Annotated in this window: 52 protein-coding genes and 1 other RNA gene (2 of these 53 only partly in view); 39 read left to right on the top strand and 14 right to left on the bottom strand. The window is 67.1% G+C overall.

What is annotated here, in order from left to right:
• Window positions 1–1,034, top strand: the 3' portion of a protein-coding gene (locus F792_RS0102625; RefSeq protein WP_018168256.1) for a GNAT family N-acetyltransferase/peptidase C39 family protein. It extends 136 nt beyond the left edge of the window; the window shows 1,034 of its 1,170 coding nt (coding positions 137–1,170); its start codon lies beyond the left edge, outside the window; its stop codon occupies window positions 1,032–1,034.
• A complete protein-coding gene (locus tag F792_RS0102620) occupies window positions 1,027–2,511 on the top strand; it encodes a RimK family protein (RefSeq protein ID WP_018168255.1) in 1,485 nt (494 codons plus the stop codon). Before F792_RS0102625 ends, F792_RS0102620 begins: the two co-directional genes overlap by 8 nt.
• A gap of 59 nt (window positions 2,512–2,570) precedes the next feature.
• On the opposite strand, the gene F792_RS0102615 is transcribed toward F792_RS0102620, so the two are convergent.
• Window positions 2,571–3,116 (bottom strand): glycine cleavage system protein R, encoded by a 546-nt coding sequence (locus tag F792_RS0102615; protein WP_018168254.1) that lies wholly within the window; start codon window positions 3,114–3,116, stop codon window positions 2,571–2,573.
• Window positions 3,117–3,475: 359 nt separating this feature from the next.
• Between F792_RS0102615 and F792_RS0102610 the strand changes: the two genes are divergently transcribed.
• Window positions 3,476–4,153, top strand: coding sequence for a c-type cytochrome (locus F792_RS0102610; RefSeq protein ID WP_018168253.1), 678 nt, complete (start codon window positions 3,476–3,478; stop codon window positions 4,151–4,153).
• A complete protein-coding gene (locus tag F792_RS0102605; protein ID WP_018168252.1) occupies window positions 4,150–5,151 on the top strand; it encodes a c-type cytochrome in 1,002 nt (333 codons plus the stop codon). The genes F792_RS0102610 and F792_RS0102605 overlap by 4 nt, the downstream gene beginning before the upstream one ends.
• A gap of 114 nt (window positions 5,152–5,265) precedes the next feature.
• On the opposite strand, the gene F792_RS0102600 is transcribed toward F792_RS0102605, so the two are convergent.
• Both F792_RS0102600 and F792_RS0102595 read right to left on the bottom strand, forming a co-directional pair.
• Window positions 5,266–6,036 carry an SDR family oxidoreductase gene (locus F792_RS0102600; protein WP_026305882.1) on the bottom strand — a complete coding sequence of 257 codons (771 nt, stop codon included), beginning with the start codon at window positions 6,034–6,036 and terminating at the stop codon, window positions 5,266–5,268.
• A complete protein-coding gene (locus F792_RS0102595) occupies window positions 6,029–6,850 on the bottom strand; it encodes a TatD family hydrolase (protein WP_018168250.1) in 822 nt (273 codons plus the stop codon). The genes F792_RS0102600 and F792_RS0102595 overlap by 8 nt, the downstream gene beginning before the upstream one ends.
• Window positions 6,851–7,233: 383 nt before the next feature.
• Here F792_RS0102595 and pepN point away from each other — a divergent pair, with 383 nt between their 5' ends.
• Window positions 7,234–9,870 carry an aminopeptidase N gene (gene pepN, locus F792_RS0102590; protein ID WP_018168249.1) on the top strand — a complete coding sequence of 879 codons (2,637 nt, stop codon included), beginning with the start codon at window positions 7,234–7,236 and terminating at the stop codon, window positions 9,868–9,870.
• Window positions 9,871–10,022: 152 nt separating this feature from the next.
• Here the strand turns inward: pepN and F792_RS15070 are convergent, their stop codons facing one another.
• Window positions 10,023–10,265 carry a hypothetical protein gene (locus F792_RS15070; RefSeq protein WP_332881455.1) on the bottom strand — a complete coding sequence of 81 codons (243 nt, stop codon included), beginning with the start codon at window positions 10,263–10,265 and terminating at the stop codon, window positions 10,023–10,025.
• On the opposite strand from F792_RS15070, the gene F792_RS14870 reads away from it, so the two are divergent.
• From F792_RS14870 to F792_RS0102565, 5 genes are all read left to right on the top strand, one after another.
• Entirely contained in the window at window positions 10,155–10,535 is a 381-nt protein-coding gene (locus tag F792_RS14870; protein WP_332881454.1) for a hypothetical protein, read from the top strand. The genes F792_RS15070 and F792_RS14870 overlap by 111 nt on opposite strands.
• A 148-nt stretch (window positions 10,536–10,683) precedes the next feature.
• Entirely contained in the window at window positions 10,684–12,360 is a 1,677-nt protein-coding gene (locus F792_RS0102580) for a TolC family protein (RefSeq protein WP_018168247.1), read from the top strand.
• Window positions 12,360–13,760, top strand: a complete 1,401-nt coding sequence (locus F792_RS0102575) for a multicopper oxidase family protein (protein WP_018168246.1) — start codon at window positions 12,360–12,362, stop codon at window positions 13,758–13,760. The genes F792_RS0102580 and F792_RS0102575 overlap by 1 nt, the downstream gene beginning before the upstream one ends.
• A 104-nt stretch (window positions 13,761–13,864) precedes the next feature.
• Window positions 13,865–14,236 (top strand): copper resistance CopC family protein, encoded by a 372-nt coding sequence (locus tag F792_RS0102570; RefSeq protein ID WP_018168245.1) that lies wholly within the window; start codon window positions 13,865–13,867, stop codon window positions 14,234–14,236.
• Between the two features lie 3 nt (window positions 14,237–14,239).
• Entirely contained in the window at window positions 14,240–15,148 is a 909-nt protein-coding gene (locus F792_RS0102565) for a CopD family protein (protein WP_018168244.1), read from the top strand.
• A gap of 23 nt (window positions 15,149–15,171) precedes the next feature.
• On the opposite strand, the gene F792_RS0102560 is transcribed toward F792_RS0102565, so the two are convergent.
• The gene (locus tag F792_RS0102560; RefSeq protein ID WP_018168243.1) at window positions 15,172–16,293 is read right to left on the bottom strand and encodes a S1C family serine protease; all 1,122 of its coding nucleotides are present in this window, start codon (window positions 16,291–16,293) and stop codon (window positions 15,172–15,174) included.
• A 42-nt stretch (window positions 16,294–16,335) separates the two neighbouring features.
• Between F792_RS0102560 and F792_RS0102555 the strand changes: the two genes are divergently transcribed.
• The 6 genes from F792_RS0102555 to F792_RS0102530 all read left to right on the top strand — a co-directional run bounded on the left by F792_RS0102555 (window position 16,336) and on the right by F792_RS0102530 (window position 21,314).
• Window positions 16,336–17,085 carry a Nif3-like dinuclear metal center hexameric protein gene (locus F792_RS0102555; protein WP_018144485.1) on the top strand — a complete coding sequence of 250 codons (750 nt, stop codon included), beginning with the start codon at window positions 16,336–16,338 and terminating at the stop codon, window positions 17,083–17,085.
• A 316-nt stretch (window positions 17,086–17,401) separates the two neighbouring features.
• Window positions 17,402–18,004: a ubiquinol-cytochrome c reductase iron-sulfur subunit gene (gene petA, locus F792_RS0102550; RefSeq protein ID WP_026305880.1), complete on the top strand. Its 603-nt coding sequence runs from the start codon at window positions 17,402–17,404 to the stop codon at window positions 18,002–18,004.
• On the top strand, window positions 18,004–19,413 hold the full coding sequence (locus tag F792_RS0102545) for a cytochrome b N-terminal domain-containing protein (protein WP_018168241.1): 1,410 nt from the start codon (window positions 18,004–18,006) through the stop codon (window positions 19,411–19,413). Before petA ends, F792_RS0102545 begins: the two co-directional genes overlap by 1 nt.
• Entirely contained in the window at window positions 19,413–20,156 is a 744-nt protein-coding gene (locus F792_RS0102540; protein ID WP_018168240.1) for a cytochrome c1, read from the top strand. The genes F792_RS0102545 and F792_RS0102540 overlap by 1 nt, the downstream gene beginning before the upstream one ends.
• 106 nt (window positions 20,157–20,262) lie before the next feature.
• Window positions 20,263–20,889, top strand: coding sequence for a glutathione S-transferase N-terminal domain-containing protein (locus tag F792_RS0102535; RefSeq protein WP_018144481.1), 627 nt, complete (start codon window positions 20,263–20,265; stop codon window positions 20,887–20,889).
• Window positions 20,886–21,314 carry a ClpXP protease specificity-enhancing factor gene (locus F792_RS0102530; RefSeq protein ID WP_018144480.1) on the top strand — a complete coding sequence of 143 codons (429 nt, stop codon included), beginning with the start codon at window positions 20,886–20,888 and terminating at the stop codon, window positions 21,312–21,314. Before F792_RS0102535 ends, F792_RS0102530 begins: the two co-directional genes overlap by 4 nt.
• Before the next feature lie 68 nt (window positions 21,315–21,382).
• Here F792_RS0102530 and F792_RS0102525 read toward each other — a convergent pair whose 3' ends face one another.
• The 3 genes from F792_RS0102525 to F792_RS0102515 are packed head-to-tail and all read right to left on the bottom strand — an operon-like array spanning window position 21,383 to window position 24,989.
• A complete protein-coding gene (locus tag F792_RS0102525; protein ID WP_018168239.1) occupies window positions 21,383–22,762 on the bottom strand; it encodes an FAD-binding oxidoreductase in 1,380 nt (459 codons plus the stop codon).
• A 10-nt stretch (window positions 22,763–22,772) separates the two neighbouring features.
• Window positions 22,773–23,129 carry a YraN family protein gene (locus F792_RS0102520; protein ID WP_018168238.1) on the bottom strand — a complete coding sequence of 119 codons (357 nt, stop codon included), beginning with the start codon at window positions 23,127–23,129 and terminating at the stop codon, window positions 22,773–22,775.
• Window positions 23,130–24,989 (bottom strand): penicillin-binding protein activator, encoded by a 1,860-nt coding sequence (locus tag F792_RS0102515; protein WP_018168237.1) that lies wholly within the window; start codon window positions 24,987–24,989, stop codon window positions 23,130–23,132.
• Between the two features lie 78 nt (window positions 24,990–25,067).
• Here F792_RS0102515 and rsmI point away from each other — a divergent pair, with 78 nt between their 5' ends.
• From rsmI to lpxC, 19 genes are all read left to right on the top strand, one after another.
• Window positions 25,068–25,907, top strand: a complete 840-nt coding sequence (gene rsmI / locus F792_RS0102510) for a 16S rRNA (cytidine(1402)-2'-O)-methyltransferase (protein WP_026313091.1) — start codon at window positions 25,068–25,070, stop codon at window positions 25,905–25,907.
• A 302-nt stretch (window positions 25,908–26,209) separates the two neighbouring features.
• Window positions 26,210–26,561: RNase P RNA component class A (gene rnpB, locus F792_RS14300), an RNA gene on the top strand.
• Between the two features lie 286 nt (window positions 26,562–26,847).
• On the top strand, window positions 26,848–27,288 hold the full coding sequence (gene mraZ / locus F792_RS0102505) for a division/cell wall cluster transcriptional repressor MraZ (protein WP_018144475.1): 441 nt from the start codon (window positions 26,848–26,850) through the stop codon (window positions 27,286–27,288).
• Between the two features lie 5 nt (window positions 27,289–27,293).
• Entirely contained in the window at window positions 27,294–28,220 is a 927-nt protein-coding gene (gene rsmH, locus F792_RS0102500; RefSeq protein ID WP_018168235.1) for a 16S rRNA (cytosine(1402)-N(4))-methyltransferase RsmH, read from the top strand.
• Window positions 28,220–28,504, top strand: coding sequence for a cell division protein FtsL (gene ftsL / locus F792_RS0102495; protein WP_018168234.1), 285 nt, complete (start codon window positions 28,220–28,222; stop codon window positions 28,502–28,504). The genes rsmH and ftsL overlap by 1 nt, the downstream gene beginning before the upstream one ends.
• Window positions 28,492–30,207, top strand: a complete 1,716-nt coding sequence (locus F792_RS0102490; RefSeq protein WP_018168233.1) for a penicillin-binding protein 2 — start codon at window positions 28,492–28,494, stop codon at window positions 30,205–30,207. The genes ftsL and F792_RS0102490 overlap by 13 nt, the downstream gene beginning before the upstream one ends.
• Window positions 30,204–31,745: a UDP-N-acetylmuramoyl-L-alanyl-D-glutamate--2,6-diaminopimelate ligase gene (locus F792_RS0102485; protein ID WP_018168232.1), complete on the top strand. Its 1,542-nt coding sequence runs from the start codon at window positions 30,204–30,206 to the stop codon at window positions 31,743–31,745. The genes F792_RS0102490 and F792_RS0102485 overlap by 4 nt, the downstream gene beginning before the upstream one ends.
• On the top strand, window positions 31,742–33,112 hold the full coding sequence (murF, locus tag F792_RS0102480) for a UDP-N-acetylmuramoyl-tripeptide--D-alanyl-D-alanine ligase (RefSeq protein WP_026304769.1): 1,371 nt from the start codon (window positions 31,742–31,744) through the stop codon (window positions 33,110–33,112). Before F792_RS0102485 ends, murF begins: the two co-directional genes overlap by 4 nt.
• The gene (gene mraY, locus F792_RS0102475) at window positions 33,093–34,175 is read left to right on the top strand and encodes a phospho-N-acetylmuramoyl-pentapeptide-transferase (protein WP_018168230.1); all 1,083 of its coding nucleotides are present in this window, start codon (window positions 33,093–33,095) and stop codon (window positions 34,173–34,175) included. The genes murF and mraY overlap by 20 nt, the downstream gene beginning before the upstream one ends.
• A gap of 4 nt (window positions 34,176–34,179) precedes the next feature.
• Window positions 34,180–35,529, top strand: coding sequence for a UDP-N-acetylmuramoyl-L-alanine--D-glutamate ligase (gene murD / locus F792_RS0102470; protein WP_018168229.1), 1,350 nt, complete (start codon window positions 34,180–34,182; stop codon window positions 35,527–35,529).
• Window positions 35,526–36,731, top strand: a complete 1,206-nt coding sequence (gene ftsW / locus F792_RS0102465; RefSeq protein WP_018144467.1) for a putative lipid II flippase FtsW — start codon at window positions 35,526–35,528, stop codon at window positions 36,729–36,731. The genes murD and ftsW overlap by 4 nt, the downstream gene beginning before the upstream one ends.
• A complete protein-coding gene (gene murG, locus F792_RS0102460) occupies window positions 36,728–37,822 on the top strand; it encodes an undecaprenyldiphospho-muramoylpentapeptide beta-N-acetylglucosaminyltransferase (RefSeq protein WP_018168228.1) in 1,095 nt (364 codons plus the stop codon). The genes ftsW and murG overlap by 4 nt, the downstream gene beginning before the upstream one ends.
• Window positions 37,819–39,249, top strand: a complete 1,431-nt coding sequence (murC, locus tag F792_RS0102455; RefSeq protein WP_018168227.1) for a UDP-N-acetylmuramate--L-alanine ligase — start codon at window positions 37,819–37,821, stop codon at window positions 39,247–39,249. Before murG ends, murC begins: the two co-directional genes overlap by 4 nt.
• The gene (gene murB / locus F792_RS0102450) at window positions 39,246–40,208 is read left to right on the top strand and encodes a UDP-N-acetylmuramate dehydrogenase (protein ID WP_018168226.1); all 963 of its coding nucleotides are present in this window, start codon (window positions 39,246–39,248) and stop codon (window positions 40,206–40,208) included. Before murC ends, murB begins: the two co-directional genes overlap by 4 nt.
• Window positions 40,205–41,143, top strand: a complete 939-nt coding sequence (locus tag F792_RS0102445) for a D-alanine--D-alanine ligase (protein WP_018168225.1) — start codon at window positions 40,205–40,207, stop codon at window positions 41,141–41,143. Before murB ends, F792_RS0102445 begins: the two co-directional genes overlap by 4 nt.
• A gap of 65 nt (window positions 41,144–41,208) precedes the next feature.
• Window positions 41,209–41,931: a cell division protein FtsQ/DivIB gene (locus F792_RS0102440; protein WP_018168224.1), complete on the top strand. Its 723-nt coding sequence runs from the start codon at window positions 41,209–41,211 to the stop codon at window positions 41,929–41,931.
• Between the two features lie 23 nt (window positions 41,932–41,954).
• A complete protein-coding gene (gene ftsA / locus F792_RS0102435; protein WP_018168223.1) occupies window positions 41,955–43,190 on the top strand; it encodes a cell division protein FtsA in 1,236 nt (411 codons plus the stop codon).
• Window positions 43,191–43,290: 100 nt separating this feature from the next.
• Window positions 43,291–44,448, top strand: a complete 1,158-nt coding sequence (ftsZ, locus tag F792_RS0102430; RefSeq protein WP_018144460.1) for a cell division protein FtsZ — start codon at window positions 43,291–43,293, stop codon at window positions 44,446–44,448.
• Between the two features lie 124 nt (window positions 44,449–44,572).
• Window positions 44,573–45,493 carry a UDP-3-O-acyl-N-acetylglucosamine deacetylase gene (lpxC, locus tag F792_RS0102425; protein ID WP_231362625.1) on the top strand — a complete coding sequence of 307 codons (921 nt, stop codon included), beginning with the start codon at window positions 44,573–44,575 and terminating at the stop codon, window positions 45,491–45,493.
• 36 nt (window positions 45,494–45,529) lie between these two features.
• Here lpxC and F792_RS0102420 read toward each other — a convergent pair whose 3' ends face one another.
• Entirely contained in the window at window positions 45,530–45,967 is a 438-nt protein-coding gene (locus tag F792_RS0102420; protein ID WP_018168222.1) for a DciA family protein, read from the bottom strand.
• Between the two features lie 45 nt (window positions 45,968–46,012).
• On the opposite strand from F792_RS0102420, the gene F792_RS0102415 reads away from it, so the two are divergent.
• The 4 genes from F792_RS0102415 to F792_RS0102400 all read left to right on the top strand — a co-directional run bounded on the left by F792_RS0102415 (window position 46,013) and on the right by F792_RS0102400 (window position 52,003).
• Window positions 46,013–46,903: a M23 family metallopeptidase gene (locus F792_RS0102415; protein ID WP_018168221.1), complete on the top strand. Its 891-nt coding sequence runs from the start codon at window positions 46,013–46,015 to the stop codon at window positions 46,901–46,903.
• Between the two features lie 119 nt (window positions 46,904–47,022).
• Entirely contained in the window at window positions 47,023–49,821 is a 2,799-nt protein-coding gene (secA, locus tag F792_RS0102410) for a preprotein translocase subunit SecA (RefSeq protein ID WP_018168220.1), read from the top strand.
• A gap of 15 nt (window positions 49,822–49,836) precedes the next feature.
• Window positions 49,837–51,048 (top strand): bifunctional glutamate N-acetyltransferase/amino-acid acetyltransferase ArgJ, encoded by a 1,212-nt coding sequence (argJ, locus tag F792_RS0102405; protein ID WP_018168219.1) that lies wholly within the window; start codon window positions 49,837–49,839, stop codon window positions 51,046–51,048.
• Window positions 51,029–52,003, top strand: a complete 975-nt coding sequence (locus F792_RS0102400) for a Nudix family hydrolase (protein WP_018168218.1) — start codon at window positions 51,029–51,031, stop codon at window positions 52,001–52,003. The genes argJ and F792_RS0102400 overlap by 20 nt, the downstream gene beginning before the upstream one ends.
• A gap of 32 nt (window positions 52,004–52,035) precedes the next feature.
• Here F792_RS0102400 and zapD read toward each other — a convergent pair whose 3' ends face one another.
• The 5 genes in view from zapD to pilB are tightly spaced (at most 59 nt apart) and all read right to left on the bottom strand, a layout consistent with a single transcriptional unit that may run on beyond the window.
• Entirely contained in the window at window positions 52,036–52,806 is a 771-nt protein-coding gene (gene zapD / locus F792_RS0102395; RefSeq protein WP_018168217.1) for a cell division protein ZapD, read from the bottom strand.
• 59 nt (window positions 52,807–52,865) lie between these two features.
• Window positions 52,866–53,510, bottom strand: coding sequence for a dephospho-CoA kinase (gene coaE, locus F792_RS0102390; protein WP_018168216.1), 645 nt, complete (start codon window positions 53,508–53,510; stop codon window positions 52,866–52,868).
• Window positions 53,511–53,519: 9 nt separating this feature from the next.
• Entirely contained in the window at window positions 53,520–54,383 is an 864-nt protein-coding gene (locus F792_RS0102385) for an A24 family peptidase (protein WP_018168215.1), read from the bottom strand.
• A 3-nt stretch (window positions 54,384–54,386) separates the two neighbouring features.
• Entirely contained in the window at window positions 54,387–55,598 is a 1,212-nt protein-coding gene (locus F792_RS0102380; protein ID WP_018144450.1) for a type II secretion system F family protein, read from the bottom strand.
• Between the two features lie 43 nt (window positions 55,599–55,641).
• A protein-coding gene (gene pilB, locus F792_RS0102375; protein ID WP_018168214.1) for a type IV-A pilus assembly ATPase PilB crosses the window boundary here: on the bottom strand, window positions 55,642–57,022 show its 3' portion. The gene runs 338 nt beyond the window's last position; 1,381 of the gene's 1,719 nt are visible here — the last part of the coding sequence; its start codon lies beyond the right edge, outside the window; it ends in the stop codon at window positions 55,642–55,644.

Raw genomic sequence — 57,022 nt, 5'->3', positions numbered from 1 at the left:
AGTTTCGCTACCTCCTCACGCGCGGGCATGCGGCCACGCTGGTGGCGGAGGGGCCCGGCGGTGAGGGGCTGCTCGGCTACGTGATGCTGCTGTTCAGCCGGGGTACGTCGCTGGCGCGGCTGTACTCGATCGCGGTCAGCGAGCGCGCACGTGGCCAGGGTCTGGGGCGGCGCCTGGTGGAGGCGGCGGAGGATGTGGCGCGGGAGCACGGCCGGACCGATCTGCGCCTGGAGGTGCGGCGTGACAACGCGGCCAGTCAGGCATTGTTCCGTGGGCTGGGGTATCGCGATTTCGGCACCATCGACGACTACTACGAGGACCACATGGATGCGCTGCGGCTGCAGAAGTCGCTGGCGCCCGGTCCCGATCCGGCGCTGGTGCGCGCACCGTACTACGCGCAGACGCTGGAGTTCACCTGCGGCCCGGCCGCGCTGATGATGGCGATGCGCGCCATCGACCCGGACCTGAAGCTGGACCGGCGCCTGGAGCTGCGCCTGTGGCGTGACGCCACCACCATATTCATGACCTCCGGCCACGGCGGTTGCGGTCCCTACGGGCTGGCGCTGGCGGCCGCCCATCGCGGGTTCGAGGTGGAACTGCTGGTGCGCGATCGTGGCGTGGCGTTTGCCGATTCGGTGCGCAGCGTGGAGAAAAAGGAAGTCATGCAGCTGGTGCAGGAAGAGATGATCGAGGAGCTGGAGCAGCTCGGGGTCCCCGTGGTGCACGGTCCGGTGAACGTGGCCCAGCTGGCGGCACGCTCTGCCGAGGGCGGGGTGCCGGTGGTGCTGATCAGCAGCGTGCGGCTGTACACCGAGCGCTTCCCGCACTGGGTCACGGTCACCGGGTTCGACGAGCGTTTTGTCTACGTGCACGACCCGTTCGTGGATACCGAGCAGGGCGAGCGCGCGCTGGATTCGGTAAACATGCCGATCGCGCGCGCGGACTTCGAGCGCATGGCGCGCTATGGGCGCGCGGGGTTGCAGGCGGCGGTGATCGTCGGCCCACGCAAGACGCCAGGGGTGGCGCATGCCTGAGCATCGCATCCTGGTCGAGCGCCGGGCGGACTGGAAGCCGCACTTCCCCGACCTGCCGGTGATGGCCATCGACGACTACCTGCGCGGCCCGGCCGTCGACGATCCCGCCAACCTGCGGGTGATCAACCTGTGCCGCAGCCAACGCTACCTGTCGGCCGGCTACTACGGCTCGCTGCTGGCGGAGGCGCGCGGGCATCGGGTGATCCCCAGCGTGCGCACCCTGCAGGACCTGTCGCGCAAGTCGATCTACAGCCTGGACACCGAAGAACTGGATGAACGTGTGGCGCGCGTACTGGGGCGCAGCCGCCAGGGCACGCATCCGGAACGGCTGGAACTGACCGTGCTGTTCGGCCAGTGCGCCGAGCCGGCGCTGCAGGAGATCGCCGGGCAGCTGTTCGCCCTGTTCCCCGCGCCGATGTTCCGGGTGGAGTTCCGGCTGCAGGGGCGGTGGCAGATCCAAGCCCTGCGCCCGTTCGCGCTCAACGCGCTCGAGCCCGAGCAGGAGCCGGCCTTCTTTGCCGCCCTGGAGCGCTACCTCTCCAAGCCCTGGCGCCGCCGGCGCGAGGCCCGCAGCGCACGCTACGAGCTGGCTATCCTGCACAACCTGGACGAGGCCCTGGCCCCGTCCACGCCGGCGACGCTCAAGCGCTTCGTCCGCGCTGGACAGGAGCAGGGGATGGATGTCGAGCTGATCCAGGCGCGCGACCTGCCGCGGCTGGCGGAGTTCGATGCCCTGTTCATCCGCGAGACCACCGCGATCGACCACTACACCTACCGCTTCGCGCGCAAGGCCGAGGCCGAGGGCATGGTGGTGATCGACGATGCCGACTCCATCCTGCGCTGTACCAACAAGGTCTATCTGGCCGAACGCCTGGCCGCCCATCGCGTGCCCACACCGAAGACGGTGATCCTCAACCGCGAGACCATCCTGCGCGCGGAGGAGTCGATCGGCTATCCCGTGGTGCTCAAGATCCCGGACGGCAGCTTCTCGCGCGGCGTATTCAAGGCGAACGACCGCGGCGAGCTGGAATCCATCGCCCGGCGCCTGCTCAAGGAGAGCGATCTGATCCTCGCCCAGGAGTTCGTCTACACCGAATTCGACTGGCGCATCGGCGTGCTCAACCGCCAGCCGCTGTACGCCTCGCAATACCTGATGTCGCGCAAGCACTGGCAGATCGTCAACCACGACGCCAAGGGCGGCCCGCGCGAAGGCGGTTTTCGCACCCAGGCCCTGGCCGACGTGCCCGCGGCGGTGGTCAAGACGGCAGTGAAGGCCGCCAACCTGATCGGCGACGGCCTCTACGGTGTCGACCTCAAGCAGACCCCGCGCGGCGTGATGGTGATCGAGGTGAACGACAATCCCAACCTCGACGCCGGCATCGAGGACAAGGTCCTCGGCGAGACGCTCTACACCACCCTGATGCAGGACTTCGTCCGCCGCCTCGACGCCGCTCGCCGCCACCGCGCCGCCCCCTGATGCGGCTTTCCGGCGCGCTCGTTACGGGCGAGGGGTATCGAGCTTGCTCGGATTCCAGGTCAGGCTGCGGCCCCGGGCGGCTCGTGTTGCGGGTCGTGGAGTTCGAGGTCGACCATCAGTTCGTTGGCCAGTGCCTCGAGGGCGTCCTGCAGGGTGTCCAGATCCAGGTCCTCGGGGACGCCGAGCTGCGCCTGCGCGTGGAACATTGGTTCGCCGGTCATTGAGCCCGGTTTGCAGGCCGTATCCAGGGTTTCCACGCTGACGCCGTGGCGCGAGAGGATGGCGGTGATGTCCTGCACGATCCCCGGCCGGTCGTGTCCGACCAGATCGAGCATCACCCGGTGCCAGGGCGGTGCCGGAAGCTCACTCCCGCGCTGGATCTGGACCTGTAGACCGTCCCCCTCCAGCTCGCGCAGTGCGGCCTCCAGCTGGTCCGCGGCATCCGCCTCGGCCTCCAGCAGCACGACCCCGGCAAACTGACCGGCCAGCTGCGTCATGCGGCTCTCCAGCCAGTTGCCGCCCGCCGCCCGCGCCCGCGCCGCCACCGCGCTGACCAGCCCCGGCCGGTCCGGCCCGATCACCGTCAGAATCACCGAAGTCTTCATGCTCTGTCTCCCTGTTCCAGTTGCGATCAGACGGGTCATGCTACGGCATGGTTCCGGTTCGCAGGTACCACGTCACTTTGGAGCCCTTGCCGGCACTGGCGCGATTCGGCGCTAGTTCAGCCAGTAGCCAGGCCAGTAGCCAGGGATGTGCTGCCCCATCTACGCCTTGGCGTAGGTCCCTGTGTGGGAGAGGTTTGATCTGCATCAAGAACCCGGCTGTCTCTAACCGCAGGACGTATCCTTTATGCTGAATTGAGAATATTCTTTAGTTGTTATTCCGGGGTCCGCCCGATGATCGGGGTGACCGTTCGGTGACTCCTCTTTCGGCGCATAGCGGCTCATGACCAAGGACAGCACATATGAAAAAGAAACAGCTTGCCGGAGGGTTGGCTCTCCTTCTCGGTCTCGGCCTCGCGGGGACGCCGGCACTGGCCGTCGATGGCCTCGAAGGTGATCCGCAGCGCGGGGAGGGTCTGACGCAGACCTGCGTTTCCTGCCATCAGGCCGATGGCTCCGGGCAGAACGTTCCGGGAGGCGAATCCTGGCCGCGTCTGGCCGGTCTGTCCGCAGGCTATATCGCGCGGCAACTGAAGGATTACCAGGAAGGCCGCCGCCAGAACAGCACCATGGCCGCGTTCGCCAATATGCTGGATGATCAGGCTGTAGCCGATGTCGCTGCGTACTACGCGCAGCTTCCGGTTACCCAGGCCGAGGGGGGCGACGACGTGGATGACGCCACCCTGGCGCGCGGCGAGGAGCTGGCGCGGCGTGGGGACTGGAACCAGTACATCGTCAGCTGCCAGAGCTGCCACGGCCCGGGCAATGCCGGGGCCGGTGATGTGTTCCCGGGCATCGCGAGTCAGCATGCCGGCTATATCGCCGGTCAACTGCGTCAGTGGCAGGAGGGCGAGCGCGACAACGATCCGCAGGGCCTGATGGCGGCGATCGCCAAGCGCATGAGCGATGAGGACATCCGGGCCGTCTCGGCCTGGCTGGCCCGTCAACGTGTCACGTCGGCACAAGGGGATACGGAATGAAGATTCGCAAGCTCACGCTGACGACGGGCGCGGCCGTCCTGCTGGCCGGTGCCGCGAGCGCTGCCTGGGACGAATACAAGCCCCTGTTCGCCCTCGGTTATGCCGAGCCGGAGGAGGGCCAGCTCGTCCATATCCCGCCGACGCTTCAGGATCTCGAGGATGCCGCCATGAGTCCCGAACTCAAGGACGTGGTCCGGCGCGGTCATGACCTGTTCGTCGATACCCAGCAACTGCGCGGACAGCATGTGTTCAATGACATGAATTGTGCCAGCTGCCATATGGATGCCGGGCGCCAGCCGTTCAGTGCCGCTTTGTGGCCGGCCGCGATCACGCTGCCGGACTACCGCGGCAAGAACTGGCAGGTGAACAGCCTCGAGGAACGCGTGGTGGGTTGCTTCACCTACTCGATGAATGGCAATCCGCCGGAGTACGGCAGCGACACGATGCTGGCCATCACTACCTACATGCAGTGGCTGGCCAAGGGTGCGCCGGTCTACCCGGACCAGGAGATCTACGGGCGTGGCTATGGATCGGTGGCCGAGCCGGAACAGGAGCCTAACTACGAGCGCGGCAAGGAGGTCTATGCCCAGAGCTGCGCGATCTGCCACGCAGAGGACGGTCAGGGGTTGAAGCAGGACGGCCAGGTGGTCTTCCCGCCGTTGTGGGGAGATGGTTCCTACAACTGGGGTGCCGGGATGTCGCGGATCAATACCTCGGCGGCCTTCATCAAGCACAACATGCCGCTGGGCCAGCCGAACTCGCTCAGCGACCAGGAGGCCTGGGATGTGGCGTTCTACATGAACAGTCACGAACGCCCGCAGGACCCGCGCTACACCGGTGATGTCCACGAGACCCGCGAAAAGCACGCCAATTTCCACGGGCGCACCCTCTACGGGACCGTGCGCGAGGTGGACGGGCACTTGCTGGGCGATCACGACAACACCGGCGAGAAGGACTTCCTGCGCCCGGAGATCCTCCGCTCGCGTACCTTCGACTGACGCGATCGCCTCCCGGCTGATTCACTGGGAGGACATCAACGCCCTGGAACGCTGGTCGTTCCGGGGCGTTTTCGTTTCCGCCTTTGGGCCGGCCTTTCCCGTTCATGGATCGGCTCATTCGGTATAGATCATGCGGCGGGTCATGCCGCCGTCGACGGTCCAGGTCTGGCCGGTGACGAAGCCGGCGTCGGGGCCGAGCAGGAAGGCGGTGAGGGCGGCGATGTCGGCGGGCTGGCCGACGCGCCCGGCCGGGTGCTGGGCGTGGTCCTGTGCGGACAGGGGCTCGGCCTGTTGCTGGTCGGGGCTGCGGGCGTCGATCCAGCCGGGGCGGATGGCGTTCACGCGGACGTCCGGCCCGGCGCTGATGGCCAGGGCGTGGGTGAAGGCGTCGAGGCCGCCCTTGCTGGCGGCGTAGGCCTCGGTGTGTGGCTCCGACTGCAGGGCGCGAGTCGAGCTGATGTTCACGATGGCCCCATGGCGGTGGCGCAGCAGCGGCAGGGCATGCTTGCCAAGCAGGAAGGCACCGGTGAGGTTGGTGTCCAGCCAGCGCTGCCAGTCGGCCAGGTCCAGTTCTTCCAGTGGCCCGGAGTGCGGGTCGCTGATGCCGGCGTTGTTGACCAGCGCATCGAGGCCGCCGTGCCATTCCTCCGTGCGCCGAATGGCTTCGCGGACCTGGTCCTCGTCGCGGACATCCAGCGTCATCGCCCGGGCCGCGGGGCCGATGCGCGCGGCGGCCTGTTCGCATTCGGGGCCGTCGAGGTCGGCCAGCACCACCTGCCACCCATCCCGTACCAGACGCCCGGTGATGCCGAGGCCGATCCCGCGCGCGGCGCCGGTGACCAGCGCCACCCGTGGCGTCGGGTCGTTGTCCGGTGTTTCAGACACCGGCGGTTTCGGGGAGGTTATAGAAGGCGCGGGCGGTGGCGGTGGTGTGGACGGCGAGGTCTTCGCTTGGCTCGTCGCGCAGCTTGGCCACGTATTCGCCGATGTGGGGGAGGAAGGCGGGCTCATTGCGCCGGCCGTTGCCGATCTTCTTGCCGGTGCCCTTGGGCAGGCTGCGCGGCAGGAGGTAGGGCGCATCCGTTTCGATCATCAGGCGGCCGCGCGGGATGCGCGGGACCAGCGGGTGCAGGTGGTGGCCGCGGCGTTCGTCGCAGACCCAGCCGGTGATGCCGATGTGGCAGTCGAGGTCGAGGTATTCGGCCAGGGCGTCGGCCTCGCCGGTGAAGCAGTGCACCACGGCCGCCGGCACCTTGTCGCGCCAGCGGCGCAGGATCTGGGCGAAGTCGTGGTGGGCGTCGCGTTCGTGCAGGAACACCGGCAGGCCGAGGTCGGCGGCCAGCTCCAGCTGGGCCTCGAAGGCGCTGCGCTGCTGCGGGCGCGGCGAGTGGTCCCGGTTGTAGTCCAGACCCATCTCGCCCATGGCGACCACGTTGGCGTCCGCGCGGGCGAGGTCACTGAACCGGGCGGCGATCGCGTCGGTCCACTGTTTGGCGAGATGTGGATGCACGCCCAGGGTGGCGCGGCAGCAGTCCGGATAGCGGTCTGCGATCTCCAGGCACTTTTCACTCTGGTGGGCGTCGGCACCGGTGATCAGCATCCAGGACACGCCGGCCTCGCGGGCGCGCTCGAGGACCTCGTCGCGTTCCTTGTTGAAGGATTCGTGGGTGAGGTTAAAGCAGATATCGATCCATTCCATGCGCGGTATGCTAACGGATTGGACGCGTGGTGCCAGTTCCCGGGGCTGTTATTGCGAGGGGCCGCCGGCGCCGTGGCACAAAAGCGCGAAGCGCGTTGAACGGCCGCAGGCCGGCCCGAAGGGCGAACGCAGCGAGTCATCTCCGTCCGAGACCACTGGAGCTCTCGAACCCGACGCTTCGCGAGCTTCAGGAGATTGTTTCGTCGCCTTCGGCGCCTCGCAATGACGGGGGTAAGGAGCGGCGTCATCGCGAGGAGCGGAGCGACGTGGCGATCTCTGTGAGGAACCCCGGCGTTGCAATGGCGGGGTTGTGGTCCGGGTTTGGGGCTGAGGCCGCGGCGGCGTGTTAAACCTTGTGCAGAGCTTTTGATTTGGAGTTTGGAATGCGTGATGCGAGCCCCCTGGCGGTTTATCTGAACGACTATCAGCCGCCGGCGTTTGTGGTGGAGAGCCTGGAGCTGGACTTTGATCTGGCGGCGGCAGCCACCGAGGTGACGACGCGCATGGCGGTGCGGCGCAACCCGGAGGCGGTGGAGCCGGATGCGCCGCTGCGCCTGTATGGCGATGGCGTGGAGCTGGTCTCGTTCACGGTGGACGGCGCCAAGCCGGCCGAGGGTTTGCTGGAACAGGACGCCGAGGGGCTGCTGCTCCACGGCCTGCCGGAGGCCGCGCGGCTGGAGATCGTCAGCCGCTGCCACCCGGATCAGAACACCGCGCTGGAGGGGTTGTACGCCTCCAGCGGCAACCTCTGCACCCAGTGCGAGCCGGAGGGATTTCGCCGCATCACGTTCTTCCCCGATCGTCCGGACGTACTGACAACCTATCGCGTGCGCCTGGAGGCGGACCGGGTGCAATACCCGGTACTGCTGGCGAACGGTAACCGGGTGGAGGCCGGCGAGCTGGACGGTGGCCGGCATTACGCCGTGTGGGAGGACCCGTTCCTCAAGCCGTCGTACCTGTTCGCGCTGGTCGCGGGGGATCTGGCCTGCCAGCGCGACACCTTCACCACGATGTCCGGGCGCGAGGTTCAGCTCGAGCTGTACGTGGAGGCACACAACGCCGATCGCTGCGATCACGCGCTGGCCTCGCTGAAGCGCGCCATGCGCTTTGATGAGGAGGCCTTCGGCCGCGAATACGATCTGGATGTGTACATGATCGTCGCGGTGGACGACTTCAACATGGGGGCGATGGAGAACAAGGGGTTGAACCTGTTCAACGCCAAGTACGTGCTGGCCAGCCCCGATACCGCCACCGACGACGACTTCGTCGCCATCGAGTCGGTGATCGCCCACGAGTACTTCCACAACTGGTCGGGCAACCGCGTGACCTGCCGCGACTGGTTCCAGCTGTCGCTGAAGGAGGGGCTCACGGTCTTCCGCGACCAGGAATTCACCACCGACTGCACCCTGTTCGGCGTGAAGCGCATCGACGACGTGGCCATGCTGCGAGCCTTCCAGTTCCCGGAGGATGCCGGCCCGCTGGCGCACCCGGTGCGCCCGGATCACTACGCCGAGATCAACAACTTCTACACCCTGACCGTGTACGAAAAGGGTGCGGAGCTGATCCGCATGCTGCGCACCCTGATCGGGCGCGAGACCTTCCGCCGCGGACTGGATGTCTACTTCGAGCGCTTCGACGGTCAGGCGGTGACCACTGACGACTTCGTGGCGGTGATGGCCGAGGTCAGTGGGCGCAACCTGACGCCATTCAAGCGCTGGTACACCCAGGCCGGCACCCCGCGGGTAACGGCCGCGACGTCGTTTGACGGCCCCGGTGGCCAGGCGCGCATCACGCTCACGCAGGAGACGCCGCCAACTCCAGGGCAGGAGCACAAGGAGCCTGTGGTGATCCCGATGCGGGTGGCCTTTCTGGATGCGAAAGGACGGCGCATCACGGCCCACCAGAAGGGTGGCGAGGTGCAGGACGAGTGGGTGCTGGAGCTCAGCGAGGGCGAGCAGACCTTCCGTTTCGAAGCGCTGTCCGACTCGCCAGCCGCGATCTCCTGGCTGCGCGGCTTCTCCGCCCCGGTGATCCTGAACGCCAACCAGGGCGTGGACGAGCTGGCCCACCTGCTGGCCTATGACGACGACGCCTTTGCCCGCTGGGAGGCGGCGCAGACGCTGTTCCGCCGCGCGATCCGGTCACGCATCGAGCACGATGCCGCCGACACCGCGTTGGAGGCGGCGATCGAGCATGCCCTGGCGGCGCTGTTGCGCGACGAGGCGATCGAGCCGGTGCTGTTGGCGACCATCCTGCAGCTGCCGCCGACCCGCGAGCTGGCCGAGCTGTTCGAGCGCGTGGACCCGGTGCGCCTGCGCAACGAGCGCGACGACCTGGAGAAGCGCCTGTACATGCCGCTGACCGAGGCGATGCAGCAGATCCAGCCGAAGCTGGATGACGTCGACGACGGTGCGTTCACCGCCGAGGCCATGGGCCGGCGCCAGCTGCGCAACCGGCTGCTGGCGCTGCGCGTCGCCGCGCGCGACCAGGCCGCGGTGCCGGAGGCCCTGGCGCAGTACCAGAAGGCGCGCAGCCAGACCATGCGCATGGGCGCACTGAACGCGGTCAACGAACTGGACCACGAGGCGCGCCAGGTGCTGCTGGCGGACTTCGAAAAGCGCTACCGCGACGACCCGCTGGTGCTGGACAAGTACTTCGGGCTGCAGGCGGGCAGCCAGGTCGCCGGCGGTTTCGAGCGCCTGGACGCGCTGCTTGAGCACCCCGGCTTTCGCTGGACCAACCCGAACCGCGTGCGCGCGGTGCTGGGGCCGTTCATGGCGCGCAACGAACGCCACTTCCACCAGGACGACGGCGAGGGCTACCGCCGCATGGGCGGCTTCGTCGAGAAGCTGGACGCGATGAACCCGCAGACCGCCGCACGCCTGGCCCAGCCGCTGACCCGCTGGCGCAAGGTCGACACCGTGCGCAGTGAATTGATGCGAGCGGAACTCGAGCGTCTGGCCGCACTCGAAGTCTCGCGCGATCTGCGCGACGTGATCGAACGCGCGCTGGCCCCGTAGCCGATCGGGTGTTGGGCCCGTAGCCGATCGGGTGTTGGGGGTGAATGCAGGAGCGTGCTTGCACGCGAAGCCCCTGCCCGCGTCCGGCTTTGGCTGGGGCTTCGCGTGCAAGCACGCTCCCTACGGGGGCTGTGGGTTGTGGTAGGTTGATGTCAGGTTATAGGGGGCGCGACGCCCCTCGAGACGAGGTTCGGACCGACGTGAAGCGAGTCTTCTACCGACTGCTGTGCTGGATGCTGGTGCTGGCGATTGCCGGCCTGCCGGCGCTGGCGGCGGCCGTGGGAATGGAAGACGGTCACGCTGGGCACACGATGCATGGCGCCCAGTCCAAGGGCGATGCCGAGCACGGGGTGCACGATCACGGGCACGACGCTGCCCATCACCACCATGCGCATGGCGACCGGGCGGGCCACGCCGCGTCGCCGCATCATGGTTCGGACCATGCGTCTTCGTCGGGACACTCCCAGGTCAGCGAGCTGCTCGTGCATGCCGATTGCGTGGACGCGGCCTGTCTGGCTGCCTGCGCCGCCTGCAGCCATTGTCAGGGCATGCCGTCCATCACAGGCATGGTTGTCCTGACGACAGTGGCGCAGGGCGCAAGCCTGCATTCTTTCCAGAGCGGTCCTTCCGCGGTCGCGTTGCACCGCCCTCCAATCCTCTCCTGATCCCGTAATGCCGGCCGTTTGGCCGGTTCCTGCCCGTGTGCTGCCTGGGTGCCCCCCGGCAGCGGGTAGAAAGGCCGTGTCGTGCGCTTGCGCGCGGTTCGGAATCGAGTACGGAATCAAGGAGATTTTCACGATGCGAGCAACCCGATTGCTGCTCCCCGTGGTGTCGGTACTGTTTCTCGCCGGTTGTGCGGTTACCGCGCCCGAGCTGGACCGGTCCGATCTGATGGAGGACCTCTCGGTGCAGGGGATCGACCTGCCCGAGTCGGAGATGCCCCGACCCTCCGGCGAGCTGACGCTCGACGAGGCCATTCACCAGGCCATCTGGCGCAACCCGCGCATGCAGCAGGCTTATGCCAAGCTGGATCTGACTGCGGCCGACGTGGTCGAGGCCTCCCAGTTTTCCAATCCATCGCTGTCGCTGTCGGTCATGCGCCCCGAGGGTGGCGGTGGCAACGAGTACGGCGTTGGCCTGGCCTGGGGGATCTCCGGGCTGCTGATGCGCGGCTCGCGCCAGGAGATGGCGCAGTCCCACTGGGAATCCACCCGTCTGCAACTGGCCGAGGGGATGGTCGCGTTGGCCAGTGACACCGAACGCGCCTGGTATGACGCGGTGGCCGCGCGCCAGCGTGCCGAGGTGCAACGTCTGGAGAGCCGGGCCGCGGATCTGGGCGCACGTTTGGGCGAGCGCTTCTATGACGCCGGCAATATCTCGGACCTGCAGCGCGCCCACCTGCGCATCCGGGCGGCCGAGTCACGGCTTAAGCTCGAGGATGCCCGACAGCGCGAGCGCGAGGCGCGGCTGCGCCTTGCGCATTTGATGGGCCTGCCCGGACAGGTCCATGACTGGGAGTTGCCGACCGCGCTGCCGCTGCCGCTGGCAGAGGTCGAGGAGCGCCAGGCCCTGGTGGATCAGGCCCTAGAACAGCGCTTGGACCTGCGCGCGCTGGATCATGCCCTGGAAGGGCTGACCGAGGGTGTGGCCCTGGTACGACGGTATCGCTGGATGGGTGATATCGAGCCGGGGTTGGAGTTCGAGCGCGAGGGCGACGGGACCCGCCTGTGGGGTGGAGGTATCTCGTTCACGCTGCCGATCTTCAACCAGAACCAGTCCGGCATTGCCCGCGCCGAGGCCCGGCTGGCGGACGGCGAGGCCCGCCGCGCATCGCTGGTGCAGGTGATTACCAATGACGTGCACCAGCACTTCGAGCGTCTGACCCACCACCGCAACCGTTTCGGCGTGCTGCAGGACGACCTGCTGCCGGCTCGCGAGTTGGCGACCGAGCGGCTGCAGGAGCGCGTGAACTTCATGTTCGACGATGTGTTCGACCTGCTCGCGATCAAGCAGGAGGAGCTGGCGGACTGGCAGAAGGCGGTCGCGGCCCTGGGTGACTACTGGCAGGCGCGTGCGGCGCTGGCGCATTCCGTCGCCGGTGAATTGCCGGGCGGCGAACCGGGCAGTGCCGGCAAGTTCGACACCGCGCAGCTGGAGCACGACCCGGCGCCCATGGACCACGGGTCCATGGGGCATGGCGATCACGGCGCGATGGATCACGGTGCCCCTGGCGCCATGGATCATGACGGCGATGAAGGTCATTCCGGTATGGATCACGGGGCCCATGACGGGGTGGATCATGGCGAAGGCCACGAAGGCCACGAAGGCCACGAAGGCCACGAAGGCCACGAAGGCCACGAGGGTCACGAGGGTCACGAGGGTCACGAGGGTCACGAGGGTCACGAGGGTCACGAGGGTCATTCCGGCATGGATCACGGAGATCACGACACCCCTGAGCATTCCAACCACGGGCATGGAGGGCATCACTGATGAAACGCCGTAACTTTCTGATTGCCGCCAGCGCCCTGCTGCCGGCGACCACCCTGACACGGGTGATGGCCGAAACCGGCCACGAGCACCACAACCAGGGCGATCACACGCCGGGCGAACGCACCGAGCAGGGCTACATGCCGGTGCACACGCCCAATGGCTGGACGCTGCCGTACCAGATGAACGACGGGGTGAAGGAGTTTCACCTGGTGGCCGAGGAGATCGAGCACGAATTCGCGCCCGGTTCGGTGGCCAAGTGCTGGGGCTACAACGGCACCACCCCCGGGCCGACCATCGAGGCGGTGGAGGGCGATCGTGTCCGCATCTACGTGACCAACCGGCTGCCCGAGTACACCTCGGTGCACTGGCACGGCATCCACCTGCCCTCGGGCATGGACGGGGTGAAGGGCGTGACCCAGCCGCCGATCCACCCGGGCGAGACCTTCGTCTACGAGTTCGAGTTGAACCAGCACGGCACGCACATGTACCACCCGCATGCCGACGAGATGGTGCAGATGGCGATGGGGATGATGGGCATGTTCATCATCCACCCGAGGGATGGCGAGATCGAGCCGGTGGACCGCGACTACGCGATCCTGTTGCACAACTGGGGACTGCATCCCGGTACGCGCACGCCGGATCCGTCGATCATGGTGGACTTTGACCTGTGGTCGATGAACTCGAAGGTGTTCCCGGCCATCGACTCGCTGGTGGCGAAGTCCGGCGAGCGGGTGCGTATCCGCATGGGCAATCTGTCGATGTGGAACCACCCGATGCACGTGCACGGGGTGTCGTTCGAGGTGACCGGCTCCGATGGCGGGCGCTGGCCACGCAGCCAGTGGCGCAAGGAGACCACCGAGATCGTGGCAGTCGGCCAGACCCGCGATATCGAGTTCGTCGCACCGCCGGGCGACTGGGCGTTCCACTGCCACATGTCGCATCACACCATGAACCCGATGGGCCACGGCATTGCCAACCCGCTAGGCGTGGATCAGTCCGGTATCGAGGAGGAGATCCGCTCGATCCTCCCCGGTTACATGGCGATGGGCGAGCACGGCATGGCCGATCACCAGGAACATACCGACAGCGGTCACATGACCGGCCCGGAGAACACCCTGGCGATGGCCATGGGACAGGGGCCCTTCGGCAGCATCGGCATGGGCGGGATGTTCACCCTGATCAAGGTCCGTGACGACCTGGAGCCGGGCGACTTCCGTGACCCGGGCTGGTACTGGCATCCGGAGGGCGAGGTCGCCTGGATGGTCAGCGATGACCCGGACTTCGGCAATCCGGTTCGCCGCGGCAAGCTGGCCGGCGAGGGCTCGGATGCGCTGCCGACCCCCAGCCGCGACGCGAACGGCCATGGCGGTCACGGGGGGCATGGAGGTCACGACCACTAGTCTCCGGTATGGAACCGGCCGGAGGGTCCATTCGGACCCTCCGTGTTACCCACACCTGTTTCAAACAACGTTTGCTACACGGCTAAACAGCAAGAGGACACGACATGCAGACCAAGAATACGATTCACAACACCACCCGAGCCGCCCTGGCGGCCCTGCTGCTGGCCCTGGCCATGCCGCTGCTGGCCCATGAGGGCGATTTGGGCAGCACGCCGGAGGACGGCGCCACCGTGCAGGGCTCGCCGGAGGAGATCGGCATCGAGTTCGATGGCGCGATGCGCATTACTCAGTTCGACGTGACCGGCCCCAACGGCCGTGTGAGGATGGCGAATCGGCCGGGCAACGAGCCGACCGAGCGCTACTTCGTGGAGCCTGCGGAGCCGCTTCCGGCCGGTAGCTATCAGGTGCGCTGGCGCGGTCTGGCACGCGACGGGCACATGATGTCCGACGGTTTCCGCTTCACGGTAGAGGACTGATCCATGGCCTGGATGTCGGCACTCGCCGGGGTGGAGGCCTGGACCGTTGCGATGATTCTCGTGATGGCCGGGTTCTACCTCGGGGCCCTGCTGGCGACCGGGGCGGTGCTGTTTCGCCTGGCGTTTCCGGGGCTCCCCGATCCGGACCGCCGGGTGCTCGCCCGGACGGGGGCGGTCGCGGCCTGGGTGGCAATCGCCCTGGCCATGCTGCAGTGGCTGTTGCAGGCCGGGTATCTCGGGGGCGGCACTATCGCCTCCGCGATGGACCCCATGCTGCTGGGGATCGTGTTCGAGGGCGCGCAGGGCACCCGCTTGATCCTCGCGGTGACGGGCCTGCTACTGGTCCAGGCGATCCTGCTGGATGCCCGGCGTCTGCCGGGGGTGGGCTATGGCCTGAGCCTGGCCGGGGTACTGTTGGTGATGTTCGCCTTTGTGCAGGTGGGGCATACCGTGGGCGAGCCTCGTTTTCTGTTGGCCGGCTTGCTGATCGTGCATCTGCTGGCAGCCGCCTTCTGGGTTGCGTCGCTGGCGCCGCTGTACCGGCTGGCCGGGCACCCACCCGAGGCTGCCGATGCCGCGCGCATCCTCGCTCGTTTCGGGCAGGTCGCGATGATCGGGGTCGGGCTGCTGGTGCTGGCGGGGCTGGTTCTCGCCTGGTGGTTGCTGGGTGGCATCATGCCGTTGCTGACCACCGGCTATGGCCAGTTCCTGATCGGCAAGGTGCTGATCGTCGCACTGCTCCTGCTGCTGGCGGCCGCGAACAAGTGGCGGCTGGTACCGGCCTTCGAGCGCGGCGAAGCGGGAGCACCGCGGCGTCTGCGGCGCAGCATTGCGCTGGAGGGCGCCCTGGTGGCGTTGATCCTGCTGCTGACCGCGGTGCTGACCACGGTCAGCTCGCCGGCCAACGGCTGAGAAAGACCCCGGGTGGGTGTTGCCTAGATCGGGCGCTGGACGACAGTCGCCGAGAGTTCGATGTCCTCGCCCTCACGCTGGATGCGGATGTCCAGGGTTGCGCCCGGCGCGGTGCGGGCGATCGCGTTGAGGGCCTCGCGCGGGGTGTTCACGCTGCTGTCGTCGAGGTGGGTGATGACGTCCCCCGGGCGGATGCCGGCGTCTTCGGCAGGGCCTTCGCGCAGGATGCCCGCCACCAGTACGCCGCGCGGGGCATCCAGGCCGAAGGATTCGGCCAGTTCGCGGTTCATCGCCTGGACCTCGATTCCCAGCCAGCCGCGGGCGACAAAGCCCTGTTCGATGATGTCGGTCATCACGCTGCGCGCCAGGTCCACAGGGATCGCGAAGCCGATGCCGTGGGAGCCGCCGGAGCGCGAGAAGATCGCCGTGTTGATGCCGATGACCTCGCCGCGGGCATTGATCAGCGCGCCGCCGGAGTTGCCCGGGTTGATGGCCGCGTCGGTCTGAATGAAGTCCTCGAAGGTGTTGATGCCGAGCTGGTTGCGTCCGGTGGCGGAGACAATGCCCTGGGTCACGGTCTGGCCGACCCCGAACGGATTGCCAATGGCCAGGACCACGTCACCCACCTGCAGGTCGCTGGAGTGACCCACCGTGGCCACGGCCAGATTCGGCACCCGCACGCGCAGCACGGCGAGGTCGGTGTCCGCGTCGATGCCGATGATCTCGGCGGGATGGGCCTCGCCGCCGGGCAGCACGATGGCGATGGCATCGGCCTCCTCGATCACGTGGTGATTGGTGAGTACGTGCCCCTGATCGGTCATGATGACCCCGGAGCCGAGGCTGGACTGTTCCTGTTCGCCCGGTGGCAGTTGCTGGCCAAAGAACTCGTGCAGGCCGAAGCCGGATGGGCGGTCGATGGTACGCGAGGTCATGATGTTGACCACCGCGGGTGCGGCGCGGCGTACGCCGTCGGCATAGCTGGCCGGCGCGCCGGTTGCGGCAGGCGCAGCCACCGGCTCGGCGACCCGCAGCTCGGCACCCGGGTCGCCGCGGCCGAGGATCTCGGGGAAGAACACCGCGATCACCACCGCCAGGGCGATGCCGGTCAGCGCAGCTTGCAGCAGGAAGCGGGAGAAATTCACCATATGCCGAATATACCGAATCATCGCTCAACAGGGGATCCCGCCGTGGTCGATCGCGACGAACTGATGCAGGCACTCAATGCGGAACTCGAACCGGAGCGCTTCCGCGACTACTGTCCAAACGGGCTGCAGGTCGAGGGACGGCGCGAGATCCGCCGGATCGTCAGCGGGGTGACCGCCTCGCTGGCGCTGGTGGAGGCGGCCGTGGAGACCGGGGCCGACCTGATCCTGGTACACCATGGCTACTTCTGGAAGGGCGAGCCGCAGGAGGTGACCGGCATGAAGCGGGAGCGCCTGCGGCAGTTGCTTGCGCATGACATCAATCTGGTGGCCTACCATCTGCCGCTGGATGCCCATCCGGCACTCGGCAACAATACCCAGCTGGCGGGACGCCTGGGGTTCGCGATCGACGGCGTATTGCGCGAGGACGGTGTCGGCCAGATCGGAACCCCCGCCCGACCGCTGTCGGCGCCGGACATGCAGGCGCACATCAGCAATGTGCTGGGGCGCGAGGCCCTGTGCGTGGAGGCCGGCGATCACCCGATCCGGCGCATCGCCTGGTGTACCGGCGGGGCGCAGTCGCTACTGACCGAGGCGGCGGCCCTGGGGGTGGATGCCTATGTCAGTGGCGAGATCTCGGAACAGACCACCCACGAGGCGCGCGAGCTTGGGGTGCATTACTTCGCCGCCGGGCACCATGCGACCGAACGTTACGGGGCCCTGGCCCTGGGGCAGTGGTGCGGGGAGCGTTTCGGCCTCGAGCACGAGTTCATCGAGATCGACAATCCCGCCTGAGCGATGTCGCCCCCACGGGCCGCGCGCTGCGAGATTGTGGTGCAGAATGTGCGGTTTCGGGGCGTTGGCAGCGCCCGGAACAAGCAAATTTATAATCAACTGCTTATAAGGTTTTCGGGGGCGTGAGACCGAGTGCAATGCTCGGTCTTATGGCGGCAATCTACTTGACCTTATTAGCGTGTTCGGGAATTCTATCGCATTTTACAGCCCGCCCAGATGGGTATTCGCGCGTGCGGCAAGCCCCTTCGCGTGCCAGCCGCGCCTTCCTTTGCGGCCGCGGGAACACGATTTCAACACGTTGTTTGGAGAGACAAACATGGCAAACCAAGGCGTAAACCGAGGCCGTCGCCGGTTCCTCGTCGCCGCGACATCCGTCGTAGGCGGAGCCGGGGTCGCCGCAGTCGCGGCCCCGTTCCTGGCGTCCTTGCAGCCCAGCGCGCGCGCTCAGGCAGCCGGGGCCCCTGTCGAGTTCGACGTGGCCGCTGTCGAGCCGGGTCAGCGTGTCAGCGTCGAGTGGCGTGGCCAGCCGATCTGGGTAGTGCGGCGCACCGACGAGATGGTTGCCGGTTTGGCCGAGGTGGCCGATCGCCTGCGCGATCCCGACTCCGAAGTGGAAAGCCAGCAGCCGGCATATGCGCAGAACGAGTATCGTTCGCGCGACCCCGAGATCCTGGTCGTCATCGGTATCTGCACCCATCTGGGCTGCTCGCCGACCTACCGTCCGGAGATCGGTGATCCCGAGATGGGTTCCGACTGGCAGGGCGGCTGGCTGTGCGGTTGCCACGGTTCGCGCTTCGACCTGGCCGGTCGCGTGTACCGCAACATGCCCGCGGCGACCAATCTGGTGATCCCGCGGCACATGTATCGGAACGATACCTTGCTAGTCATTGGTGAAGATGAAGACGGGGAGGCGATCTGATGGCCAGCAATCCTGATACCAAGATCCAGGGCGGTGTGCTGGGCTGGGTGGACGCCCGCTTCCCGCTCTCCCAGATGTGGAACGAGCATCTGGCGCAGTACTACGCACCGAAGAACTTCAACTTCTGGTACTTCTTTGGTTCCCTGGCCCTGCTGGTGCTGGTCATCCAGGTGGTCTCCGGCATCTTCCTGACCATGTTCTACAAGCCCGACGCCGAACTCGCGTTTGCGTCGGTCGAGTACATCATGCGCGATGTGGAGTGGGGCTGGCTGATCCGCTATATGCACTCCACTGGCGCCTCGATGTTCTTCGTGGTCGTCTATCTGCACATGTTCCGGGCATTGCTGTACGGCTCCTACAAGAAGCCGCGCGAGCTGATCTGGATCTTCGGTGTGCTGATCTACCTGGTACTGATGGCCGAGGCCTTCGCCGGCTACCTGCTGCCGTGGGGTCAGATGTCCTACTGGGGCGCGCAGGTCATCGTGAACCTGTTCCAGACGATCCCGTACATCGGGCCGGACCTGGTGACCTGGATTCGCGGTGACTTCCTGCTGTCCGACGCCACGCTGAACCGCTTTTTCGCACTGCACGTGATTGCCCTGCCGCTGGTGCTGATCATGCTGGTGGCCGCGCACATCATCGCGCTGCACGAAGTGGGTTCCAACAACCCGGACGGCATCAACATCAAGGACCACAAGGACGAGAATGGCATCCCGAAGGATGGCATCCCGTTCCACCCCTACTACTCCGTGAAGGACCTGGTGGGCGTCGGCGTGTTCCTGATGGTCTTCGCCGTGATCATGTTCTTCTTCCCGACCGGTGGTGGTCTGTTCCTGAAGGCCGACAACATGATCCCGGCCGATCCGCTGGTGACCCCGGACCTGATTCCGCCGGTCTGGTACTTCACCTCAATGTACTCGGTCCTGCGTTCGGTGCCGGATCCGTTCCTGGGTGTGATGGCGATGGGCGCCGCAGTGGTGATGCTGTTCTTCATCCCTTGGCTGGATCGCAACCCGGTCCTGTCGATGCGCTATCGCTCGTTCGCGGCCAAGTTCAACCTGGCGGTGTTCGTGGTGGCCTTCGTGATCCTCGGATGGCTGGGCCTGCAGCAGGCAACCAGCGAGGTCAGCGAGATGAGCTTGCGCTTCTCCACGGTCTACTTCGCGTTCTTCTTCGTGCTGTGGTTCCTCAGCAAGGAACGGTCCATGGTCTTTAGCCTGATCGCGTTTGCCGTGGTGGTGGGTATCTACTCCTTCTACGACATCCTGCGCTTCGACCCCGATAGCGCGGGCCTGCTGATGTGGTCCTGGCTGATTCCGACCGTGTATCTGTTCGTGACCATGGTGGTCCCTGCCTTCGCACGTGGCCTGGGCCGTGACCGTGCCGTTCCGGAAAGGGTGACTTCGTAATGAAAACGCTGATTGCAACTACATTCCTGGCCGCTGCGGCTTTGTTCACCGTCCCGGCCGCCTCGGCGGCCGGGTACGACGGTGACCTGGAAAAGGCCAACATCGACGTGACCAACGAGGCCTCGTTGCAGCGCGGTGCCAACCTGTTCATGAACTACTGCATGGCCTGTCACTCGACCGAGTACATGCGCTACAACCGCGTGGGTCGCGATATCGGCCTGACCGAGCAGCAGGTGGAGGAGAACTTTATCTTCATCACCGACGAGGCCGGTGATCCCGTTGGCGTCGGTTCGCTGATGACCAACGCCATGAGCGAAGACTATGGCGAAGAGGCCTTTGGTGTGGTCCCGCCGGACCTGACCATGACCACGCGCATCAATGGCGAGGACTGGGTCTATACCTTTCTGAAGAGCTTCTACATCGACGAGTCGCGCCCGCTGGGCGCGAACAACGAGGTGTTCTCCAACGTCGGCATGCCCCACGTGCTGTGGGAACTGCAGGGCTGGCAGGAAAAGGTCGTCGACGAGGATGGTAACGAGCGTCTCGAACTGGTGCGCTCCGGTCAGATGACGCCCAGCGAGTACGATCGTGCCGTGCGCGACATCGTGACCTATCTCTCGTACATGGGTGAGCCGATGCAGCTGGACCGTCAGCGAATTGGCCTGTACGTACTGATTTTCCTCGGGATCTTCACGATTCTCGCCTACTTCTTGAAAAAGGAGTACTGGAAAGACGTACACTAGGCGGCATGAACCGTAACCGGCGCGCCGATCAGGGATGATCGCGCGCCGGTGTTATTGACCGTCTGCCCGGCACCGGAAACCGTTCGGCCGGGCTAGGGAGAAAGCCATGGCGCTGGTCGCCAACCGTCGTTCCGTTATGACCCTGTTTTCTGCTCACGACTGCGTGCGTTGCCACCGGGTGCGCATCATCCTTGCGGAGAAGGACATCGCCGTGGATGTCGTCAATCTCGGGCCCGATGAACTGCCCGAGGATCTCTCCGACCTGAACCCGTACAACGAGGTCCCGACCCTGGTGGATCGCGACCTGGCCCTGTACGGCACGCACGTCATCACCGAGTACCTGGATGAACGCTTTCCGCATCCGCCGCTGATGCCGGTGGATCCGGTCTCGCGGGCGGCCGCGCGGCTGGCGCTTTATCGCGTGGAGCGTGACTGGTACGAGGGTCTCGATGCCGTCAACCAGGCCTCCGGCTCCGGCTTGACCAAGGCGCGCAAGATCCTGCGCGAAAGCCTGGTCAGCTCGGCCGAGATCTTCGAGCTCAAGCCGTATTTCCTGAGCGACGAGTTCTCGATTGTGGACTGCGCCATCGCCCCGGTGATGTGGCGGCTTCCCGCCGTAGGCATCGATCTGACGGCGTTGCCGCAGGCGATTCAGGAATATGCCGATCGCGTCTGCAAGCGTGAATCGTTCCAGGTGAGTCTGACCGAGGCCGAGCGCGAGCTGCGCCTGTGACTTCGTCGCGCCCCTATCTGCTCCGGGCTCTGTGGGAGTGGGTTACGGATAACGGCTTCACGCCGCATCTCCTGGTCGACGCGACAGTCGAAGGGGTGATCGTTCCGGAGGCGTTCGTCGACCAGGGCAAGATCACGCTCAATGTCGGTCCGACCGCAGTGCAGGCCCTGAACATCGGTGACGAGGCGGTGGCCTTCTCGGCCCGGTTCGCGGGCAGCCCGATGGATGTCTTTGTGCCGATGCAAGCGGTGCTCGCAGTCTACGCGCGCGAGAACGGTCAGGGGATGATGTTCGGCAGCGAGCCGGGGCCCGGCCCCGACGACGACGGTCCGGGCACGCCTCCGGATGGTTCTGGTGATGACGGGGGCGGGGAGGATTCGCCGGCCCCGAAGCGCAAGGGTCCGGCACTGAAGGTCGTGAAGTAGGGCCCCTTCCGGGGCCCTTTTCTTTTCCGGTCCCTGCTGGGGAGGGGATTCCCTTGCCCGGTACCTAGCTAGGCGGGTCCGGGCGCCTTGCCCGGGTTCAGGATGTTGTCCGGGTCGAACGTTCGCTTGATGCCGGCCATCAGTCCCAGTGCCACCGGGTCCAGTTCCCGGCTGATATACGGTCGCTTCACCAGCCCGATGCCATGTTCGCCCGAGAGCGTCCCGCCCAGCGACAACACCAGGGTGAAGACGCCGTCCAGGCAACGCTCCGCCGCCGCGAGTTCCGCCGGGTCATCCGGGTTCACCAGCAGGTTTAGATGAATGTTGCCGTTGCCGGCATGGCCGAAGTTCACGATCTTGATCGCGTGTTCCGTGGCCAGCCGGTCGAGCCCGGCAATCAGGTCGGGAATGCGCGAGACCGGCACGACCACGTCTTCGTTGATCTTTTTCGGCGCCACCGTGCGTAACGCCGGTGACAGGGCCTTGCGCACGGCCCAGAGCGCCTGGGCCTCTTCCGGGGTGTCGGCGCTGAGGGTCTGCACGCAACCTTCGCCCTCGGCCGCGCGCCGGATGCCGGCGGTGGTGGCCTCGATGCCGGCCTCGGTGCCATCGGTCTCGATCATCAGGATCGCGCCGGCAGCGGCGGGCAGGGGGCAATCCGGCGAGTAGGCGCGGATCATCGTGATCGCGGAATGGTCCATGAACTCCAGCGCCGACGGGACCTCGGCGCGCGCCATCAGCCGGGATACGGCCCGGGCTGCGGCGCCGACGTCACGGTAGACCGCCTGGATCAGACGAGTCGCCTCCGGCTTGGGTGTCAGGCGCAAGGTGGCCTCGGTGAGCACGGCCAGGGTCCCTTCGGATCCGATCAGCAGACGGGTGAGGTCGTAGCCCACCACGCCCTTGGTGGTATGGACGCCGGTGCGGAATGCCTCGCCGGTTCCGGCCACGCCGGACAGGCCCAGGGTGTTGTCACGCGGGGTGCCGTACTTGACCGCGTGCGGGCCGGCGGAGTTATAGGCGAGATTCCCACCGAGCGTGCAATAGGCGCTACTGGTGGGGTCCGGCGGCCAGAAGAAGCCCGTGGCGCCTGCCGCCTGCTGGATCTCGCCGTTGGTGGCGCCCGGCTCCGCGATCAGCCAGCGATTGTCCGGATCCACCTCCAGGATGCGGTTCATGTGCTCGAATGACACCACCAGGCCGCCATGGTCCGGGACCGCGGCACCGGTGGTGCCGGTGCCGCGTCCGCGGCTGGTCAGGGCCACGCCGAGGCGCCGGCAAAGGCGCACCAGCTCGCGCACCATATCGGCGTCCCGTGGGAAGGCGACGGCGTCGGGCACCGCATGCAGCTTCGAGTTGTCGGCACCGTAGGTCCAGCAGTCCGCGGGATCGAGCAGACGATCGCCGGGCGCCAGGAGCTGTTCCAGTTCGCGAGCCAGAGGGATCATCGGTGGGCGCTCACGGGGTGGATGCCTGGATGGCGTCCTGCAGCCACTCGATCCGGTCCTGGCCATCCAGGGTCATCACATCAAAGCGGACCGGGCCGTTCCAGGCGCTTTCCTGCAGGTACGCCTCGGCCACCCGCAACAGGCGTTCACGCTTGCGCCGGTCGATGCTCTCCGCGCCGCCCCCAAAGCCCGGGTGGCTGCGCTTGCGTACTTCCACCAGCACCAGGGTATCGTCCTCGAGTGCGACCAGGTCGAGCTCGCCGTAAGGGCGGCGGACGTTACGCGCACGGATCTGCAGCCCGTGTGCCTCCAGGTGGTCCGCGGCTCGCTTCTCGGCGGCCTGCCCCGAGGCACCCGGGCGAAACACTCAGGATTCTCCGGGGTGTACGTCGATGCGTCGGGGCTCGCCGCCCTCGAAGCGCGCCCAGGCCGGTTCTCTCACCCACTCGTGGTTGAAGGGGTTCAGGCTCCAGGTGCCAGCGCCGCCGGTTAGCTGATGATGGGGGGCGTTGCGAATCCCGTCCTGGCGCAGGCTCAGGCGCATCGCGTCCATGCCCAGGGCGACGAACCGGGGGAGTGCCTCGTCGCGCGTTTGTTCGTCGTTCGCCAGGGGGCTCACCCGGTCGAACAGCCGGGGGGTATCGGGGAACACGATCCCGTTGAGATCGGCGTCGCGATTGGCATCCGGGCGTCCGGAATAGACATGGGGCGTGGCCATCATCGGGAGCTGGCTGGCCCGGTGGAAATGGAGATGCGGCACGATGCGCCGAACTTGCGGCGCCGTGCCGGCAATGAAGATGTGGTCCACATCCGCGCGCACCTGAGGGTCGCCTTCCAGTTCCAGCCCGGTCCGGCGTGCCACATCGCGAATGCGCGCCTCGCTCTGCTGGATGCCGAGTGCGTTGCCAATGGTAGCGTTCAGCTCCCCGGCGCTGGGCTGGATGCGAATGACGTCTCGCGGGCGCCGGTCCTCGTCGGCCAATGCCGCCCGGAAGGCACTTGCCACGCGATCGCCGAAGGCCCCTTCCGGCAGGAGCACCAGCGGGTGATGCCAGCCGGCGCGGGCCGCCCGGTCGGCCACCGCACGGGCATCCTCTTCCGGATTCAAGGCCAGCGTTGTGAGTTCGCTGGGGGTCGAGACTTCCGTGCGGTTCAGCAGGATGGTCGGGAGGGTCTGATCGCTAGCGGCCACCTGGCTTACCGACTCACGCCGCAGCGGACCGATGATGCGCGCGACGCCGGAGTCCACGCCACGCCGGTACAGGGCGGCCGCGCCGTCCGGCTCGCCGCGCGTGTCGCGCACGATCAGCCGGCCGTTGCCGCCACCCTCCGCGTAGTAGGCGCGGGTGATTCCGTCGAGTATGGCGTTGCCCAGTGCGGCCAGGTCGCCCGACAGTGGCAGCAGCACCAGGGTGTCCCCAGGCGCGTCCGCGACCAGCGGGTGGCTGGCGACGAGTTCCGGCAGCAGGCTGTTGGCCGGATGCGCGGGATGGCGCTCGCGCCACAATCCGGCGGCCAGGTGCGCCTGTTCCTCGGTATCGGCGGCCCGCAGCAGTCGGAACAGGCTGACCCAGGCATCCCCATCCGGTGGGTGGTTGCCCACGATCCGGTCGCGCTGGGCCGGGCGCAGGGCTGCGAGCAGCCCCCATATGCGCTGCTGATTCTCGGCGTGTGTGTCGGGCTCCATGATCAGCAGGCGGTCCAGGCGCAGCCGGGTGTCCAGGGCCTGATACCATTGGCTCTCCTGTTCCAGCATCCGGGCGTGCAGGGCAAGCCCCTGGCGATAGACCTCCGGGGATCGCGTGGGGTCGTCCGGGTCGTCTGCACCCAGTCGTTCGCGGGCGAGCTCCCAATCCCGTTGCGCTGCTGCGAGTCGCGCGCCTAGAAGGCGGGCTTCCTGGGTGTCCCGCTCGGCGTCGGGAAGCTCGGCCCACAGGGCTTCGGCCCGGTCCAGCTGGTCCGGCGTCGCGGGATCGAGCGCCAGCACGGCCTCGATGGCGCGGCGCACCAGGTCGGGCTCCGGCCGCGAGCGGGCCTCGCTCAGCAGCAGGCTGGCGCGCACCTCGGGAGGCAGTTCGGCCAGGTCCGGCCGCACCTCGGCGTCCGGGGTCGGCTCCGGATCCGGGCGCGGCGTGGCACAGCCCACCACGATGGCCGTGGCCAGCAGCAACAGGGCAAGACGGGACAGGGGCCGGGTATGCCCGGCGCGTTCGGGGATTCGGGTCACGATAGCGGTTCGTCAGCGAATGAGGAGTCAGTATTGAAAGCGCATCAGGCCGTGTCAACGAACTGGGGCACGTTGTGGGTGGTGGCTACCCCGATTGGTAATCTTGGAGATATGAGCCCGCGGGCGGGCGAGGTCCTCGGTCGGGTGCAGCGCATTGCGGCGGAGGATACGCGACACAGCGCCGGGCTGCTGGCGCATCTGGGCGTGCACACGCCGCTGGTCAGCCTGCACGAGCATAACGAGGCAGAGCGTATTCCCTCGCTGCTGGAGGCGCTGAGGGCGGGGGAGTCCGTCGCGCTGATTTCCGATGCCGGCACGCCGCTGGTGTCGGACCCGGGTTTTCGGCTGGTGAGGGCGGCGCGCGAGGCCGGGTTGGATGTGCGCGCCGTACCGGGTCCCAGTGCGCCTCTGGCTGCGCTGGCGGTTGCCGGGCTGCCGTCCGACCGCTTCTGCTTCGAGGGCTTCCTGCCGCATGCCGCCGGGGCGCGCCAACGGCGGCTGGAGGCATTGCTGGTCCAGCCGGTCACCACCATTCTGTTCGAATCGTCGCACCGTGTTCGCGCGGCCGCCGCCAACCTGGCGCAGCTGGCACCGGGGCGGGAGGTCTTCCTGGCGCGGGAGTTGACCAAGCAGTTCGAGGAACACTATCGCGGCCCCGCCGGCGAACTGCCGGCCTGGCTGGATGCCGACAGCAACCGCACCCGCGGCGAGTTCGTGCTGATCCTGGGGCCGGCGCCCGCGCCTGACACGGGGGGCGAGGCCGACATGCCCCTGTCCGACGAGCACGAGCGCCTGCTCGCGGCACTGCTGCACGAACTCCCCCTCAAGCGCGCTGCCCGCCTGCTCTCCGATGCCACCGACCTGCCGCGTAACCGCGTCTACGCCCGCGCCCTCGCCCTCAAGGACGCCGGAGGATAGGACGGTTTGGGTCCGCAATGAAGCGTGCGCAGACACGCAGCGGATCAAGGTCAGAAGCCATCGGCAGGAAGGTTTGGAAGAACGGAAATAATCATTGTTGGCGGGGATGGCTGGCTGCGTTCCGGCATCGTGGCGATAACCCTGTCGTTCGTTGAATTGATTGCCTTCCGATCGTCCCCTCTTCCTGGGGGCTGCTCTTGACGTCCTTCGTGTCTTGGTGTGCTTCGTTGTGGACGGAGGCCCTTGGGGCAGGCCGTTGAAAAGGCTTGCGTTCGCGCACGCGGCGGCGTACAAGGAGCGCGGGAGTCGGCCAGGCAGTCGCTGCATCCTCGGATGTGGAGGAAAGTCCGGGCTCCATAGGGCAGGACGCCAGGTAACGCCTGGGCGGCGCGAGCCGACGGAAAGTGCCGCAGAAAACATACCGCCGATGGCCCGGTTCGCCGGGTACAGGTAAGGGTGAAATGGTGCGGTAAGAGCGCACCGCGCGACTGGTAACAGTTCGTGGCAGGGTAAACCCCGTCCGGAGCAAGGCCAAATAGGGGTGCATGGTGTGGCCCGCATCGCACCCGGGTAGGCTGCTCGAGGCGTCCGGTGACGGACGTCCCAGATGAATGACTGTCCTCGACAGAACCCGGCTTACGGCCGGCTCCCACTTTTTCCCACGATCAAGCCCCCGCGGCCGCCCCGGTCTGCGCGTACACGGCTGTGTGTGCGGCAAACTTGTAAGGTGATGCATTAAGTTTGAGCCTCAACGCGAGGCTTTTAATACCCTTCTCCCCGCTCTTTCGTCCGCCTCGGGGTGGATGCGCTAAGTCTCTGTGATTCAACGCTTATTTTTCGTTTTTCGGGGTCGATTTTCTTGACTCTGGAGGATGCCCGTACCTATAGTGTCGGAAAGTGGGTCAAAGTGGGGAAAGGTGGGTAACCACCGTTATCAGCGATGTTTCGAGGCGTTAGCCAGCTCAATCTGGATGCGAAGGGCCGCCTGGCCATGCCGGCGCGGTATCGCGACGACCTCGCTGCGAGCTGCAACAGTCAGCTGGTGATCACGGTTGATCCCTCCCGCTGCCTGCTCTTGTACCCGTTCCCCGAGTGGGAGCGCATTGAGCAGAACCTGATGTCCCGCCCCAACATGAATCCCAAGGTGCGCAATCTGCAGCGCCTGCTGGTGGGCCATGCCACCGAGTGCGAGCTGGACGGCAGCGGCCGCCTGTTGCTGCCCCCGCCCCTGCGTCAGTACGCCGGCCTGGAAAAGCGGGTGGTGCTGCTGGGCCAGGGCAAGAAGTTCGAGATCTGGGGCGAGGCCGCCTGGGAGGAGACCTGCGCCCAGGTGCTGGGGGGTGACGTGGATGATGAAGCGCTCGAGTCCATCGCGTTGTGACGGACATGGAAGCCGTCTCCCACATCCCGGTGCTGCGCGACGCGGTGCTGGAGGGCCTGGCCGTGCGCGCTGACGGCTTTTACGTCGATGGCACCTTCGGCCGCGGTGGGCACAGCCGGGCGATCCTGGATCGCCTGGGCCCGGACGGCCGGCTGCTGGCCATGGATCGCGATCCGGAGGCCGCCACGGCGGCCGCCTCCTTTGCCGATGATCCGCGTTTTGCCTTCGAGGCCGCGCCGTTCTCGACCATGGCCGCCACGCTGGAACGGCGGTCGCCGGACCGGGGTCCGGACGGCGTCTTTCTGGACCTGGGCGTGTCCTCGCCCCAGCTGGATACGCCCGAGCGCGGATTCAGTTTTCAGCATGACGGCCCGCTGGACATGCGCATGGATCCGAACAGCGGCGAGAGCGCGGCGGAGTGGCTGGCGCGGGCCGACGAGACCGAGATCGCGAATGTGATCTATCAATACGGCGAGGAGCGCCACTCGCGGCGCATTGCCCGGGCCATTGTGGCTGCACGCACCGAGGCACCCCTTAGCCGCACCGGCGAACTGGCCGAAATCGTTCGCCGGGCGGTCCCGAAACGCGAGCCCGGAAAGCACCCGGCCACTCGAACCTTCCAGGCGCTGCGCATCTTCGTGAACGCGGAGCTGTCCGAGCTGGAGCAGTGGCTGGCGACGATCCCCGATGTGCTCCCGCCTGGTGCGCGGCTGGTGGTGATCAGCTTCCATTCACTGGAAGACCGACTGGTAAAGCAGGCCCTGCGCAAGCCGGTGTCCAGCGTGCGCCTGCCGCGCGGCCTTCCGGTGATGCCGGAGGAGCCGGAGCGCAAGCTGCGCCCGGTCGGCAAGCCGATCCATGCCGATCGCGAGGAGCAGCGCATCAATCCGCGTTCGCGCTCGGCCGTGCTGCGTGTCGGGGAGCGGCTCTGATGGTTGCGCGCGGGCTCCTGGCGGTGGCGCTGGCAACCGGGGTGTTTGCCTCGGCGGTTGGGGTGGTGGCGGCCAAGCATGAGTCGCGCCAGGCCTTTATCGACCAGCAGCAGGCATTGAGCCAGCGCGATGTCCTGAATCTCGAGTGGACGCAGTTGCAGATCGAGCAATCGACCTGGGCGACCCAGGGCCGGGTCGAGGAGCAGGCGCGCGAGCGTCTCGACATGATTCAGCCCGATTCGGATCGCATCGTGGTGATCGGGGGTAGCTCGTGGGCGCGCTGAAGCGGCAGATCAGTGGTGGCCGTCTGAAGGTCGTGATCGCCGTGTTCGCCGTCGCGAGCGCCGCGTTGCTGTTGCGCGCCGTCGATCTGCAGGTCCTGGAGCGCGACTTCCTGACCAAGCAGGGCGAGCAGCGCCAGGTGCGCACCCTGACCGAGTCCGCGAACCGCGGAATGATTACCGACCGTCACGGCGAACCCCTGGCCATTTCGGCCCCGGTACAGACCGCCTGGGCCAACCCGCAGGACTTGATGGGCCAGCGCGAGCGCTGGCCGGATTTGGCCGCGGCGTTGGAGGTGGAGCCGGACTGGCTGGCGGAGCGTATCGAGGCGCGTGCCTCGCGCGAATTCATCTACCTGCGTCGCCAAATGTTGCCGGATCAGGCCGAGCGCGTAGCGGCCCTGCGCATCCAGGGCGTCGGCCTGACCCGCGAATTCCGGCGTTATTACCCGCATGGCGAGGCCACCTCGCATGTGCTGGGCTATACCAATATCGACGATCAGGGCCAGGAGGGCGTGGAACTGGCCTTTGACCAGTGGTTGTCCGGTCATCCGGGCGCCAAGCGGGTGCTGCGCGATCGCTATGGCCGCAGCATCCGTGATGTCGCCAGTATCCGCCCCGCGCGTGACGGCAACACCCTGGCCCTGACTCTGGATCAGCGCCTACAGTATCTGGCGTACCGCGAACTGAAGACCGCGGTCGCCGAACACAATGCCCGTGGCGGCTCCGCTGTCCTTCTGGACGCCCGCAGCGGCGAGATCCTGGCGCTGGTCAATCAGCCCGGATTCAACCCGAACAATCGCGGTGCTATCCGTTCCGATCGCGCCCGCAACCGGGCCATCACCGATACCATGGAGCCCGGGTCGGTGCTGAAGCCGTTTACCGTGGCGGCCGCCCTGGATGCCGGTGTGGTGGATGCCAACACCACGCTGGAGACCGGCCCCGGCACCATGCGGGTGGGGCGCCTGACCGTGCGCGACCTGCGCGACTACGGGACGATCGACCTCACCACCCTGATCGCCCGTTCGAGCAATGTCGGGGCCACACAGCTGGCTTTGGATACCCCCGCGGATCGTTTCTGGAAGACCCTGCATCAGGCGGGCTTCGGGCAGGCGCTGGGTACCCATTTCCCGGGCGAGGCCACGGGGCGTCTGCGCGATTTCACCACCTGGCGCGAGGTCGAACAGGCCACGCTCGGTTATGGCTACGGGCTGTCGCTGTCGCCGTTGCAGATGGCGGCCTCCTACACCGCCTTTGCCAATGACGGCGAGCGGGTGCCGGTGCGTCTGGTGCGCACCGCCGACGATCTGCGCGAGTCGGCGCAGGTGATGACTCCGCGTACTGCCCGCCAGGTGCTGGCAATGATGGAACATGTGATCGGTACCGAGGGCACCGCGCGTCAGGCGGCGATCGACGGTTACCGCGTGGCCGGCAAGACCGGCACCAGCCGCAAGAGCGGTCCGGGCGGTTATACCGAGGACCGCTATTTTTCGAGTTTCGTCGGCCTGGCCCCGGCCTCCGATCCGCGTTTTGTCATGGCCGTGGTGATCGACGAGCCGGATGCCGGCGTCTACTACGGTGGGGCGGTCGCCGCGCCGGTGTTCCGTAATGTCGTCGGTTCGGCCCTGCGCATGTTCAACGTGCGCCCGGACGCGATGCCGGAGGTCCCCATGCGCCTGGCCGCGGATCACGAGGGGACGACATGATGGCCGCCCGTGATACCCGAGGCGGGGCGGGACCGGTGCTGGGCGACTTGTTGCCGGCCGGTCTCCTGCGCCCCGGCCTGGCGGACTTGCCGGTCGCCGACCTGGTTCAGGATAGCCGCCGGGTCGCGCCCGGCACAGCCTTTGTGGCCCTGGCCGGCACGCACGGCCATGGGCTGGCGCATGCTGCCGATGCCGTGGCACGGGGTGCCGGCGTGATCCTGTGGGACGAGGCCGGAACCCCGGAAACATTCCCTGCTGTGCCGATGCTCCATGTGCCGGGCCTGCGGGAACGGCTGCCGCAGATGGCGCGCGGATTGTTCGGTAGCTGGCCGGAGGCGGCCCCGCTGGTGGCGGTGACCGGTACCGACGGCAAGACCTCGGTCACGCACCTGATCGCGATGGCCCTGGAGACCCTGGGTCGGCCCACCGGTCTGATCGGCACGCTCGGCGTCGGGCGACCGGGCCACCTGGTGGATACCGGACACACGACCCCGGGCGTACTGGACCTGCATCGCCACCTGGCCGAGCTGGCCGCGGCCGGTTGTGGTGCCGTGGCGCTGGAGGCCTCCTCGCACGGTTTGGCACAAGGGCGCCTCGCCGGAGCCCCGATCAGCGTCGGGGTGCTCACCCGACTGAGCTCCGATCACCTCGATTTCCACGGTAGTCAGGAGGCGTATGCGGCAGCCAAGGCGCGGCTGTTTGTCTGGCCTGGCCTGCAAACGGCGGTCCTGAATATCGATGATGCCTTTGGACGCCAGGTTGTGCAGCATCTGCCGGCGGGCGTTCAGGCCCTGACCTACAGTGCACTGGGTGCACCCGCCGATCTGCGCGCCCGAGACGTAGAGGCCACAGCCGAAGGGCTGCGTTTCACCCTCGAGGCCGACGGCCGGGCCTATCCGGTTCGTTCCACCCTGTTCGGCCTGTTCCAGGTCGGCAATCTGCTGGCGACCCTCGCCACCCTGCAGGGCCTCGGGGTAGAGCGCGAGGAGGCGATCGCGGCAGTCGCCGAACTCCCCGGCGTGCCCGGCCGCATGGAGCGCTTCCCGCTCGCTAACGGGGCCTTGGCGGTGGTCGATTACGCACATACTACCCAGGCCCTGGAGGCTGCATTGCAGGCGCTTCGACCCCATGTACGCGGGCGCCTGAGTGTGGTGTTCGGCTGCGGCGGCGACCGCGATCGAGGCAAGCGCCCGGCAATGGGCCAGGTGGCCTGCCGGGAGGCCGACGTGATCTTTGTGACCGATGACAACCCGCGCGGAGAAGACCCGGCCGAGATCCGCGCCGAGATCCTTGCCGGCTGCGCCGATTCCGCCGAATGCCACGAGATTGGCGATCGCGCAACGGCGATTGCCAGTGCGCTGGCCGAGGCCGTTGCCGGGGATGTGGTGCTGGTGGCCGGTAAGGGTCACGAGACGACCCAGGAGATCCGCGGTCAGCGCTATCCGTTCAGCGACCGCGAACAGGTGCAGGCCCGGGCGTGCCGGCACCCGCAGGACAGGCGTGGCCAGGACCGCGCGATCAGGGGGGAGGGACAATGATTCGAATGACCAGCCAGGAATTGGCCGAGGCGGTCCATGGGCGCCTGCAAGGGGTGCCCGACACGGCCTTCGAGGGCGTGTTTACGGACACTCGCGAGCCGCGCCCGGGAGCGCTGTTCATCGCGTTGAAGGGGCCGAATTTCGATGCCCACGCACAGGTCGGTGCCGACCTGCCGGCGGCCGTGCTGCTGGTGGAGCGGGCGCTCGATGTGCCACAGCCGCAGATCATCGTGGCCGATACCCGCGAGGCCCTGGGCCGCCTGGGCCGCCATTGGCGGCGCCAGAGCCGCGCGCGGGTGATTGCCCTGACCGGCTCCAATGGCAAGACCACGACCAAGGAGATGCTCCGCTGCATCCTTGAGGGGGTGGGGTCGGTGCATGCCACCGCGGGCAACCTGAATAACGAGATCGGCGCGCCGCTGACATTGCTGGCGATGCCCTGTGACGTCGACTACGCGGTCATCGAACTGGGCGCCAATCATGCCGGTGAGATCGGGCGCATGGCGCGCTGGGTCGAACCGCAGGTCGCCATGATCACCAATGCCGGTCGCGCCCATCTCGAGGGCTTCGGCAGCCTGGAGGGCGTCGCCCATGCCAAGGCCGAGATCTACTCCGGTCTCCCGGCCCAGGGCGGCACCGCGGTCATCAATCTGGATGATCCGTTTGCCGACTACTGGCTGTCGCTGAACGAGCATCACCACTGCCAGCGCTTCTCGCTGGAGGGTGGCGGCGAGGTGGAAGGCATGTGGCAGGCCCCGGACCGGCTGCGTCTATCCATCCTCGGGGCCGTCCGCGATCTGCGCCTGGCCGGCCCCGGTCGCCACGTCGCAGCCAATGCCGTGGCGGCCGCGGCCGCGGCGAACGCGGTCGGTATCGGGATTGACCGAATCGTCGACGGGCTCACCCGCTGGAAGCCGGTGCGCGGCCGTCTGCAGGAGCTGTGGCACGTCAGCGGCGCGCGGATTTGGGACGACAGCTACAACGCCAATCCGGACTCGCTGCGGGCCGGGCTCGAGGTGCTGGCGGCGATGCCCGGTCGGCGCATCCTGGTGCTGGGTGCCATGGGTGAACTGGGCGCCGCCACGCCGGCGTTGCACCGGGAAACCGGGCACCTGGCCCGCGCGGTGGGTATCGAACACTGCCTGGCGCTGGGCGAGGCCGCGCGCGACAGCGCCGAGGGCTTTGGCGACGGCGGCGAGTGGTTTGCCGACCACGCCGCGCTGCGCTCGCGCCTGGAGGACCTCCTGGGGGAGGGCACCACGGTCCTGGTAAAGGGCTCGCGCAGCCAGCACATGGAACAGATCATCGAGGGGCTGGACCTGGCCTCGTCAGCGCCGGAGGTGGCGAATGCTGTTCGCGCTGACTGAATACCTGAGCCTGTTCTATTCCGGCTTCACGGTCTTTCAGTACCTGACCGTTCGCGCCATCCTCGGGGTGGTTACCGCATTGGCGATCGCGCTGTTGATCGGGCCGGCGATGATCCGCCGCCTGACGGTCGGCAATGTCGGCCAGCAGATCCGCGATGACGGTCCCGAGTCGCACTTGACCAAGGCCGGCACGCCGACCATGGGTGGTGCCCTGATTCTGGTGGCAGTGGCGGCGGCGACCCTGCTGTGGAGCGATCTGACCAACCGCTTCGTCTGGCTCGTGCTGCTGACCACCCTGGCGTTCGGCGCCGTGGGTGGCTGGGATGACTACCTGAAGCTGCGCTACGGCAACAGCAAGGGCCTCTCGGCGCGCGCCAAGCTCCTGTGGCAGACGCTGTTCGCCCTGGTCGCCGCGGGGGTGATCATGTACACCGCGCAGGGGCCGGTGGAGACCACCTTCTACCTGCCGGTGTTCAAGGACATCCAGTTCAGCCTGGGCTGGCTGTTCATCCCGCTGGTCTGGCTGGTGGTCGTGGGGTCCTCCAATGCCGTGAACCTGACCGATGGGCTGGATGGCCTGGCGATCATGCCGGCGGTGCTGGTGGCCGGCGCCCTGGGCGTGTTCGCCTACGCGGCGGGCCATGCGGTATTCGCCGACTATCTCGGTATTCCGGCGGTACCCGGCGTGGGCGAGGTGGTGATCTTTACCTCCGCCCTGGTCGGCGCCGGGCTGGGATTCCTGTGGTTCAACACCTACCCGGCGCAGGTCTTCATGGGCGACGTCGGGGCGCTCGCGCTGGGCGCGGCCCTGGGCATGCTGGCGATCATCACCCGTCAGGAGATCGTGTTGCTGATCATGGGTGGCATCTTCGTGCTGGAGACGCTTTCGGTGATGCTCCAGGTCGCCTCTTTCAAACTCACTGGGCGGCGGATCTTCCGCATGGCGCCGCTGCACCACCACTTCGAACTCAAGGGCTGGCCGGAGCCGCGCGTGATCGTGCGTTTCTGGATCCTGACCGTGGTGTTCGTCCTTGTCGGTCTCGCGACCCTGAAGGTGCGCTGATCCCATGACGCGAACCGGCGACAACAACCTGATCGTGGGCCTGGGGGCGACCGGCGTGTCGGTTGCCCGCTTCCTGCGTGCGCAGGGTGAGCCGTTCGCGATCACCGATACCCGCGTGGCGCCGGCCGCGCTGGAGACCGAGGGTGCCAAGGCCTGGCTGGCCGATGCCTGGGTCGGGCCGCTGGATCGACTGGACGCCGCGGGCTTTGCCCGCATCATCGTCTCGCCCGGGGTCGCACTGGAGCACCCGGTCCTGCAACGGGCGCGTGCCGCCGGTGCCCGCCTGACCGGAGACATCGACCTGTTCGCCGAGCAGGCGGGCGCCCCAGTCATCGCGATTACCGGCTCCAACGGAAAGAGCACGGTGACCGCGCTGGTCGGCGAGTTGCTGCGCGCCGCCGGCCTGCGGGTGGCGGTGGGTGGTAACTACGGCACCCCGGCGCTGGACCTGCTGGAGCAGGCCCCGGACCTGTACGTGCTGGAGCTGTCCAGTTTCCAGCTGGAGCGCAGCGACATGTTGGCGCCAGCGGCCGCCGCCATCCTGAATATCTCGCCTGATCACCTGGATCGCTACGCCGATCTGGATGCGTATGTGCGTGCCAAGGCCCGCATCCTGGATCGCGCCGGGCGTGGTGTGTTGAACCGCGAGGACGCCTGGCTGCGCGAGATCGCCCTGCCGCCGGGTCTGAAGGTGATCTCCTTCGGTCTCGATGCGCCGGCCGGCCCGGACGATTTCGGGGTGCGCCCGTCCAGCGCGGATGCTCCGGACCTGGTGCGCGGTGACCAGGTCCTTCTCTCGACCGGCCATCTGCGTCTGCGCGGGCAGCACAACTGGGCCAACGCCCTGGCCGCGCTTGCCCTGGTCTGGCCGTGGCTGGAGGCGGGCGAGCCGCGCGCACGCGCCATGGCGGCCCTGGCCGACTTCGCTGGTCTGCCGCATCGCTCGCAGTGGATTGCCGAAGTGGGCGGTGTCGCCTATATCAATGACTCCAAGGGCACCAATGTCGGCGCGACCCTGGCGGCCCTGCGCGGTACGCCCGGGCCGCTGGTGCTGATTGCGGGCGGGCAGGGCAAGGGGCAGGACTTTACGCCGCTGGCCGATTACGTCCCGGGCAAGGTCCGTGGTGTGGTGTTGCTCGGCGAGGACGCGCCAATGATCGCCCGTGCCCTGGCCTCCGTGGTTCCGGTCCAGCGCGTGGACGACATGGCCGCCGCGGTTGCGCAGGCCGCTGCCTGGGCGGAACCGGGGGATACCGTCCTGCTGTCGCCCGGTTGCGCCAGCCTGGACATGTACCCGAACTATCAGGCGCGCGGCGACCACTTCGCGCACGCGGTCCGGGAGCTGGCAGCATGAGTATCTCCAGCACCCGCCTCGGACTCCCGGATCGCGGCCTGGTCGCCGGCCTGCGCGACCACGTGGACCTGCCCCTGCTGGCCGTCGCGGCGATCCTGCTGGGCATCGGCCTGGTGATGGTCGCGTCCGCCTCCATGGGGCTGGGCGAGCGTTATTTCGGCAACACCTGGCACTTCTTCCAGCGCCAGGTCATCTTCGCCGCCATCGGGCTTGCGGTGGCGACCTTCCTCTGGGTGGTCCCGCTGGCGCGCTGGGAACGCGCCGGGCCGTGGCTGCTGATCCTGGTGATGGCGTTGCTGATCGCAGTGCTGATCCCGGGCGTCGGGCGCACGGTCAACGGTGCGACCCGCTGGATCCCGCTGGGGATGTTCAACCTGCAGGTCGCCGAGATGGTGAAGCTGCTGGTGGTGATGTACCTCGCCGGCTACATCGTGCGTCACTATTCGACGCTCCGCTTGCACTTCCTCGGTTTTATCCGCCCGCTGATCGTTCTTGGGGTGGGCACCATCCTGCTGTTGCTGCAGCCGGACTTCGGCGGCGCCGCGATCATGCTGGCGATTGGCATGGGCATGCTGTTTCTGGCCGGTGCGAAGCTTTGGCAGTTCGCCGCGCTGGCGGGCACCATCGCGGCGGGGATGGCGGTCGTCGCGGTCGCGGCGCCTTACCGCGTGGCGCGCCTGACGGCCTTCCTCGATCCCTGGCAGGATCCATTCGCCACCGGTTTCCAGCTGACCCAGTCGCTGATCGCGATCGGTTCCGGCGGCTGGTTCGGGGCCGGGCTCGGCAACAGTGTGCAGAAGCTCTTTTACCTCCCCGAGGCGCACAACGACTTCCTGTTCGCGGTGTTTGCCGAGGAGTTCGGCTTCGTCGGTGTGGTGGCCCTCATCGCGCTGTTCGGAGTCCTGGTCTGGCGCTGCATTCAGATCGGTTTGTACGCCGAGCGCGCAGGGCACGCCTTCGGCTCGCATCTGGCCTTTGGCGTGGCCATCTGGATGGGCCTGCAGGCGTTCCTGAACCTCGCGGTGAACATGGGGCTGCTTCCGACCAAGGGCCTGACCCTGCCGTTTCTCAGTTACGGCGGCAGTTCGCTGATCGTCTCGCTGGCGGCTATCGGCCTGGTGATGCGCGTGTACCGCGAGGCCCAGGTGCCGGCCCCGCGCGCCGCACCCCCGGCGCGCCGCCGGCGTGGGGGTGCCGCATGAGGGCCCCGCGCATCCTGATCATGGCCGGCGGCACCGGGGGCCATGTGTTCCCGGGCCTGGCAGTGGCCACCCTGCTGCGGGAACGCGGTGCCGAGGTGCGCTGGCTGGGCACGGCCCGCGGCGTGGAATCGCGGCTGGTGCCGGCGGCCGGGATCGAGCTGCATACGCTTCCAATCGCCGGCATCCGCGGCAAGGGCCTGGTCGGGCTAGCACTCGCACCCTGGCGGCTCGGCATTTCGCTGTGGGCCGCCCTGGGTCTGATGACGCGTCTGCGCCCGGATGCCGTGATTGGCTTTGGTGGGTTTGCCGCCGGCCCCGGGGGACTAATGGCGGCCGCCATGGGCCGGCCGCTGGCAATCCACGAACAGAACGCTGTGGCCGGTCTGACCAATCGCTGGCTGGCGAAGGTGGCGGACCGGGTCTATGCCGGCTTCGAGCACAGCTTCCCCGAGCGGGTGGCGGTCACGGTGGTGGGCAACCCGGTGCGCGCCGCGATTGCGGAACTCCCGGCGCCGGAGGCGCGCTTCGACGAGCGCGAGGGCGCCCTGAACCTCCTCGTCCTGGGCGGCAGCCTGGGCGCCCGGTCGCTCAACCGCACGCTGCCCGCCGGGCTGGCGCGCGTGGCCGTGGAGCAGCCGCTGAACATCCGTCACCAGGCGGGCGAGCGCACCCTCGACGAGGCCCAGGCCGCCTATGCGGAGGCAGGTCTGGAGGCGGAGATCAGCGCCTTTATCGAAGACATGGCCGCGGCCTATGCCTGGGCGGACCTGGTGATCTGCCGCGCCGGCGCGCTCACCGTGGCCGAGGTGGCCGCGGCCGGCGTGCCGGCGATCTTCGTGCCCTATCCACATGCGGTGGACGATCATCAAACCGCGAATGCCGAGGCCCTGGTGCAATCCGGTGCCGCCTGGCGGGTCGCGGATGCCGAGCTGGACGCTCAGCGGGTCTACGAGCTGGTCGCCCCGCTGGACCGCGAGGCCCTGCGCTCGCGTGCCCTGCTGGCCCGCGCACAGGCCCGCCCCGACACCGCACGGCGCCTGGCCGATGCCTGCATGGAAATGGCGGGCGTCCGCCGGGAGGGATCGTCATGAACGCCCCGCGCCTGCCACGCCATGCGATGCGTCGTATCCGCCGGATCCATTGTGTGGGGATCGGGGGATCCGGCATGAGCGGGATCGCCGAGGTCCTGCATCAACTGGGATATCAGGTCTCGGGATCCGATCTCGGGCAGTCGGCGATGGTCGAACGCCTGAAGGGCATGGGCATCCCGGTGGTGGCGGCCCATACCGAATCGAACGTGGCCGATGCCGACGTGCTGGTGGTTTCCAGTGCGATCAATCCGAGCAACCCCGAGGTCCAGGAGGCGCGTCGGCGCGGCATCCCGATCGTGCGCCGCGCCGAGATGCTGGCCGAACTGATGCGCTTTCGCTATGGCATCGCGGTCGCCGGGACCCATGGCAAGACCACGACCACCAGCCTGGTCGCCAGTGTGCTGGCGGAGGCCGGGATGGACCCGACGTTTGTGATTGGCGGACGCCTGAACAGCACGGCGAGCCACTCGAATCTCGGCGCCGGGGACTATCTGGTGGCCGAGGCCGACGAGAGTGACGCCTCGTTCCTGCATCTGCAGCCGATGATCAGCATCGTGACCAATATCGATGCGGATCACCTGGGGACCTATGGCAACGACTTCGGCCAGCTGCGCGCGACCTTCCTGGAATTCCTGCACCACCTGCCGTTCTACGGCATTGCCGTGTTGTGCGCCGACGACCCGCAGGTGCGTGATCTGTACCCGGAACTGGAGCGCCCGCGCCTGACCTACGGCATCGAACAGGACGCCGACGTGCGCGCCCTGAATGTGCGCCAGGAAGGCGTGCGCATGTACTTCGACCTCGCGTTGCCCGGTCAGGCTGCGTTCCCGGTGACGCTGAACCTGCCCGGGCGCCACAACGTGCTCAATGCCCTGGCGGCGGCGGCTGTCGCGCACGAGCTGGAGGTCGCCCCCGAGGCGATCCAGGCCGCGCTGGCGCGCTTCCAGGGTATTGGGCGGCGCTTCCAGGTGCAGGAGCTGCGGACCGCACAGGGGGCCCTGACCCTGGTCGACGACTATGGCCATCACCCGCGCGAGATTGCTGCCACTCAGGCGGCCGCGCGCGATGCCTGGCCGGGCCGCCGCCGGATCACCATCTTCCAGCCGCATCGTTATACCCGCACGCGTGATCTGTTCGAGGACTTCGCCGAGGCCCTGTCCGAGACCGATGTCCTGATCCTGCTCGAGGTGTATGCCGCCGGGGAGGACCCGATCCCCAGCGCCGATGGCCGCAGCCTGGCGCGCGCCATTCGTCTGCGCGGGCGGGTGGAGCCGGTGTTTGTCGAGCGCGCAGAGGATGTGATCGGTGTGCTCGCGGGGATGCTGCGGCCGGACGATGTCGTGCTCGCCCAGGGTGCCGGCGATATTGGCCGTCTGGCCGGGCTGCTCCCGCAGCAGCTGGGGACCGCCGGCGAGGAGGAATCATGATGGCCGCCCGCGTTGTGGACTCGTCGATGACTCCGTTCGCGCAGGCAACGCGTGGCCGGTTGCAGGCGCAGGTTCCGCTGGCCGGGCTGACCTCCTGGCGCGTAGGCGGCCCGGCCGACTGGCTGTTCCAGCCGGCGGACCTTGACGACCTGGTCGCTGCCCTGCGCGATCACGCTACCCACGCGCCGCAGATGCCCGTGACCTTCCTCGGCCTGGGCAGCAACGTCCTCATTCGTGACGGCGGGCTGGACGGCCTGGTCGTGCATCTTTCCGGAGTGCTGAACGAACGCCGGCGCCTGGACGGCGATCGCCTGCTGCTTGGGGCGGGGTTGGCCTGCGCCCAGGCCGCGCGTTTCGGGGCCCGCGAGGGGCTGGTCGGGGCCGAGTTCCTGGCCGGCATCCCCGGGACCGTGGGCGGCGCGCTGCGGATGAACGCCGGCGCCTGGGGTGGCGAGATCTGGCCGCTGGTGGAGGCGGTCTCCACGGTAGATGCGCGCGGCGAACTGCATACCCGCACTCCCGCGGACTACACGATCGGTTACCGCAGTGTCCACGGCCCCGAGGCGGAGTGGTTCACCGGCTGCGTGTTGCAGCTGGCCGCGGGTGACCCTGACGTCGGGACCCGGCGCATCCGCGAGTTGCTGCGCGAACGATCCGCGAAGCAGCCGTTGGGGTTGCCGTCCTGCGGGTCGGTGTTCCGCAACCCGGAGGGCGATCACGCCGCGCGCCTGCTCGAGGCCGCCGGTCTGAAGGGACTGCGCCACGGGGCGGCGGAGATCTCCCCCAAGCACGCGAATTTCATCACCCACGACGGCAGCGCGCGCGCCGCCGATATCGAATGGTTGCTGCGTCATGCCCAGGACGAGGTGCAGCGGCAGTTCGGGGTGCACCTGGAGCCCGAGGTCCGGGTCCTGGGTCGGCCAGGGGCTACGCACGAGGCAAGCGAGGGAACGGCATGAGCAAGCGAAGTGCACAAGATTATGGCCGTGTCGCGGTCCTGATGGGTGGCTGGTCTGGCGAGCGCGAAGTCTCGCTGCACAGTGGTCAGGCGGTGCTGGCGGCACTGCAGCGCCAGGGTGTCGATGCCCATCCCCTGGACCTGACCCGCGAGACGGCTCGCTGCCTGGCCCTGGAGAACTTCGACCGCGTCTTCATCGTGCTCCACGGGGAGTGCGGCGAGGACGGGACCCTGCAGGGCTGTCTGGACATGGCGGGCATGCCTTACACCGGGACCGGCGTGCTCGGTTCCGCATTGGGCATGGACAAGCTGGCCTGCAAGCGGCTGTGGGCGGGGAGCAATCTGCCGAGCGCCCCCTATCGTCTGCTCACGCCGGGGTTCGACCCCGACGCGGTGGCCGATGCACTGGGCCTGCCATTGATCGTGAAGCCCGCGCGCGGCGGCTCCAGCCTGGGGATCACACGGGTGGATCGGGTGGCCGATCTGCCGGCCGCCTTCGAGGCCGCGCGGCTGCAGCCGGGGCAGGTGTTCGCGGAGCAGTGGATCAGCGGACGCGAGTACACCGTCGCGATCCTCGGCAACGAGCCGTTGCCGGTGGTGGAGATTCGCACCCCGGGCGGTTTCTACGATTACCACGCCAAGTACGAGGCCGACGATACCGGCTACATCTGCCCGCCGCCGCTGGATTCCAGCGCGTTGCTGGAGTTGCAGTCCATGGCCATCGCCGCCTTCGCGACGCTGGAGGGTTGCGGCTGGGGACGAGTGGACATCCTGCAGGACGAACATGGCGAGAACTTCCTGATCGAGGTGAACACGATCCCGGGCATGACCGACCACTCGCTGGTGCCCAAGGCCGCCGCGCAGGCGGGCATCGACTTCGACGAGCTGTGCCTGCGCATCCTCGATTCCAGTTTCGAGTGTGGAGGACTGCGTTGAACGCACGCCGCACAACGCGACCCGCGCGCCGCCCGCAGGCGCGGGGACCGTCGCCGCTGCGCCGGATGGCTGGCCCGGGGCTGCGCCTGATGTCGGGCATGGGGCTGGCCGCGGTGCTGGTGCTGGGCGCGCTGGCCTGGTTGCAGTTCGACCCGGATGCCTGGTTGCCGATCGAGCATGTCGAGGTGACCGGCAATCCGCAGCATGCGGATGTCGCAGCGGTGCACGAGATGGTCCGGACCCATGCGCCGGGCTTCATCGGTGTCGAGCTCGAGCGCCTGCGCGTTGCGCTTGAGGGACAGCCGTGGGTGGACGCGGTGCGCCTGCGGCGTCAGTGGCCGGACACCCTGGTGGTGGAGATTCACGAGCCGGTGCCGGTGGCGCAGTGGGGCGAGGACCATCTGGTCGATCGCCACGGGCGCCTGTTTGGCCCGGTGGCGCTGGATGACTGGGAGGGCCTGCCGGCACTCGCCGGGACCGACGGGCGCCAGGTGGTGCTGATGCATCGCTACCTGGAGGTCTCCGCACGCCTGGCCGATGCCGGGCTCGAGGTCGCCGGTCTCGAAGAGGGAGAACGCCACGACTGGACCATCCACCTGGCGGACGGCGTACGCGTGCTGATGGGGCGCGATGCCGATCTGGCACGACTGGGGCAACTGGTCCGCGCGGCCCCGGCGATTCGCGACTATCGCGAGGCCCCGGTGGAACGGATCGACCTGCGTTACCCCCACGGGCTGGCCGTGGCCTGGGCGGATGCGGCGGAAGACGGTGCGGGGAACGCCCGATGACACGAACGACAGGACGCAGAAAGATGATGGCAAAGAAGTCGGAACCCGGTCTGATCGTCGGCCTGGACGTCGGCACCTCGAAGATCGAGGCGGTGGTCGGGGAGCTGACCGAGGAAGGCGAGATCGAGATCATCGGCATCGGTTCCTCGCCCTCGCGCGGGTTGAAGAAGGGCGTGGTCGTGAACATCGAGTCCACCGTCCAGTCGATCCAGCGCGCGGTGGAGGAGGCCGAGCTGATGGCCGGTTGCGAGATCCACTCGGTGTATACCGGGATCGCCGGCTCGCACATCAAGAGCTACAACTCCACCGGGGTGGTCGCGATCAAGGACGGCGAGGTGGTCGCTGGCGACGTGGACCGGGTGATCGACGCCGCGCGCGCCATCGCCATCCCGGCCGACCAGCGCATCCTCCACGTGCTGCCGCAGGAATACATCATCGACGAGCAGGAGGGCATCCGCGAGCCGATCGGGATGTCCGGGGTGCGGCTGGAGGCCAAGGTGCACCTGGTGACCGGGGCGGTCTCCGCCGCGCAGAACATCGTCAAGTGCGTGGAGCGCTGCGGACTGCGGGTGGACGACATCATCCTCGAGCAGCTCGCCTCCAGTTACTCGGTCCTGAGCGAGGACGAGAAGGACCTGGGCGTGTGTCTGGTGGACGTCGGCGGTGGCACCACGGACATCGCGGTGTTTGCCCACGGCGCGATCATGCACACCGCAGTCATCCCGATCGCCGGCGATCAGGTCACCAACGACATCGCGGTCGCGCTACGCACCCCGACCCAGTACGCCGAAGAACTCAAGATCAAGTACGCCTGCGCGCTGCGCTCGCTGGCCGATCCGAGCGAGAGCATCGAGGTGCCCGGTGTCGGCGATCGTGCCGCACGCAGGTTGTCGCGCCAGACGCTCGCCTCCGTGGTCGAGCCTCGCTACGAGGAATTGTTGCAGCTGGTGCAAGCGGAACTGCGCCGCAGCGGCACCGAAGAAATGATTGCCGCCGGAGTGGTGCTCACCGGTGGCTCGTCCCGAATGGAAGGTGTGGTGGACCTCGCCGAAGAGGTCTTTCACATGCCCGTACGCCTGGGGGTGCCGCAACGCGTCACCGGGCTCCTGGATGTTGTGAAGAATCCGATCCACGCGACGGGGGTGGGGCTGTTGCTCTACGCCCGCGAGTCGCGCGCGGAGCAGGAGGCCCGGCCCGTGAGCAGCGGGTTCCAGGGCGTATGGGCGCGCATGAAGCGCTGGTTTTCCGGACAGTTCTGATGATCGGGGCCCCGGAATTTTAGGAGGCCGGACCGCTCTCCGGCCATGACGCAGGTAAACAGAAGTTTATGTACTACACACGCAACGAGAGGACGCAATCATGACGTTCGAACTGATGGACACCTATAGCCAGAACGCGACGATCAAGGTCGTCGGCGTTGGGGGCGGCGGCGGCAACGCCGTGCAGCACATGGTCAACTCGCAGCTGGAAGGCGTCGATTTCATCTGTGCCAACACCGATGCCCAGGCTCTGAAGAGCCTGGATTCCAAGACGCTGCTGCAACTGGGCGGCGACATCACCAAGGGCCTGGGGGCCGGGGCGGATCCGTCGGTCGGTCGCGAGGCTGCACTGGAGGACCGTGAACGCATCCAGGATCTGTTGCAGGGCGCCGACATGGTCTTCATCACCGCCGGCATGGGCGGTGGTACGGGTACCGGTGCCGCCCCGGTGGTGGCGCAGATCGCCAAGGAGATGAACATCCTGACGGTCGCGGTGGTCACCAAGCCGTTCCCGTTCGAGGGCAAGCGCCGCATGCAGGTCGCGATGTCCGGGATCAAGGCGCTGACCGAACAGGTCGATTCCCTGATTACCATCCCCAACGAGAAGCTGCTGACGGTGCTGGGCAAGAACACCACGTTGCTGGATGCCTTCAAGGCTGCCAACGACGTGCTGTTCGGCGCGGTGCAGGGCATCGCCGAGCTGATCACCCGTCCGGGTCTGATCAACGTCGACTTTGCCGACGTGCGCAATGTGATGCGCGAGATGGGCATGGCGATGATGGGCACCGGCACCGGCACCGGCGAGGATCGTGCGCGCGAGGCCGCCGAAGCGGCGATCGCCAGCCCCTTGCTGGAGGACATCGATATCTCCGGTGCCCGCGGCATCCTGGTGAACGTGACCGGTGGCATGGATGTCGGGATCGGCGAGTTCGAGGAAGTCGGCGAGGCGGTGAAGGCCCTGGCCTCGGAAGATGCCAATGTCGTGGTTGGGACGGTCATCGACCCCGAGATGACCGACGAGCTGCGGGTGACCCTGGTGGCCACGGGGCTTGGCGCGCCAGCGACGCAGTCCGAACGGCCGCAGGTGCGAGTGGTCGATGCCCAGCCGAAGAGGGCCGTCGGCTCCGATGTCGAAGTCGACCTCGACCAGCCGACCGTCAAGCGGCGCGGCGGTGACAACCTTGCGGTCGACTACAATCAGCAGCAAGGCATTGATGTGCTGGATATTCCGGCCTTCCTGCGTAAACAAGCCGACTGAGAACGGCTGTACATGCAGGGCGAGCGGAATCCTGCAATAATGCTGTAATCGTTGTGTGCATGAGGAGCCCGGGAGGGCCCGGGCTCCCCTTATGCGCTCTCCTGGAAGAGAGAGGCTCAATTCGTTGATCAGGCAAAGAACGCTCAAGAACAGCATTCGGGCGACCGGAGTGGGACTGCATACCGGAGAAAAGGTGGTGCTGACCCTGCGTCCGGCTCCGGTGAATACCGGGATTGTGTTCCATCGCTGCGATCTTGATCCGTCCGTGGAGATTCGCGCCTGTGCCGACAATGTCGGCGACACGCGGCTGTCCACCACGCTGGTCAATGGAGACGTCCGGGTTTCGACCGTGGAGCATTTGCTCTCGGCCATTGCCGGATTGGGAATCGACAACCTGCATGTCGATGTGAGCGCCGCCGAGGTGCCCATCATGGACGGCAGTGCCGGTCCCTTCGTGTTTCTGCTGCAGTCCGCCGGGCTGAAGGAGCAGGACGCGCCCAAGGAATTCATTCGGGTCAAGCGCAGCGTGGAAGTCCGCGAGGACGACAAGTGGGTGCGCTTTGATCCTTACGAGGGGTTCAAGGTCGGTTTCTGTATCGATTTCGAACACCCGATGTTTACCGACGGAAGCCAGCGCGCAGAGCTGGACTTCTCGTCCACCTCCTTTGTGAAGGAGGTCTCGCGTGCCCGGACCTTCGGGTTCATGCGCGACATCGAGGCCCTGCGGGCGAATCAGCTGGCGCTGGGCGGCAGCCTGGACAACGCCGTGGTCCTCGATGACTACAAGATCCTCAACGAAAACGGGCTGCGTTACGACAACGAACTGGTCAAGCACAAGATCCTCGACGTCGTCGGGGACCTGTACCTGCTCGGTCACAGCCTGATCGGTGCGTTCACTGGCCACAAGTCCGGGCATGCGCTGAACAACCAGCTGATCCGTCAGCTCCTGGCCGACGAGACCGCCTGGGAGAAGGTGACCTTCGAGGACCCGAGCGAACGCCTGCCGATCTCCTTCGGTCAGCTGGCACCGACTCCAGCGGGCTGACCTCACCCTGGAACACATGTTCCAGGGTGAGGTAGGTCAGTCGCGCTTCGGTGACGGCCTGGCCGCCCGGGCGAGGCGTTCGAGGGCGCCGGCCAGCCCGGGGTCCTGGATGCTGCTGGCGGTATCGGCCAGGATGCGGCGGGCCGCGTCCGGGATCTCGCGGCGCTCCAGTCGCGTGGTGGGCTGGGGGGGGCGTGGGGTGTTGGTCAGCCGGATACGTATCTGTTCGATGCCCTCGAAGCCCGCGGCACGCAAGGTCTTGAGCAGTTCGCGCTGCTGGAAACGCAGTTCGGTGGCCAGCCCGCGGTTCGCGCAGATGGCGACCAGGGTGTCTTCGCGCAGGGTGAACGCCAGTCGGCCAGCCTGCAGGGCGTTGCCGACCAGTCCCTCGAGGGCGCGTTCCACGCCGCGGTCGCGGCTGGAGTGCGCGGAAAAGTCGCGGGCGATGAAGCGGGTAATCCGCTGCGGCGTCATCGAGGGACTCCGGCAGTCCGCGGCGGAAGGAGTGAGAGGAATCGCATGCAGCTGATCGTACTACGTCCGGATGGTCTTTGTGCACGTCTTCCGTTGTGGGGCGTGGCGCTGGCGGGCACCCTGCTCGCGCTGCTGGTGGTGGCGGCGGTTGTGACCGCCTACCTGGCGGGGCAAAGCCAGCGCGAGGTGGTCAGGATCCCGGTCGCAAACACGCTGGATCCGATCGTGGTGGAGACGGCCGAACGCGAGGCAGCACGTGAAGGTTTGAACTACCTGGTTGACCGTGTGGTCGCGCTGGAACGCCAGCTGACGCGGGTGGATCTGCGCCTCCGCTCGGTTGGCGACTCCCTGGGGCTGGACGTGGCCGCACTGGAGCCGGAAGTTGGCGGCCAGGGCGGCCCGCTGCTGGACGGACCGGGTTCTCCGCTGGAGATCCATGACCGCTTGCTGGCGCTGGAACACCTTCTGGGTCGTCGCAGCGCCGCCGTAGAGACGGTAGGTTCCGAGCTACGCCAGGAGGCGGCTCGCGAGGCGCTGTCCCCGCAGTTTCGCCCGGTGGAGGATGACGCCTGGATTAGCTCGGCGTTTGGTTATCGCGAAGACCCGTTCACCGGGAACCGCCGCTTCCACTCGGGGATGGATTTTGCCGGGCGGCCAGGCTCGGACATCCGCGCCGCGGGCGGTGGTCTGGTCGTATTCGCGGGCCGCCGGAGCAGCTACGGCAAGCTCGTCGAGATCGCGCACGGCGGCGGCTTGAATACGCGCTACGCACACAACGCGGAAATCCTGGTCGAGCCCGGGCAGCGCGTGGAGGCTGGCGAGGTGATCGCGAAGATGGGGCGCACCGGTCGCGCGACCGATACCCACCTGCACTACGAGGTGGTCGACGCCGGCCAGGCCCTGAATCCCTATCATTTTCTCCAGGATCGGGACTGACCCTCCGCGGTCCTTCTCGGCCCCGCAGGGGCATGACCGGCTGCGCGTCTCTTGGCCACAGCGTTTCCCTGACGGATCGTTTATCCTAGCCGGGTTTCAGCCAACCCTTTCGGATCCCCATGGTCAAGCAGCTCGTACAGAAGATTTTCGGTAGTCGCAACGATCGCATCCTCAAGCGCTACACCCGCGCGGTCGAGCGCATCAATGCCCTGGCCGACTCCACCGAGGCGTTGTCGCAGGACGAGCTGCGTCACAAGACACAGGAATTCCAGCGCCGCCTGGGCGAGGGCGAGAATCTGGAGAAGCTCCTGCCGGAGGCCTTCGCGGTCTGTCGCGCGATGAGTGCCCAGGTCCTGGGGCTGCGCCACTTCGACGTCCAGTTGATCGGCGGTATGGTTCTCAACGACGGTCGCATCGCCGAGATGCGCACGGGTGAGGGCAAGACCCTGGTCGCGACCCTGCCCGCCTATCTCAATGCATTGACCGGCGACGGCGTGCATGTGGTGACGGTGAACGACTACCTGGCCCGCCGCGATGCGGCCTGGATGGGGCGGCTGTACGACGCACTGGGTCTGACGGTCGGAGTGGTGAATAGCTCCGGCGGTCTGGGGGTGGATTCCGCCTCCTATCTCTTTGACCCGGAGTACCACGCAGAAGAAGGCGGGTTCGATCAGATGCGTCCGGCGACCCGGCGGGAGGCCTATGCCGCCGATATTACCTATGGCACGAACAACGAGTTCGGCTTCGACTATCTGCGCGACAACATGGCCTTCTCGGCCGATCAGCGCGTGCAGCGCGCACTCAACTTTGCGGTGGTCGACGAGGTCGACTCCATCCTCATCGACGAGGCGCGGACCCCGCTGATCATCTCCGGCCCCAGCGGCGACAGCTCCGAGCTCTACGAGCGGCTGAACACCATCCCGGCCCAGCTGACCCGTCAGGAAGACGAAGAGAGCGAGGGTGACTACTTCGTCGACGAGAAGGCCAAGCAGGTCTTCCTCAGCGAGGAGGGTCACGAGAAGGCCGAGGAACTCCTGCGCCAGGCCGGCTTGCTGGAGGAGTACCAGACCCTGTACGACTCTGCGAGCATCGCGGTACTGCATCACCTGAATGCGGCCCTGCGTGCCCACGCGCTGTTCCACCGCGATGTCGACTACCTGGTGCGCGACAACAAGGTCCAGATCATCGACGAGTTTACCGGCCGCATCATGGGTGGCCGGCGCTGGTCGGAGGGACTGCACCAGGCGATCGAGGCCAAGGAAGGGGTTCCGATCCAGCGCGAGAACCAGACGCTGGCGTCGATCACCTTCCAGAACTATTTCCGCCTGTACGAGAAGCTCGCAGGCATGACCGGTACGGCCGATACCGAGGCCTACGAGTTCCAGACCATCTATGGCCTGGAAGTGGTCGTGATCCCCGGCAACAAGCCGCTGGTGCGCGACGACATGCAGGACCTGGTCTTCCTGACCCAGGAGGAGAAGTACACCGCCATCATCAAGGAGATCCAGTGGTGCGTGGATCGCGGTCAACCGGTCCTGGTGGGGACGGCCTCGGTGGAGAGTTCCGAGCGGCTGGCTGAAGCGCTGAAGAAGACCGGGATCTCGTTCGAGGTGCTGAACGCCAAGCAGCACGAGCGCGAGGCCGCGATCATCGCCCAGGCGGGTCGCCCGAAGGCGGTGACGCTGGCAACCAACATGGCCGGGCGTGGTACCGATATCGTGCTGGGGGGGGCGCTGGATGCCGAACTGGCCGAAGTCGACCCGGACGACAGCGCCCAGCAGGAGGCAATCCGGGCCGACTGGCAGGCCCGTCATGACACGGTGATCGAGGCCGGTGGTCTGCACATCATTGGCTCCGAACGCCATGAGTCGCGACGGATCGACAACCAGTTGCGCGGGCGCTCCGGCCGCCAGGGTGACGCGGGCTCCAGCCGCTTCTTCCTGTCGCTGGAAGACAACCTGATGCGGGTGTTTGCATCCGAGCGTGTGCGCAGTCTGATGCAGCGTCTGGGCATGAAGGAGGGCGAGGCGATCGAGAACGCCTGGGTCTCGCGCGCCATCGAGAATGCGCAGCGCAAGGTCGAGGCGCACAACTTCGATATCCGCAAGCAGCTGCTGGAATACGACGACGTCGCCAATGATCAGCGCCGGGTGATCTACGACCAGCGTGCTGAATTGCTGACCACCGAGGACATCAGCGAAACCATCGACACCTTGGTGGAGGATGTGGTCAACGCCCTGATCAACCCGTACATGCCGCCGGGATCGATCGAGGACGAATGGGACATCCAGGGCCTGCAGCAGGCCCTGAACGGCGAGTTCGGGCTCGACCTTCCGGTCCAGCAGTGGCTGGACGACGAGGACGACCTGCACGAGGAGCCGTTGCGCGAGCGGATCATCGGGCATGCCCGCGCGCTGCTGACCCGGAAGCGCGAGCAGCTGGGTGACGAGACCATGAACCGCCTGCAGCGCGACGTGATGCTGCAGGTCCTGGACAGCCAGTGGAAGGAACACCTGGCGGCGATGGACTACCTGCGCCAGGGCATTGGCCTGCGTGGCTACGCCCAGCGCAACCCGAAGCAGGAGTACAAGAAGGAAGCCTTCGCGATGTTCCAGTCCCTGCTGGAACGCATCAAGCACGACGTGGTGAAGTTCCTGCTGCGCATGCAATTGCGCTCACCGGAGGAGGTCGAGGCATTGCAGCCGAAGAAGGCGGCCCCCGCCGAGGATGATCTGCAGTTCCAGCACCAGAACCCCGACAGCCCCCTGAAGGCTGGAGCCGAAGGTGACGCCGAGCCGCGCGAACCGGTTGCGAGCGGCGAGGCCCCCTACCGACGCGACGAGCCCAAGCTGGGCCGCAACGAGCCCTGCTGGTGTGGTTCGGGCAAGAAATTCAAGCATTGCCACGGCAAGCTGTAGGGAGACACTGAGCCCATGGCCGTAGGATTGAACGCCCCGGAGGCGCTGCAACCGGTACCGGGGATTCGCGTGGCCGCGGTCGCGGCAGGGATTCGCTATCCCGGGCGCGACGATCTGGTGTTGATCGATGCCGGCCCCGACGCGACCGTTGCGGCGCTTTATACCAACAATGCCTTTCGCGCCGCGCCGGTCGTGGTTGCCGCGGAGCACCAGGCAGCGGGCGGGGCACGCTGGCTGCTGATCAACGCCGGTAATGCCAATGCCGGGACCGGCGAGCTCGGGCTCGCCGCCGCGCGCGCTTGCTGCGAGGCCCTGGCCGCGGTTACGGGCGACCCGGCGGAGGCAGTCCTGCCATTTTCCACCGGGGTGATTGGCGAGCCGCTGCCGGTGGAACGCATCATCGCGGCGCTGCCCGTGCTGCACGCGGGCCTGGCGCCCAATGCCTGGATGCAGGCGGGACGCGCGATCATGACCACTGACACCGTGCTCAAGGGTGTCAGCCGTCGGGTCGCACTGTCGCAGGGCGAGGTGACCCTGACCGGTATCGCCAAAGGTTCGGGGATGATCCACCCCGATATGGCGACCATGCTGGCGTTTATCGGGACCGACCTTGCCATCGAGGCGCAGGCGCTGGACGGTCTGCTGCGCGAGGCCAATCGCGACAGCTTCAACGCGATCACCGTGGACGGGGATACCTCCACAAACGACGCCGTGGTGGTGATGGCCAGTGGCGCGAGTGGGGCGGGGCTCGTCACAGCGGACGATCGGGTCGCCTTTGCCGCGGCTCTGGACGCGGTCTGCCTGGAGCTGGCCCAGGCGATCGTCCGGGATGGCGAGGGTGCCACCAAGTTCGTGACCGTCGAGGTGGTGGGTGCGCGGTCGCGTGAGGAGGCGGCGCAGGTCGCCGAGACCGTCGCGCTGTCCCCGCTGGTCAAGACTGCGCTGTTCGCCTCCGACCCCAATTGGGGCCGCATCCTCGCGGCCGTGGGGCGCGCCGGGGTGCCGGATCTGGAGATCGAGCGCGTGGCGATCCGTGTGAATGACGTCGAGATTGTCCGCGACGGCGGGCGTGCCCCGGAATACGCCGAGGCCGACGGCCAGCGTGCCTTCGACGCCGAGGAGATCCACATCCGGATCGACCTGGGCCGGGGTGACGCACGGACGCGCAAGTACACCTGCGACTTCTCCCACGAGTACGTGCGCATCAATGCCGAATACCGGTCCTGAGCCGGCGTCTTCCCCTCCGGTCGAGGTCGCGATCGGACTGATCCGCGACAACCAGGGTCGCGTGCTGGTTACGCGTCGCAGGAACGCGCAACACCTGGCCGGGCTGTGGGAGTTTCCCGGGGGCAAGGTCGAGAGCCGTGAATCCCCCGCGGTGGCTCTGCAGCGTGAACTCGACGAGGAGCTTGGCGTTGGCGTCGATTCGGCGGTGCAGTGCCTGACGATCGAGCACGACTATGGGGAGCGCGCGGTTCGTCTGCATGTGTTCCGCGTCACGGTTTGGTCGGGTGCGCCCCGTGGTCGCGAGGCCCAGCCTATGGAGTGGCGTGCCCCGGTGGACCTGGACCCCGAGGATTTCCCGGCGGCGAATCGCGCGATGCTCAACGTCTTGCGCCTGCCCGAGCGTTATCTGATCACACCGTCACCGGACGACGCCGCGCAGGCCGCTGCCATCGCCGGCCGAGTAACCGAGGCCCTGCGTGCGGGCCAGGCTGACATGGTTCAGGTGCGTGCGCCGGACTTGGGCCGGGTCGACTATTGCGACTTTCTCGCGGCGATCACAGGGCCCGCCGATGCCCTGGGCATCCCGGTCCTGGCGAATGCGCCACCGGATTGGCTGGCGGATTTTCCGCGGGTGGGGTTGCATCTGCCCGAGCGGCGTTGGCGCGAGCTGGATGCGCGTCCGGCGTCCGCTGGCTGGGTGGCCGCCTCGGTTCACGACCGTGCCGGTCTCGAGCGGGCGGCGGCCCTGGGGCTGGATTTCGTGGTGCTGGGGCCGGTGCAGGCGACCGCGACGCATCCCGGTGCCGAGGCGCTGGGCTGGGGGCATTTCGCGGACTGGGTGCGGGGTGCGGCGCTGCCGGTCTATGCGCTCGGCGGGATGTCTGCCGTCAGCCTGCCCCGGGCGCGGGCGGCCGGTGCGCAGGGTATTGCGGCCATTCGTGGCTTGCTGGGCTGAATCCGGGCCTCCCAGGCGCCCACGGCCCTCCCTCAGATCGCGCAGCAGCAGAGCCGGAACGGCACGTCGACATGGGCCGGTGCGGGGCGTTCGCGGAAATCGCCGGGGGCGAAGAAACGCACAGTAAAGCGCTGGCGCCCGCCGCTGATTTCCGGGTAGACCCCCAGCGCGGGGTCTACCGTCACCCGGATCAGTTGCCACGCGTGGGCGGTATCGAGATTGCGCTCGAAGTACCCGTCCTCGGCCGTCACCGGCTCCGCGGTGCCCGAGTGGCGCATGTAGCGCAGTACCTGGGCGGTCGCCTCGGCCACGGTGTTCAGCGGTTGGAACCATTCCAGCAGAAGTTCGGTGCGCGCCTGATTCGGCTGGGCCAGCCAGTAGTGGTAGATCGGCAGGTCGAAGTCGAAGGCCCCGCCGGGCAGGGCCATGCGCTGGCGCACGCTGGAGAAAAACTCGCTGCCACGGACGCGGTGATCGAGCGCGCCGGCCTGTTCCTCCAGCGCATCGTGCAATCGCTTCTGTGCATCCATGGTCTCGCGAAAGCGATCGGCATCGATGCCCGGCTGGTTGGCCAGTCGGGTCAGGTTGACCGTCTGGCGCTCGATCTCGCCCATCAGTTCGCGCTTGATGTCTACCCGGGTGACCAGGGCATAGATGTCCACCAGCGAGACCAGGGCCTCGTGATGATCGAAGGCCCGCCCGGACTCCAGTGCATCCCCGAAGCGTGCGTTCAGGGCCTCCAGCCGCAGCAGGAGGCGTACACGTTCATGCAGCGGTTGTTCAAAGGTCAGGGATTGGCTCACGGCGGACCCGTTGGGCAGGAGGACTGGAGGCGCATGCTGGTCCAGGAACTTCCGCAGTATCAGCTATTCGGGGGGCGTTTTTCCACCCGCGAGCGGATGGTGGTGGCCAGCTCGCGCAGGGCAGTGTCGCGTTCTGCTACCTGGTTCGCCAGTTCGGCATCCGACGTCTGTTCGGTATTGAGGATCTCGCTGTCCCCGCGTCGGCGGCGCTCGTCCGGGTTCATCTGGACCTCGAGGATGGCCTCTACCTCGGCGCTGCTGCGGCCATCCCGCTGGGTTACGCGTGCGATCTGTTCGCTGGGCTCGCAATGGACCACGATGACGTGATCGAAACGCGCCTCCCAGCCGGCCTCGAACAGCAGGGGCACCACGATCACGGCATAGGGTGTGGTCTCTGGTAGCGCGGCGAGGCGTTGTTCGATAGCGGCCTCCACCGCCGGATGAACCAGTGCCTCCAGGGCCTGGCGTTCGGCCGGGTCGGCAAAGATCCGGGTGCGCAAGGCGCCGCGGTCCAAGTGGCCACGGGCATCGAGTATGCCGGGGCCAAAGCGGGCCACGATGGCCGCGTAGAGATCGTGTCCCGGCGTCTGGAGCTCGCGGTTCAGGGTGTCGGCATCCAGTACCGGTGCCCCGAGGCTGGCGAAGAGCCCTGCAACGCGACTCTTGCCGCAGCCGATCCCCCCGGTGAGTCCGACCCGCAGCATGACGTCCGCCTAAAACCCTTGCGGGAAGTAGAGGGCCAGTAGCTCGTCGCCCCAGATCAGGGCGAGCCACCCGGCGGCGGCGAGAAAGGGTCCGAACGGGATCGGGATGTTGCGATCGCGCCCGCGCAGCAGGATCAGCGCGATCCCGACCACCGCGCCGACCAGTGAGGCCAGTAGCAGGATGACCGGCAGCGCCTGCCAGCCGAGCCACGCGCCCAGCGCCGCCAGCAGTTTGAAGTCACCGAAGCCCATGCCCTCCTTGCCGGTCAGCAGGCGGAAGCCGTGGAAGATCAACCACAAGGTCAGGTAACCGGCCGCAGCACCGATCACGGCGGATTGCAGGTCGGTGAAGGTACCGGGGATGTTGACCAGCAGTCCGAGCCACAACAGCGGCAGGGTGAGCTGATCGGGGAGTAGCGTCGTGCGGGCATCGATCCCGGAGGCGGCGATCAGTACGGCCGTGAAGACCAGCGCCAGCAGCCCGGCGCTACCGGGCCCGAGGTGCCAGACCGTTACCACGAAGAGCAGCGCGGTGAGTGCCTCCACTGCGGGATACTGCCAGCTGATGCGGGTGCCACACCCGGGGCAGCGACCGCGCAGGAACAGGAAGCTGAGAATGGGTACATTTTCCAGCGCCCGGATCGGGCGCTGGCATTGCGGGCAGCGCGAGCGCGGGCGGATCAGGTCGAATCGCACGCGCTCGTCGTTCGGCTCGTGCTCGAGGATCGCGCGCGCCTCGGTCTCCCACTCGCGTTCCAGCATCACCGGGAGGCGCGCGATCACCACGTTCAGGAAGCTGCCGATCAGCAGCCCGAACACCCCGGCAACCGGCAGTGCCCAGCCGCCCAGTTGGGCTCCGATCTCGGCCAGCATCCCCTAGATCACCTGACCCATCTGGAAGATGGGCAGGTACATGGCGATGACCAGGCCGCCGACCAGCACGCCGAGGACCACCATGATCAGCGGTTCCAGCAGGCTGGACAGGCTGTCCACGGCGTTGTCGACCTCTTCCTCGTAGAAATCCGCGACTTTCGACAGCATCGAATCCAGCGAGCCGGATTCCTCGCCAATCGCGACCATCTGCACCACCATGTTGGGGAACACGGCGGTATTGCGCATGGACCACTGCAATTGGCCGCCGGCCTCGGTCTCGTCGCGCATGCGCAGGGTGGCTTCTCGGTAGACGGCGTTGCCGGTGGCGCCGGAGACCGAGGTCAGGGCATCCACCAGCGGCACCCCGGCGGAGAACATGGTCGACAGCGTTCGCGCAAAGCGGGCGATGGCGGCCTTGCGCAGGATCGGGCCAAAAGCCGGGGCCTTGAGGACCATGATGTCGAGGAAACGGGCGAAGCGTGGCAGCCGCCGCCGGGCCTGAACGAAGACGAACCCGATGGCGACCATGACCCCGAGGATAGCCCACCACCAGCTCTGGGTGAACTCCGAGAGGTCGACCACCATGCGGGTGAATACCGGGAGGTCGGCACCGAAGCCGGTAAACAGGGCCTCGAACTGCGGGACCACGTAGATCAGCAGGATCGCGGTCACCACGATGGCCACCACGACCACCGCGGCCGGATAGAACAGGGCCTTCTTGATCTTGCCCTTCAGGGCCTCGGTCTTTTCCTTGTAGGTGGCGACCTTGTCCAGCAGGGTCTCGAGTGTCCCCGCCTGCTCGCCGGCCTCGACCAGATTGGTGACTAGGTCGTCGAAATGTCTCGGGTGCTTGGACAGGGCCTGGGCAAACGTCTCGCCGCCCTCGACGTCTGCTTTCAGTTTCAGGACCAGATCGCGCATCGCGGGCTTCTCGTTCCCGCGGCCGACGATCTCGAAGGCCTGCACCAGTGGCACGCCGGACTCCAGCATCGTGGTCATCTGGCGCAGGAAGTAGGCGATGTCCGCGGGGACGACCTTCTTCTTTCCGCCGGAGAGAAGCGACTTTGGCTTCTTGCGGATCTTGATGACGTTGATGCCATTCTTGCGCAGCTCGGCACGGGCCGTGGCCTCGTTGTCGGCCGGAGTCTCGCCCTTGATCCGGGCGCCGTTCTTGTTCAGTCCTTCCCAGGTGTAGATCGTCCCGGAGTCGGCCATCCCCCTGTCCCCCTGTAGCTGGTGACCCGTGCCGGTTGCGGCACTAGTCCTTGGTCACGCGATTGACTTCCTCGAGGCTGGTCAGCCCCGCCATTACTTTCACGAGGCCGGCACGTCGCAGGTCCTCGATGCCTTCCTTTTCCGCTTGTTCCGCGAGCTGCATGGAGTTGTAGCCCTCCAGGATGCCGCGCTGCATGTCGTCGCTGATGGGCATGACCTGGTAGATCCCCAGCCGGCCCTTGTAGCCGTTGGTGCATTGGTCGCAGCCCACCGCGCGATAGGAGACCACACCGGTCTGGATGTCGGCGTCGGTAAAGCCTTCCTTGCGCAGCGCCTCTTCCGGGAGCTTTTCCGGTTCCTTGCAGTTCGGGCACAACCGCCGCGCCAGCCGCTGGGCAATGATCAGCAGGATCGAGGAGGCGATGTTGTACGGTGGCACGCCCATGTTGGCCAGACGGGTGAGCGTCTGCGGAGCGTCGTTGGTATGCAGCGTGGAAAGCACAAGGTGACCGGTCTGGGCCGCCTTGATGGAGATCTCGGCGGTTTCCAGGTCGCGGATTTCCCCGACCATGATCACGTCCGGGTCCTGGCGCAGGAACGCGCGCAGCGCGCTGGCAAAGGTCAGACCCACCTTCGGGTTGATGTTGACCTGGTTGACCCCGGGCATGTTGATTTCCGACGGGTCTTCCGCAGTGGAGATGTTGCGGTCGGCGGTGTTCAGGATGCCGAGCCCGGTGTACAGCGATACGGTCTTCCCCGACCCGGTGGGGCCGGTGACCAGGATCATGCCGTACGGGCGGCTGAGCGCCTTGAGGTAGGCTTCCTTCTGATGTTCCTCGTACCCCAGCTGATCGATGCCCATCGCCGCGCTGCTGGGATCGAGGATGCGCATCACGATCTTCTCGCCGTAAAGCGTCGGCAGGGACGAGACACGAAAATCGATCGCGCGTGTACGCGACAGCTTCAGCTTGATGCGCCCGTCCTGCGGCACGCGGCGTTCGGCGATGTCCATGCGCGACATCACCTTGACGCGCGCAGTGATGCGCGGCGCCAGGGAATTGGGTGGGTGGGCGACCTCGTGCAGCACCCCGTCAATGCGGAAGCGCACGCGGAAGTCCTTCTCGAAGGGCTCGAGGTGGATATCCGACGCCTTGCGATTGATGGCGTCCATCAGGACCTTGTTGACGAAACGCACCACCGGGGCGTCATCCGCGCCCTCGGCGGTGTCGGAGGAATCCTTGTCATCCTCCCCGCCGGATTCGATGGCCAGCCCGTCGAGGCCGTCGTCGCCAAGGTCGTCCATCAGCGACGAGGCGGCACTCAGTGCCGTGTCGATCAGGCGGTCGAGCTTGTGTGGCTCGACCAGGACGGCCTCGACGGGCATGCCGGTGGCGAACTTGAACTCGTCGGTGGCACCGAGGTTG

Origin of the sequence: Thioalkalivibrio sp. ALMg9, from assembly GCF_000380625.1 — a bacterium.
Lineage (GTDB): Bacteria > Pseudomonadota > Gammaproteobacteria > Ectothiorhodospirales > Ectothiorhodospiraceae > Thioalkalivibrio > Thioalkalivibrio versutus.
This window is presented reverse-complemented; position numbering and strand designations above follow the sequence as displayed.

Coding starts and splice junctions, on each gene's coding strand:
- F792_RS0102620 (WP_018168255.1), top strand. CDS start 1,027: ATGCCTGAGCATCGCATCCTGGTCGAGCGCCGGGCGGACTGGAAGCCG.
- F792_RS0102615 (WP_018168254.1), bottom strand. CDS start 3,116: ATGAAGACTTCGGTGATTCTGACGGTGATCGGGCCGGACCGGCCGGGG.
- F792_RS0102610 (WP_018168253.1), top strand. CDS start 3,476: ATGAAAAAGAAACAGCTTGCCGGAGGGTTGGCTCTCCTTCTCGGTCTC.
- F792_RS0102605 (WP_018168252.1), top strand. CDS start 4,150: ATGAAGATTCGCAAGCTCACGCTGACGACGGGCGCGGCCGTCCTGCTG.
- F792_RS0102595 (WP_018168250.1), bottom strand. CDS start 6,850: ATGGAATGGATCGATATCTGCTTTAACCTCACCCACGAATCCTTCAAC.
- pepN (WP_018168249.1), top strand. CDS start 7,234: ATGCGTGATGCGAGCCCCCTGGCGGTTTATCTGAACGACTATCAGCCG.
- F792_RS14870 (WP_332881454.1), top strand. CDS start 10,155: ATGGAAGACGGTCACGCTGGGCACACGATGCATGGCGCCCAGTCCAAG.
- F792_RS15070 (WP_332881455.1), bottom strand. CDS start 10,265: ATGCGCATGGTGGTGATGGGCAGCGTCGTGCCCGTGATCGTGCACCCC.
- F792_RS0102575 (WP_018168246.1), top strand. CDS start 12,360: ATGAAACGCCGTAACTTTCTGATTGCCGCCAGCGCCCTGCTGCCGGCG.
- F792_RS0102570 (WP_018168245.1), top strand. CDS start 13,865: ATGCAGACCAAGAATACGATTCACAACACCACCCGAGCCGCCCTGGCG.
- F792_RS0102565 (WP_018168244.1), top strand. CDS start 14,240: ATGGCCTGGATGTCGGCACTCGCCGGGGTGGAGGCCTGGACCGTTGCG.
- F792_RS0102560 (WP_018168243.1), bottom strand. CDS start 16,293: ATGGTGAATTTCTCCCGCTTCCTGCTGCAAGCTGCGCTGACCGGCATC.
- petA (WP_026305880.1), top strand. CDS start 17,402: ATGGCAAACCAAGGCGTAAACCGAGGCCGTCGCCGGTTCCTCGTCGCC.
- F792_RS0102545 (WP_018168241.1), top strand. CDS start 18,004: ATGGCCAGCAATCCTGATACCAAGATCCAGGGCGGTGTGCTGGGCTGG.
- F792_RS0102540 (WP_018168240.1), top strand. CDS start 19,413: ATGAAAACGCTGATTGCAACTACATTCCTGGCCGCTGCGGCTTTGTTC.
- F792_RS0102535 (WP_018144481.1), top strand. CDS start 20,263: ATGGCGCTGGTCGCCAACCGTCGTTCCGTTATGACCCTGTTTTCTGCT.
- F792_RS0102525 (WP_018168239.1), bottom strand. CDS start 22,762: ATGATCCCTCTGGCTCGCGAACTGGAACAGCTCCTGGCGCCCGGCGAT.
- mraZ (WP_018144475.1), top strand. CDS start 26,848: ATGTTTCGAGGCGTTAGCCAGCTCAATCTGGATGCGAAGGGCCGCCTG.
- rsmH (WP_018168235.1), top strand. CDS start 27,294: ATGGAAGCCGTCTCCCACATCCCGGTGCTGCGCGACGCGGTGCTGGAG.
- ftsL (WP_018168234.1), top strand. CDS start 28,220: ATGGTTGCGCGCGGGCTCCTGGCGGTGGCGCTGGCAACCGGGGTGTTT.
- F792_RS0102485 (WP_018168232.1), top strand. CDS start 30,204: ATGATGGCCGCCCGTGATACCCGAGGCGGGGCGGGACCGGTGCTGGGC.
- murF (WP_026304769.1), top strand. CDS start 31,742: ATGATTCGAATGACCAGCCAGGAATTGGCCGAGGCGGTCCATGGGCGC.
- mraY (WP_018168230.1), top strand. CDS start 33,093: ATGCTGTTCGCGCTGACTGAATACCTGAGCCTGTTCTATTCCGGCTTC.
- murD (WP_018168229.1), top strand. CDS start 34,180: ATGACGCGAACCGGCGACAACAACCTGATCGTGGGCCTGGGGGCGACC.
- ftsW (WP_018144467.1), top strand. CDS start 35,526: ATGAGTATCTCCAGCACCCGCCTCGGACTCCCGGATCGCGGCCTGGTC.
- murG (WP_018168228.1), top strand. CDS start 36,728: ATGAGGGCCCCGCGCATCCTGATCATGGCCGGCGGCACCGGGGGCCAT.
- murC (WP_018168227.1), top strand. CDS start 37,819: ATGAACGCCCCGCGCCTGCCACGCCATGCGATGCGTCGTATCCGCCGG.
- murB (WP_018168226.1), top strand. CDS start 39,246: ATGATGGCCGCCCGCGTTGTGGACTCGTCGATGACTCCGTTCGCGCAG.
- F792_RS0102445 (WP_018168225.1), top strand. CDS start 40,205: ATGAGCAAGCGAAGTGCACAAGATTATGGCCGTGTCGCGGTCCTGATG.
- F792_RS0102440 (WP_018168224.1), top strand. CDS start 41,209: ATGGCTGGCCCGGGGCTGCGCCTGATGTCGGGCATGGGGCTGGCCGCG.
- ftsA (WP_018168223.1), top strand. CDS start 41,955: ATGATGGCAAAGAAGTCGGAACCCGGTCTGATCGTCGGCCTGGACGTC.
- ftsZ (WP_018144460.1), top strand. CDS start 43,291: ATGACGTTCGAACTGATGGACACCTATAGCCAGAACGCGACGATCAAG.
- F792_RS0102420 (WP_018168222.1), bottom strand. CDS start 45,967: ATGACGCCGCAGCGGATTACCCGCTTCATCGCCCGCGACTTTTCCGCG.
- F792_RS0102415 (WP_018168221.1), top strand. CDS start 46,013: ATGCAGCTGATCGTACTACGTCCGGATGGTCTTTGTGCACGTCTTCCG.
- secA (WP_018168220.1), top strand. CDS start 47,023: ATGGTCAAGCAGCTCGTACAGAAGATTTTCGGTAGTCGCAACGATCGC.
- argJ (WP_018168219.1), top strand. CDS start 49,837: ATGGCCGTAGGATTGAACGCCCCGGAGGCGCTGCAACCGGTACCGGGG.
- F792_RS0102400 (WP_018168218.1), top strand. CDS start 51,029: ATGCCGAATACCGGTCCTGAGCCGGCGTCTTCCCCTCCGGTCGAGGTC.
- coaE (WP_018168216.1), bottom strand. CDS start 53,510: ATGCTGCGGGTCGGACTCACCGGGGGGATCGGCTGCGGCAAGAGTCGC.
- F792_RS0102385 (WP_018168215.1), bottom strand. CDS start 54,383: ATGCTGGCCGAGATCGGAGCCCAACTGGGCGGCTGGGCACTGCCGGTT.
- F792_RS0102380 (WP_018144450.1), bottom strand. CDS start 55,598: ATGGCCGACTCCGGGACGATCTACACCTGGGAAGGACTGAACAAGAAC.